Annotated in this window: 47 protein-coding genes and 1 pseudogene (2 of these 48 cut by a window edge); 26 read left to right on the top strand and 22 right to left on the bottom strand. The window is 68.4% G+C overall.

Going from position 1 to position 57106, the window contains the following annotated elements; genetic code table 11:
- The 3 genes from L1Z78_RS20075 to L1Z78_RS20065 form a co-directional block, all read left to right on the top strand.
- Positions 1-633, top strand: partial view of a PepSY-associated TM helix domain-containing protein gene (locus tag L1Z78_RS20075; RefSeq protein ID WP_234638109.1) — the end only. It extends 1029 nt beyond the left edge of the window; the window shows 633 of its 1662 coding nt (coding positions 1030-1662); its start codon lies beyond the left edge, outside the window; its stop codon occupies positions 631-633.
- Positions 630-962, top strand: a complete 333-nt coding sequence (locus L1Z78_RS20070; protein WP_234638108.1) for a DUF3325 domain-containing protein — start codon at positions 630-632, stop codon at positions 960-962. The genes L1Z78_RS20075 and L1Z78_RS20070 overlap by 4 nt, the downstream gene beginning before the upstream one ends.
- A 244-nt stretch (positions 963-1206) precedes the next feature.
- On the top strand, positions 1207-2628 hold the full coding sequence (locus L1Z78_RS20065; protein ID WP_234638107.1) for an MBL fold metallo-hydrolase RNA specificity domain-containing protein: 1422 nt from the start codon (positions 1207-1209) through the stop codon (positions 2626-2628).
- A gap of 24 nt (positions 2629-2652) precedes the next feature.
- Here the strand turns inward: L1Z78_RS20065 and gorA are convergent, their stop codons facing one another.
- From gorA to L1Z78_RS20050, 3 genes are all read right to left on the bottom strand, one after another.
- Positions 2653-4002 carry a glutathione-disulfide reductase gene (gene gorA, locus L1Z78_RS20060; RefSeq protein WP_234638106.1) on the bottom strand — a complete coding sequence of 450 codons (1350 nt, stop codon included), beginning with the start codon at positions 4000-4002 and terminating at the stop codon, positions 2653-2655.
- A 96-nt stretch (positions 4003-4098) separates the two neighbouring features.
- A complete protein-coding gene (locus tag L1Z78_RS20055; RefSeq protein ID WP_234638105.1) occupies positions 4099-5685 on the bottom strand; it encodes an alkaline phosphatase D family protein in 1587 nt (528 codons plus the stop codon).
- A gap of 67 nt (positions 5686-5752) precedes the next feature.
- Positions 5753-6841 (bottom strand): tartrate dehydrogenase, encoded by a 1089-nt coding sequence (locus L1Z78_RS20050; protein ID WP_234638104.1) that lies wholly within the window; start codon positions 6839-6841, stop codon positions 5753-5755.
- A gap of 113 nt (positions 6842-6954) precedes the next feature.
- On the opposite strand from L1Z78_RS20050, the gene L1Z78_RS20045 reads away from it, so the two are divergent.
- The gene (locus L1Z78_RS20045) at positions 6955-7869 is read left to right on the top strand and encodes a LysR substrate-binding domain-containing protein (protein ID WP_234638103.1); all 915 of its coding nucleotides are present in this window, start codon (positions 6955-6957) and stop codon (positions 7867-7869) included.
- A gap of 22 nt (positions 7870-7891) precedes the next feature.
- Here the strand turns inward: L1Z78_RS20045 and L1Z78_RS20040 are convergent, their stop codons facing one another.
- The 3 genes from L1Z78_RS20040 to L1Z78_RS20030 form a co-directional block, all read right to left on the bottom strand.
- The gene (locus L1Z78_RS20040; RefSeq protein ID WP_234638102.1) at positions 7892-8338 is read right to left on the bottom strand and encodes a GatB/YqeY domain-containing protein; all 447 of its coding nucleotides are present in this window, start codon (positions 8336-8338) and stop codon (positions 7892-7894) included.
- Positions 8339-8453: 115 nt separating this feature from the next.
- Positions 8454-8666 (bottom strand): 30S ribosomal protein S21, encoded by a 213-nt coding sequence (gene rpsU, locus L1Z78_RS20035; RefSeq protein ID WP_003052999.1) that lies wholly within the window; start codon positions 8664-8666, stop codon positions 8454-8456.
- Between the two features lie 135 nt (positions 8667-8801).
- Entirely contained in the window at positions 8802-10052 is a 1251-nt protein-coding gene (locus L1Z78_RS20030; RefSeq protein WP_234638101.1) for an NAD(P)/FAD-dependent oxidoreductase, read from the bottom strand.
- Between the two features lie 69 nt (positions 10053-10121).
- Between L1Z78_RS20030 and L1Z78_RS20025 the strand changes: the two genes are divergently transcribed.
- Entirely contained in the window at positions 10122-10625 is a 504-nt protein-coding gene (locus tag L1Z78_RS20025; RefSeq protein ID WP_234638100.1) for an acyl-CoA thioesterase, read from the top strand.
- Here the strand turns inward: L1Z78_RS20025 and L1Z78_RS20020 are convergent.
- The 5 genes and pseudogenes from L1Z78_RS20020 to L1Z78_RS20000 form a co-directional block, all read right to left on the bottom strand.
- Positions 10612-13638, bottom strand: a complete 3027-nt coding sequence (locus L1Z78_RS20020) for an ATP-binding protein (RefSeq protein WP_234638099.1) — start codon at positions 13636-13638, stop codon at positions 10612-10614. The two genes, L1Z78_RS20025 and L1Z78_RS20020, sit on opposite strands and share 14 nt — an antisense overlap.
- 145 nt (positions 13639-13783) lie before the next feature.
- Positions 13784-14596 (bottom strand): uroporphyrinogen-III C-methyltransferase, encoded by an 813-nt coding sequence (gene cobA, locus L1Z78_RS20015; protein ID WP_234638098.1) that lies wholly within the window; start codon positions 14594-14596, stop codon positions 13784-13786.
- Positions 14593-15537, bottom strand: coding sequence for a DNA-binding protein YbiB (gene ybiB / locus L1Z78_RS20010; RefSeq protein WP_234638097.1), 945 nt, complete (start codon positions 15535-15537; stop codon positions 14593-14595). Before ybiB ends, cobA begins: the two co-directional genes overlap by 4 nt.
- 99 nt (positions 15538-15636) lie before the next feature.
- A complete protein-coding gene (locus L1Z78_RS20005) occupies positions 15637-18474 on the bottom strand; it encodes a nitrate reductase (protein ID WP_234638096.1) in 2838 nt (945 codons plus the stop codon).
- Positions 18475-18535: 61 nt separating this feature from the next.
- Positions 18536-19768: pseudogene (locus tag L1Z78_RS20000) on the bottom strand (NAD(P)/FAD-dependent oxidoreductase); the annotation flags it as partial.
- 415 nt (positions 19769-20183) lie between these two features.
- On the opposite strand from L1Z78_RS20000, the gene L1Z78_RS19995 reads away from it, so the two are divergent.
- From L1Z78_RS19995 to L1Z78_RS19985, 3 genes are all read left to right on the top strand, one after another.
- Positions 20184-21857, top strand: a complete 1674-nt coding sequence (locus L1Z78_RS19995) for a PAS domain-containing methyl-accepting chemotaxis protein (RefSeq protein ID WP_234638094.1) — start codon at positions 20184-20186, stop codon at positions 21855-21857.
- 141 nt (positions 21858-21998) lie between these two features.
- The gene (locus tag L1Z78_RS19990; RefSeq protein WP_234638093.1) at positions 21999-22643 is read left to right on the top strand and encodes a DUF937 domain-containing protein; all 645 of its coding nucleotides are present in this window, start codon (positions 21999-22001) and stop codon (positions 22641-22643) included.
- Between the two features lie 121 nt (positions 22644-22764).
- Entirely contained in the window at positions 22765-23205 is a 441-nt protein-coding gene (locus tag L1Z78_RS19985; RefSeq protein WP_234638092.1) for a CBS domain-containing protein, read from the top strand.
- Positions 23206-23236: 31 nt separating this feature from the next.
- Here the strand turns inward: L1Z78_RS19985 and L1Z78_RS19980 are convergent, their stop codons facing one another.
- From L1Z78_RS19980 to L1Z78_RS19965, 4 genes are all read right to left on the bottom strand, one after another.
- Positions 23237-24043 carry an ABC transporter ATP-binding protein gene (locus tag L1Z78_RS19980; RefSeq protein WP_234638091.1) on the bottom strand — a complete coding sequence of 269 codons (807 nt, stop codon included), beginning with the start codon at positions 24041-24043 and terminating at the stop codon, positions 23237-23239.
- Entirely contained in the window at positions 24040-24978 is a 939-nt protein-coding gene (gene ntrB, locus L1Z78_RS19975; RefSeq protein ID WP_234642224.1) for a nitrate ABC transporter permease, read from the bottom strand. Before ntrB ends, L1Z78_RS19980 begins: the two co-directional genes overlap by 4 nt.
- A gap of 40 nt (positions 24979-25018) precedes the next feature.
- Positions 25019-26299, bottom strand: a complete 1281-nt coding sequence (locus L1Z78_RS19970; protein WP_234638090.1) for a CmpA/NrtA family ABC transporter substrate-binding protein — start codon at positions 26297-26299, stop codon at positions 25019-25021.
- Between the two features lie 301 nt (positions 26300-26600).
- Entirely contained in the window at positions 26601-27845 is a 1245-nt protein-coding gene (locus L1Z78_RS19965) for a nitrate regulatory protein (protein ID WP_234638089.1), read from the bottom strand.
- Between the two features lie 353 nt (positions 27846-28198).
- Here L1Z78_RS19965 and L1Z78_RS19960 point away from each other — a divergent pair, with 353 nt between their 5' ends.
- Positions 28199-29812 (top strand): putative bifunctional diguanylate cyclase/phosphodiesterase, encoded by a 1614-nt coding sequence (locus L1Z78_RS19960; protein ID WP_234638088.1) that lies wholly within the window; start codon positions 28199-28201, stop codon positions 29810-29812.
- 69 nt (positions 29813-29881) lie between these two features.
- Positions 29882-30922: a tRNA (adenosine(37)-N6)-threonylcarbamoyltransferase complex transferase subunit TsaD gene (tsaD, locus tag L1Z78_RS19955; RefSeq protein ID WP_234638087.1), complete on the top strand. Its 1041-nt coding sequence runs from the start codon at positions 29882-29884 to the stop codon at positions 30920-30922.
- 137 nt (positions 30923-31059) lie between these two features.
- Here tsaD and L1Z78_RS19950 read toward each other — a convergent pair whose 3' ends face one another.
- From L1Z78_RS19950 to L1Z78_RS19930, 5 genes are all read right to left on the bottom strand, one after another.
- On the bottom strand, positions 31060-31440 hold the full coding sequence (locus L1Z78_RS19950; RefSeq protein ID WP_234638086.1) for an Hsp20/alpha crystallin family protein: 381 nt from the start codon (positions 31438-31440) through the stop codon (positions 31060-31062).
- 205 nt (positions 31441-31645) lie between these two features.
- Positions 31646-32830 (bottom strand): lytic murein transglycosylase B, encoded by a 1185-nt coding sequence (gene mltB / locus L1Z78_RS19945; protein ID WP_234638085.1) that lies wholly within the window; start codon positions 32828-32830, stop codon positions 31646-31648.
- Positions 32827-34947, bottom strand: a complete 2121-nt coding sequence (locus L1Z78_RS19940) for a transglutaminaseTgpA domain-containing protein (protein ID WP_418921713.1) — start codon at positions 34945-34947, stop codon at positions 32827-32829. The genes mltB and L1Z78_RS19940 overlap by 4 nt, the downstream gene beginning before the upstream one ends.
- A gap of 5 nt (positions 34948-34952) precedes the next feature.
- Entirely contained in the window at positions 34953-35978 is a 1026-nt protein-coding gene (locus L1Z78_RS19935; RefSeq protein WP_234638084.1) for a DUF58 domain-containing protein, read from the bottom strand.
- Positions 35978-36898 carry an AAA family ATPase gene (locus L1Z78_RS19930; protein WP_234638083.1) on the bottom strand — a complete coding sequence of 307 codons (921 nt, stop codon included), beginning with the start codon at positions 36896-36898 and terminating at the stop codon, positions 35978-35980. The genes L1Z78_RS19935 and L1Z78_RS19930 overlap by 1 nt, the downstream gene beginning before the upstream one ends.
- Before the next feature lie 36 nt (positions 36899-36934).
- On the opposite strand from L1Z78_RS19930, the gene L1Z78_RS19925 reads away from it, so the two are divergent.
- The 13 genes from L1Z78_RS19925 (at position 36935) to cydX (ending at position 52738) form a co-directional block, all read left to right on the top strand.
- Positions 36935-37894: a histone deacetylase family protein gene (locus tag L1Z78_RS19925; protein WP_234638082.1), complete on the top strand. Its 960-nt coding sequence runs from the start codon at positions 36935-36937 to the stop codon at positions 37892-37894.
- Positions 37895-37916: 22 nt separating this feature from the next.
- Positions 37917-38720 carry an enoyl-CoA hydratase gene (locus tag L1Z78_RS19920; protein WP_234638081.1) on the top strand — a complete coding sequence of 268 codons (804 nt, stop codon included), beginning with the start codon at positions 37917-37919 and terminating at the stop codon, positions 38718-38720.
- Between the two features lie 95 nt (positions 38721-38815).
- Positions 38816-40105, top strand: a complete 1290-nt coding sequence (locus L1Z78_RS19915; protein WP_234638080.1) for a mechanosensitive ion channel family protein — start codon at positions 38816-38818, stop codon at positions 40103-40105.
- A gap of 209 nt (positions 40106-40314) precedes the next feature.
- A complete protein-coding gene (locus tag L1Z78_RS19910) occupies positions 40315-41064 on the top strand; it encodes an electron transfer flavoprotein subunit beta/FixA family protein (protein ID WP_012204310.1) in 750 nt (249 codons plus the stop codon).
- A gap of 13 nt (positions 41065-41077) precedes the next feature.
- Positions 41078-42010: an electron transfer flavoprotein subunit alpha/FixB family protein gene (locus L1Z78_RS19905; protein ID WP_234638079.1), complete on the top strand. Its 933-nt coding sequence runs from the start codon at positions 41078-41080 to the stop codon at positions 42008-42010.
- Between the two features lie 152 nt (positions 42011-42162).
- Positions 42163-43305, top strand: coding sequence for an ABC transporter substrate-binding protein (locus L1Z78_RS19900; RefSeq protein WP_234638078.1), 1143 nt, complete (start codon positions 42163-42165; stop codon positions 43303-43305).
- Positions 43306-43390: 85 nt separating this feature from the next.
- Complete coding sequence (locus L1Z78_RS19895; RefSeq protein WP_234638077.1) at positions 43391-45181, top strand: acyl-CoA dehydrogenase; 1791 nt, start codon at positions 43391-43393, stop codon at positions 45179-45181.
- A gap of 47 nt (positions 45182-45228) precedes the next feature.
- On the top strand, positions 45229-46188 hold the full coding sequence (locus L1Z78_RS19890; RefSeq protein ID WP_234638076.1) for an NAD(P)H-dependent flavin oxidoreductase: 960 nt from the start codon (positions 45229-45231) through the stop codon (positions 46186-46188).
- A 254-nt stretch (positions 46189-46442) separates the two neighbouring features.
- Entirely contained in the window at positions 46443-48083 is a 1641-nt protein-coding gene (cydD, locus tag L1Z78_RS19885; RefSeq protein ID WP_234642222.1) for a thiol reductant ABC exporter subunit CydD, read from the top strand.
- Positions 48080-49780 carry an amino acid ABC transporter ATP-binding/permease protein gene (locus tag L1Z78_RS19880; protein ID WP_234638075.1) on the top strand — a complete coding sequence of 567 codons (1701 nt, stop codon included), beginning with the start codon at positions 48080-48082 and terminating at the stop codon, positions 49778-49780. Before cydD ends, L1Z78_RS19880 begins: the two co-directional genes overlap by 4 nt.
- Before the next feature lie 55 nt (positions 49781-49835).
- Entirely contained in the window at positions 49836-51422 is a 1587-nt protein-coding gene (locus L1Z78_RS19875; RefSeq protein ID WP_234638074.1) for a cytochrome ubiquinol oxidase subunit I, read from the top strand.
- 18 nt (positions 51423-51440) lie between these two features.
- The gene (gene cydB / locus L1Z78_RS19870) at positions 51441-52592 is read left to right on the top strand and encodes a cytochrome d ubiquinol oxidase subunit II (RefSeq protein WP_234638073.1); all 1152 of its coding nucleotides are present in this window, start codon (positions 51441-51443) and stop codon (positions 52590-52592) included.
- 20 nt (positions 52593-52612) lie between these two features.
- Positions 52613-52738, top strand: coding sequence for a cytochrome bd-I oxidase subunit CydX (cydX, locus tag L1Z78_RS19865; protein WP_234638072.1), 126 nt, complete (start codon positions 52613-52615; stop codon positions 52736-52738).
- A 168-nt stretch (positions 52739-52906) separates the two neighbouring features.
- Here the strand turns inward: cydX and L1Z78_RS19860 are convergent, their stop codons facing one another.
- Positions 52907-53503 (bottom strand): GbsR/MarR family transcriptional regulator, encoded by a 597-nt coding sequence (locus L1Z78_RS19860; RefSeq protein WP_234638071.1) that lies wholly within the window; start codon positions 53501-53503, stop codon positions 52907-52909.
- Between the two features lie 164 nt (positions 53504-53667).
- Between L1Z78_RS19860 and L1Z78_RS19855 the strand changes: the two genes are divergently transcribed.
- Positions 53668-54825, top strand: coding sequence for an acyltransferase family protein (locus tag L1Z78_RS19855; protein ID WP_234638070.1), 1158 nt, complete (start codon positions 53668-53670; stop codon positions 54823-54825).
- 61 nt (positions 54826-54886) lie between these two features.
- On the opposite strand, the gene rnk is transcribed toward L1Z78_RS19855, so the two are convergent.
- Positions 54887-55291 (bottom strand): nucleoside diphosphate kinase regulator, encoded by a 405-nt coding sequence (gene rnk / locus L1Z78_RS19850; protein WP_234638069.1) that lies wholly within the window; start codon positions 55289-55291, stop codon positions 54887-54889.
- 289 nt (positions 55292-55580) lie between these two features.
- Here rnk and L1Z78_RS19845 point away from each other — a divergent pair, with 289 nt between their 5' ends.
- Both L1Z78_RS19845 and L1Z78_RS19840 read left to right on the top strand, forming a co-directional pair.
- A complete protein-coding gene (locus L1Z78_RS19845) occupies positions 55581-56720 on the top strand; it encodes a PA0069 family radical SAM protein (protein ID WP_234638068.1) in 1140 nt (379 codons plus the stop codon).
- Between the two features lie 113 nt (positions 56721-56833).
- On the top strand, positions 56834-57106 hold the 5' portion of the coding sequence (locus L1Z78_RS19840) for an NAD(P)-dependent oxidoreductase (protein WP_234638067.1). 618 nt of this gene lie beyond the right edge of the window; only the first 273 of its 891 coding nucleotides appear in the window; the start codon lies at positions 56834-56836; the stop codon falls past the right edge of the window.

Below are 57106 nucleotides of genomic sequence, written 5' to 3'. Positions count from 1 at the left end.
GGCAATGTGGTCTCGGGCGTGCATCTGGGCCGCTTCGCCGAGCCCGCCGTGCGCTGGCTGCTGCTGCTCAGCGGGCTGATCGGCACCTGCATGGCCGCATCGGGCATGGTGCTGTGGGTGGTCAAGCGCCTGCCAGAGCGGCGCAAGCTGGGCCGCACGCCCGTCGGCCACCGCCTGGTCGAGGTGCTCAACGTGGGCTCCATCGCGGGCCTGTCGGTGGCCGTGGCCAGCTACTTCTGGCTCAATCGACTGCTGCCCGTACCCATGCAGGGCCGGGCCGACTGGGAGATCAACGGCTTCTTCCTGGTATGGCTGCTGTGCCTGCTGCATCCACTGCTGGTCTCGCACCGCAATGCCTGGCTGCAGCAGATGGGCCTGGCCGCGCTGATGTATGCGCTGTTGCCGCTGCTGGGCATGCTGGACGGCGGCGCATCGCTGGCCGCCAGCGTGCTCGATGGCCAGTGGAGCATCGCCAACTTCCACCTGCTGCTGCTGGCCCTGGCCGCCATCCACGCCAGCGTGGCCTGGTGGCTGCTGCGCGGCGAATCCGCTGCCGCTGCCCAGAAGGCGGCACGCAAAGCGCAGAACATGGCGCCTGTGGCAGCAGTCCAATCCATGGAGCGCGCATCATGATGGCCCTCGCCGCAATCTTGCTGGCCTTCGCGGCCTTCACCGTCATCGCCGCGTCCATGGATCGGCACACGGGCCAGCTGGGCACCGAGCAACTTCAGCCCGCGCGCCAGCAGGCCTGCCGCTGGGCCGGCTTCGCGCTGCTGGCCGTGTCGCTGGCACCCTGCCTGCTGCGCTGGGGGCCTTCGGTGGCCGTGGCCGCCTGGCTGGGCCTGCTGACCTTCGCCGCCATGGCGCTGGCCTTGCTGCTGACCTACGCCCCGCAGTGGGGCCGCCGCGCGGCGCCCGTGGCGGTGGCCGCCGGCGTGCTGGCCTGGGCCGTGGCGCTCTGAGCCTTCGCGACAGGCCTTTTCTCGTTGAGAGGCGGCAGGCATGCTGCGTTGGACCATGGGTGGATCCAGCGCACGGGGTGCGCAGCCTGTTGGGCCAGTGCCTGCGAGGCCCTGGCGTTCGGGGCTGACATTGACCTGCGTCATGGAGCGAGCGCTGCGGCGCCTGGGCCCTGTGCAAGAATTTGCGGGGCCCCGGCCCGGGCATGCCGCCTGGAGCCGGGGCGCCTGAAGGAACACCATTCCAATGCAAATCACCTTCCATGGCGCGGCCCGGCAAGTGACGGGTTCATGCTTTCTGGTGCAGATCCCGGGCTGCCGCTTCCTGATCGATTGCGGCATGGTGCAGGGCGGGCGCGAGGCCCGGGAGAGCAACTACCAGCCATTTGCCTTCGATCCCCGGCAGCTCGACTTCGTGCTGCTGACGCACGCACACATAGACCATTGCGGCCTGCTGCCCCGGTTGGCCGCGCAGGGCTTCGACGGGCCGATATACACCACGCCCGCCACGGCCGACCTGTTGGAGGTGCTGCTCAAGGACAGCGCCCACATCCAGGAAATGGAGTACGAGCGCAGCGAAAAGCGTGCAGGCAAGCGCCGTTGCGGCGGGCATGGTCCGCATGCCGAGGTGCGCCGGCCCCTTTACACGTTGCGCGATGTGGAGCGCTGCATGCGCCAACTGAGCACCGTGCCCTATGACCAGGAGTTCGCAGCCCATGCGCATGTAAAGGCGCGCTTTCGCGACGCGGGGCATATCCTGGGATCGGCCATCGTGGAGATCTGGGTGGCGGATGATCAGGGCGTCACGCGCAAGATCGTGGCCAGTGGCGATCTGGGGCAGCCGGGGCGTCCCATCCTGCGCGATCCCGTACCCATCGACGAAGCCGATGTGCTGCTGATCGAGTCCACCTACGGCGACCGCCTGCACAAGGACATGCCGTCCACGCTGGACGAACTGGTGGACGTGGTACAGCGCACATTGGTCCACGGCAATGTCGTGATCCCGGCCTTTGCGGTCGGCCGCACGCAGGAGATGCTCTACCACTTTCTCAGGCTGTCGGCCCAGGGGAGGCTGGGCACGTTGGACATTTTCGTGGATTCGCCCATGGCCGTGGCGGCCACGGAAATCACGTTGCGCCATTTCGCGCTGTTCGACGAGGAGGCGCGCCAGCTGTTCGCGCAGGCCCGGCAGCTGCAGCAGAAGCTGCGCATCCATTTCGTCAGCGATGTGCAGGACTCCATACGGCTCAACCGTGTGGGCGCCGGGGCCGTGATCATCTCGGCCAGCGGCATGTGCGATGCGGGGCGCGTGATGCATCATCTGCACAACAACCTGGGACGCCGTGAGTGCGCGGTGGTGATCGCCGGCTTCCAGGCCCAGGGCACGCTGGGGCGCAGGCTGGTGGATGGCGAACGGCGCGTGCGGCTGCTGGGGGACGATATCGCGGTGCGGGCCTCCGTCCACACGCTGGGAGGCTTTTCGGCCCATGCCGACCAGAAGGCGCTGCTGGGATGGGCCGGGGCCTTGCAGCGCACGCCCGCTCGCACCTTCGTGGTACACGGCGAGGAGGCAGCATCACAGGCTCTGGCACAGGCCCTGCGCCGACAGCCGGGCTGGGAGGCGGCCGAGGTGGTGGTGCCGCGTGAAGGGGAGTCCTTCGCGCTGTAGCGCCCTCCACGCGTATCCGACCCTTCAGCGCATCGTCACGAACTCCTCCGCCGCCGTCGGGTGGATGGCCACGGTGTCGTCGAAGTCGCGCTTGGTGGCGCCCATCTTGAGCGCCACGGCAAAGCCCTGCAGCATCTCGTCCATGCCCAAGCCTATGCCGTGGATGCCCACGATGCGCTCCTCGGGCCCCACGCAGACCAGCTTCATGCGCGCGGGCTGGCGGTGGCGGGTGACGGCCGTGTACATGGCGGTGAAGGCCGACTGGTAGACCTTGACCTGGCCGTCGCCGAAGCGCTCGCGCGCCTGCGGCTCGGTCAGGCCCACCGTGCCTATGGGCGGATGGCTGAAGACCACGGTGGGCACGTTCTCGTAGTCCAGGTGCTCGCCGGCCTTGCCGTTGAACAGGCGCTCGGACAGGCGCCGGCCCGCGGCCACTGCCACGGGCGTGAGTTCGATGCGGCCCGTGATGTCGCCCACGGCATGGATGCCGGGCACGTTGGTGTCCTGGTATTTGTCCACCGCGATGTGGCCGCTGTCCTTGAGCGCCACGCCGGCGGCTGCCAGGTTCAGTCCCGAGGTGTCGGGCCTGCGGCCCACGGCCCAGACCACGCAGTCCACGGTGTGGCGGCTGCCGTCCTGCAGTTGCAGGTCCAGGCTGCCGTCTGCGTTGCGGACCACGGCCTTCGGGGTGGCCCGGCGGTGCACGGTGGGGCCTTCGGCCTCCATTATCTCCATCAGGGTCTGGCTCAGCAGCGGGTCGAAGCCGCGCAGCGCCGTGTCCTGGCGCACGAACAGATGGGTCTCGGAGCCCAGCGCATGCAGCACGCCCGCGATCTCGACGGCGATGTAGCCCGCGCCCACCACGGCCGTGCGCGCGGGCAGGGCCTTGAGAGCGAAGAAGCCGTCGGAGTCGATGCCCAGCTCGGCGCCTGGAATGTCTGGCCGTGCCGGGCGCGTGCCCGTGGCGATGAGGATGTGGTCGGCACTGAGCCGCTGGCCGCCCACTTCCACGGTGCGTGCATCCACGAAGCGGCCAAAGCCCTGGATCAGCTCGACCTTGTTGCGTGCCAGTCCGGTTTCATACGAGGCATGGATGCGGTCGATATAGGCGCTGCGGCTGTCCACCAGGCGCTGCCAGTCCAGGCGGTTGACGGTGGCATCCCAGCCGTAGTCGGGGCCGTAGCGGTGCATGGCCTCGCCGATCTGGGCTGCATGCCACATGACCTTCTTGGGTACGCAGCCCACGTTGACGCAGGTGCCGCCGATCTCGCCGGCTTCGATCAGCGCGCAATGGCGCCCGTGCATGGCCGCGCGGTTGGCCGATGCGATGCCGCCGCTGCCGCCGCCGATGACGATGTAGTCGTAGTGTTTCATGGAAGATCCGTGCTCCTTGGGGGGGGGCGGCCCGCATGCCGCCAACGCAGGATCTTGCCTTCTTCCGCGCACGGGGGCGCGGGCTGGGGGCAATGCTCAGGCGCTCTGCGGCTCCAGGGTCTTGGTGTACAGCGCCTTGCCGTCCAGGTCCTTGAGCACCACGGTCAGCGCCTGGCTGCGGTGGTCTATGTCGAGCTGGCCGAAGAACTGGAAGCCTTCGCTGGGCGCGGAGTTGTCGTAGCCCGCGCTTTTCTGGAAGACCACCTCGCCGCCGAAGGTCTTGTCCATCTCGTTGGGGCCGAAGCCGCCCGCGTTCAGCGGACCCGAGACGAATTCCCAGAACGGATCGAAGTGCTGGAAGCTGGCACGCTCGGGGCTGAAGTGGTGGGCGGCCGTGTAGTGCACGTCGGCCGTGAGCCAGACCACGTTCTTGATGCCCGCGTCCTTGATGCCCTTGAGCAGGCGCGCCATCTCCAGCTCGCGGCCCCTGGGCGCGCCATGATCGCCATTGGCCACGGCCTCCCATCGGGCGCGGCCCTCGGCGTCCTTGCCGTCGGGCACGAACAGGCTGATGGGCATGTCGCTGGCGATCAGCTTCCAGGTGGCGCGGCTGCGTTTCAGGCCCTCCAGCAGCCATTGCACCTGGGGCCGGCCCAGCATGTCGGTGTCCGGGCCTTCGGTCGTCTGCAGGTTGTGGCTGTTGGGGCCGCGGTGGCTGCGCATGTCGATCACGAAGATGTCGGCCAGCGGGCCCTGGGGCAGGTGGCGGTACAGGCGCTGGTGCATGGCCGCGCCGAAGGGGCGCATGGGCGCGTACTCCATGAAGGCGCGCTGGCCGCGCGCGGCCAGCAGCTGCACGTTCTTTTCGGTGTAGCGCGCATCCTGGGCCACGCTCTTGCTGTCCGAGTAGTTGTTGGTGACCTCGTGGTCGTCCCACTGCCAGATCTGGGCCACCTCGCTGCCCAGGGCGCGCACGTTGGCGTCCATGAGGTTGTAGCGGTGGCGGCCCCGGAATTCGTCCAGCGTCTCGGCCACCTTGGCGACTTCGGGCGTGACCAGGTTCTTCCACAGCGTGCCGTCGCGCAGCTTGACTTCGGCGGCGATGGGGCCGTCGGCATAGATGGTGTCGCCGCTGTGCAGGAAGACGTCGGGGTCGGTCTTGCGCATGGCCTCGTAGATGCGCATGCCGCCGAAAGCCTCGTTGATGCCGAAGCCCTGGCCTGCGGTGTCTCCGCTCCAGACCAGGCGCAGAGGACGCTTTGCGGGCCCGCCCGGGGCCTGCGGCGTTCGGAAGTGCCCCTGCATGGCCGGGGATCGCACATTGGCGCTGGACAAGTCCTCCAGCACCACGCGGTAGAAGATGTCCTGGCCCGCAGGCAGGCCGAGCAGGTCGATGCGGCCCGTGCCATCGCTGCTGTCCACCAGCAGGTCCGGCCCGCGCACGCGCGTGGGATCGGCGAAGCCGGCGGTGGTGGACCACTCCAGCCACATGCGCGCGTCGCGGCTGGCCCGCGCCCAGACGATGGCGCGGTCGGCCAGCACGTCGCCGCTTTGCAGGCCCGAGGGCAGCAGCGGCCGCGCGGCGTCGCGCGTGATGGCGGCGGGCGCGCTTTGCGCCTGGAGGATGGAGGGCAGCAGCGAGGTGCCGGCGGCGGATAGCAGAAGGTGGCGGCGCAGGATCATGGCAAAGGGTCTGAAGCGTGGCTGCTGCCACCCTATCGCCCCTGCATGACCCTGGCGTGACGGTGTGTCAGCCGCGCGCGATCACGGCCGCGATGGCCTGGCCCACTTCGGTGGTGCTGGCCGTGCCGCCCAGGTCGGGCGTGCGCGGGCCGCTCCTGATGGTTTCCTCGATGGCCGAAACGATGGCGTCATGGGCTGCGCGGCCCGCGCCCTGGCCGTGGGTCAGGAAGTCCAGCATCAGCGCCGCCGACCAGACCATGGCGATGGGGTTGGCGATGTTCCTGCCGTAGATGTCGGGCGCCGAGCCGTGCACGGGCTCGAACAGGCTGGGGAAGGTGCGGTCGGGATTGAGGTTGGCCGAGGGGGCCAGGCCGATGGTGCCCGTGGTGGCCGGGCCCAGGTCGCTGAGGATGTCGCCGAACAGGTTGGTGGCGGCCACCACGTCGAAGCGGCCCGGCTGCAGCACGAAGCGCGCGGTCAGGATGTCGATGTGCTGCTTGTCCAGCGTGACCTCGGGGTAGCCCTTGGCCACGTCCTCGGCGCGCTGGTCCCACCAGGGCATGCTGATGGCGATGCCGTTGCTCTTGGTGGCCAGGGTGACATGCTTGCGCTCGCGGCTGCGGGCCAGGTCGAAGGCGTACCTGAGCAGGCGCTCCGCGCCCTTGCGCGAGTAGACCGACTCCTGGATCACGATCTCGCGGTCCGTGCCCTCGTACATGATGCCGCCCAGCGAGGTGTACTCGCCCTCGGTGTTCTCGCGCACCACGTAGTAGTCGATGTCGCCGGGCTTGCGGCCGGCCAGCGGGCAGGGCACGCCCTCGAACAGGCGCACGGGGCGCAGGTTGATGTACTGGTCGAATTCGCGGCGGAACTTGAGCAGCGAGCCCCACAGCGAGATGTGGTCTGGCACGGTGGCGGGCCAGCCCACGGCGCCGAAGAAGATGGCGTCCATGCCGGACAGCTGGGCCTTCCAGTCGTCGGGCATCATTTTTCCGTGCGCCAGGTAGTAGTCGCAGTGCGCCCAGTCGAAAGCATGGAATTCGAGCTTCAGCGCAAAGCGCTGGGCGGCGGCCTCCAGGGCGCGCAGGCCTTCGGGCATGACTTCCTTGCCGATGCCGTCGCCGGCGATGACTGCGATCTTGAATGTGTCTTGCATGCTGTCCTTGGGAAATCGGTGAATGGAGCGGCGGGTGGGCCGCATGCATGGCATTGTTGGCCGCCATGGCGGCAAATACAATCGGCCAACCGTGGTTCCATTGTTTACAGATCGTGAATAAACAGCCTGCCCCCGAGGATTTGCGCGTCTTCACTGTGGTGGCCCGCAAGTCGGGCTTTGCGGCAGCGGCCGAGGAATTGGGCGCATCGCCTGCCTATGTGAGCAAGCGCATCCGCCTGCTGGAGGAGGAACTGGGCGTGAAGCTGCTGCACCGCACGACGCGCCGCGTGGCCGTGACCGAGGAGGGCGAGCGGGTCTTCCACTGGGCGCAGCGCATCCTGGACGACATGGACCAGCTCATGCAGGAGGTGGCCGTCACGCGCAGCGAGCCGCGCGGCCTGCTGCGCGTGAGCAGCAGCTTCGGCTTCGGCCGCCATGTGATCGCGCCCGCGCTGTCCCGCCTGGTGGAGCGCCATCCGGGGCTGCAGGTGCGGCTCGACGTGTTCGACCGGCTGGTGGACGTGGCGGGCGAGGGCTTCGATCTGGATGTGCGCGTGGGTGACGAGATCGCGCCCCACCTGATTGCGCGGCGGCTGGCCGACAACCACCGCGTGCTGTGCGCCGCGCCTGCCTACCTGGCGCGCCGTGGCACGCCGCGCACGCCGGCCGAGCTGTCGGCGCACGACTGCCTGGCCATCAAGGAGCGCGACCAGGCCTTTGGCGTGTGGCGTCTGCGCGCAGGCGCTGCCGAGCAATCGGTGAAGGTCACGGGGCCGCTGTCGGCCAACAATGGCGAAATGGTGGTGCAGTGGGCCGTGGACGGGCGCGGCATTGCGCTGCGCTCGCTGTGGGATGTGGGGCCCCATCTGCAGGCCGGGCGCCTGGTGCAGGTGCTGCCGGAGTGGCGGCAGGAGGCGAATGTCTGGGCCGTCTATCCGACACGGCTGCAGCTGTCGGCCAAGGTGCGGGTGTGCGTGGAATTCCTGCAGGAGCATTTCCGGCAGGAGTGGATGGCCGGCGCACCCTGACAGGGCGGCGGCCATCCATGGATCAACCCGCCAGGGCGGCCTTCACGGCGGCGGAGACCTGGCCCATGTCGGCCTTGCCGGCCAGTTGCGCCTTGGCCGCGCCCATGACCTTGCCCATGTCGCCGGGGCCCGATGCGCCCAGCTCTGCCACGATGGCCTTCACGGCGCCGGCCACTTCCTCGGCCGACATGCGCTCGGGCAGGTAGGCCGTGAGCACGGCCATCTCGGCCTTTTCCTTGTCGGCCAGGTCCTGGCGGCCCGCGCCCTCGAAGGCGGCGATGCTGTCCTTGCGCTGCTTGATCAGCTTGTCCACGATGGCGACGATGGCGGCATCATCCAGCTCGATGCGCTCGTCGACTTCCTTTTGCTTCATCGCGGCCTGGAGCAGGCGGATGGTGCCCAGGCGCTCGCTGTCCTTGGCGCGCATGGCGGTCTTCATGTCTTCGGTGATCTGGGCCTTGAGGCTCATGGCATTTCTCCTGGGAAGGTGACGGCGGAAAACAGGCAACAAAAACAAAAAACCCGCGCCTGGCGTCCCGAGCGCGGGTTTTGCGGCTGACGAGAGCCGGCTGGTCAAGAGCCGATCAGTACAGCTTCTTGGGCAGCTGCATGCTGCGAACGCGCTTGTAGTGACGCTTGACGGCGGCAGCCTTCTTGCGCTTGCGTTCGGCAGTGGGCTTCTCGTAGAACTCGCGAGCGCGCAGGTCGGTCAGCAGGCCGAGCTTTTCGATGGTGCGCTTGAAGCGGCGCAGGGCAACTTCATAGGGCTCGTTTTCTTTAACGCGGATGGTGGTCATTAGCTAGATTTCCAGATATCTGTGCTGTCAGCGGGTTCCCGGGAAGATCGGGCCTGGGAGCCATGAACAGCGGTTTGTGCCCGTCAAAAGTTAACTAGTATTGGCCGACGGGGCAATTGCCAGCAAAGCGGGCGATTATACGCGAGATGCTGCAGAGGTGACAAATCCTGCGGCCGGCAATGCCTGCGCGCAGGCGTGGCCACTGGCCCAGGCCCATTGGAAGTTGTAGCCGCCCAGCCATCCCGTGATGTCCACGACCTCGCCAATGCAATACAGCCCGGGCTGGGCCTTGCATTCCATGGTCTGCTGCGACAGGGCGCGCGTGTCCACGCCGCCCAGCGTCACCTCGGCCTTCTTGTAGCCCTCGGTGCCCGTGGGCACGATTTCCCAGCGCGACAGGCGCTCGGCCAGTTGGTTCAGGGCCTTGTCCGAGGCTTCTGCAATGGGGCGCTGCCAGGCCGCGTCCTGCTGCACCCAGGCATCGGCCAGGCGCGCGGGCAGCCACTGCGCCAGTTCGTTGGCGATGCGCTTGCGCGAACGCGACTTGGCCTTGAGCAGTTCGTCCTGCAGGTCCACCCCGGGCGCGAGGTTGATGGACAGGGGCGTGCCCGCCTTCCAGTAGCTCGATATCTGCAGCACGGCGGGACCCGACAGGCCGCGGTGGGTGAACAGCAGGTCTTCCATGAAGGCCATGCGCTCCTTCTTGCTTCCGGTACTTATCTCCACGGGCAGGGCCAGGCCCGCGAGCTGGGCATAGGGCGCCCAGGCATCGCCGTCGAAGGTCAGCGGCACCAGGCCGGGCGCGCGCTCGACGAGCGGCAGTCCGAACTGCCGGGCCAGGCGGTAGCCGAAGTCGGTGGCGCCGATCTTGGGGATGGACAGGCCGCCCGTGGCGATGACCAGGCTGGGCGCCTGCACGGCGCCACGGCTGGTGCGCAGGTGGTACCGGCCGTCCGCATGCTCTACGGATTCCACCTTGCAGGGCTGCCAGCGCTGCACGCCGCCGGCCTGGCATTCGGCCAGCAGCATGGCGATGATGTCCTCGGCCGAGCGGTCGGCGAACAGCTGGCCCTTGTGCTTTTCATGGTGGGCGATGCCGTGCCGGTCCATGAGCGCGATGAAGTCGGCCGGCGTGTAGCGCGACAGCGCCGAGCGGCAGAACTGCGGGTTGGCGCCCACGAAATGCCTGTGCGGCGCGCGCACGTCCAGGTCGCGGTTGGTGAAGTTGCAGCGGCCGCCGCCCGAGATGCGGATTTTCTCGGCGACCTTCTCCGCATGGTCGATCAGCAGCACGGACAGGCTGCGCTGGCCGGCCTGGGCCGCGCAGAACAGGCCGGCCGCGCCGGCGCCGATGACGATGGCGTCGAATGAGAGGGGGGTGGTCACAAAAACGTCACTCGGGGGGCAAAAGGGCGCCCATTCTCGCGCAATGGCGCTTTTTCCTAGAATCCTTCGATGAATTTCCCATCGCACCAGCTGAGCATGACCGTGCTCATGTCGCCCGACATGGCGAACTTTTCGGGCAACGTCCACGGCGGCGCCATCCTCAAGCAGCTCGACCAGGTGGCCTACGCCTGCGCCAGCCGCTATGCGGGCCGCTATGTGGTCACGCTGAGCGTGGACCAGGTGATGTTCCTGCAGCCCATCCATGTGGGCGAGCTGGTGACCTTCCTGGCCAGCGTCAACCACACCGGCAAGTCGTCGATGGAGATCGGCATCAAGGTGGTGGCCGAGGACATCCGTACCCAGGTGGTGCGCCATGTCAACAGCTGCTTTTTCACCATGGTGGCCGTGGATGAGAACAAGCAGCCGGCCGCCGTGCCGACGCTGGTGCCTTCCACCGACGAGGAAAGGCGCCGCTGGCAGGCGGCTCTGATCCGCAAGGACCTGCGCCGCGAGCTGGCCCAGCGCTTCGAGCAAAGCCGCGTGACGGCCAGCAGCTCGGTCAGGCCGGGCTGACGAGGGTCGGACGCGGCGGCATGCAGCCGCCGTGCAGGTCCTCCTCGACCTGGCTGGCGATGCGTTGCAGGTCCTCCATGGAGGCTGGCTTGGACAGCACCTCGTCGGCGCCGGCCTGGAGGTAGCGCCGTGCCTCCGATGCGTCGGTGCTGGCGGTCAGCGCGACCACGTGGCAGCGGCGCAAACGGCCCTCCTGCTCGTGTTGGCGAAGCCGCCGGATGAGTTCGACGCCGTCCATCTGGGGCATGCGGCCATCGGTGATGATCAGGTCGAAGGGCTCGGCCAGGCAGCATGACCATGCTTCCTGCCCATCGCTCGCCAGGACAATGCTGTGGCCCAGGGCTGCCAGCTGGCTCTTGAGCAGCTCGCGGTTGAACAGATAGTCTTCCACGGCCAGGATCCGGATGCCGCCCTGTCCCTGGCGGCCGGCGCTGTCCTGGGCCATGGCGGCATGCAGCAACGGGCCGCCAGCAGGGCCTGCATCGGCGTGTGCCAGGGGAAGGCTCAGCCTTACCCGGAAGCACGATCCCTTGCCGGGGGCGCTGTCCAGGTGGATGGTCCCTCCCATGTGTTCCACCAGGCGGCGCGTGATGCTCAGGCCCAGGCCGCTGCCGAAGGCCTGGGCCTGCCCGGCGGCGTCGACCTGGGAGAAGGCCTGGAACAGGCGGGCCTGGTCATGGGGCGAAATGCCTATTCCCGTGTCCTCGACTTCCAGTTGCAGCAGCATGCGCCCGTGGCGGCTGGCGCCCTGGGCGCGCAGCGTGACACTGCCGCGCTCGGTGAACTTGATGGCATTGCTCAGCAGATTGAAAAGAATCTGCTTGAGGTGCAGGGGATCCGCCGTCACGCAGCGGTCCACGTCCGCCCCGACGTCGGTGTGCAGCGCCAGTTGCTTGGCATGTGCCAGGCCCTGCAGCAAGGGCGCCATTTCCTCGATCAATGGTTTCAGTGCCACGGGCTGGGCAGTGGAGTCGATATGGCCCGATTCGATGCGGTGCAGGTCCAGGACATTGCCCAGGAGCAGCAGCAGGCTCTGGGACGCCTTGCGGGCGTTGGCCAGGGGCTCTCGATGGGGCAGGCCCAGCTTTTCCCTGTCCTGGGCCAGCTCCAGCAGGCCGATGATGGCGCTCAGGGGCGTGCGGATCTCGTGGCTGGTCGTGGAAAGAAACAGGCTCTTTGCCTGGTTGGCGGCCTCCGCGCGCCGCTCGGCACGGCGTGTCCTGCGCACCTGCCGGCTCAGGCGCAGGCCCCAGAAAAGCGAGATGGCGGTGGCCAGTGCCAGCGCGCAGGCCAGCAGCAGCAGGCGCTGGCGATGCTCGCGCCAGAATCGGGCGCCGCCGGCGTGATCGCGGGGCGCCCAGTGATTGACGATGGTGGCCACTTCCTCGGGCGCGATGGACAACTGGGCTTTTTCCAGGATGCTGCGCAGTTCGGGCGCGGAGGCATGCACGGCCAGGCCGACGGGGCGCGTGTAGTCGTCGAGGATGCCGGTCAGCTGCAGGCGGCCTTCGTGCTGCAGAGCGTTGGCATAGCGCGCCGCATGGTCGTTGCCCACGAAGGCATCGCTGCTGCCGGCTTCCACGCTGGACAGGGCCTGGACCAGGTCAGGGTACATCTGCAGCCGTATGGCGGGATGCTCACGCCTGACCACCCCTTCCAGAAAGAAGCCGGCCACCATGGCCACGCGCTGGCCCGCAAGCTCATGGAGGTGGTGTATGCGCCTTGGCTTCGGCGGCTGTGCAGGAGCAGCCTGTGCATGGGGCAGGGTCATCACCACGACCGAGCTGCGCAGGAACGGTGCCAGCAGATGGACTGCGGGGGACGGATCCTGCGGCGGGGTGTAGGTCGGCGTGAGAAGCGCGCGGCCTGTCCCCAGCAGGGCCTCGAGCTCGGCGTAGTTGCGCGCGCCGGTGTACTCGAACCGCAGACCGGTGCGGCGGCCGATCAGTTCCAGATAGTCGGGGCCTATGCCATGGGCATGGCCCTCGGGATCCACCCGACCCAGCGAGCCCAGGGAACCGTTCAGTGCCACCCGCACGCTGGGATGCGTGTCCAGCCAGCGTTGCTCGGCCGGCGTGAGGGTCACGCGGTCGCCGATCTGCAGTGGCCTGTGGCTGCCGCTCCAGCCGCGCAGGATGTCGTCGCCATGTTGCATGGCGATCCGGGGCAGGGCCTGGTCGAGGTAGGCGCCCAGCAGCGTGTCGTCCTGCCTCAGCAGGAATCCGAAGCCCCGGCTTTCGACGGGAGCGAAGCCCTGTACGCGCAGGTTGAGCAGTGAGTGGGCCTGCATCAGATAGTGCACGGAGACGGTGTCTCCGATGAAGGCGTCGATTTCGCCCAGGCTCAACGCCTCCAGCGCCCTGCGCGGCGTTTCGTAGGTCACCAGCTCGCTGGCGGGATAGGCGGCCGCGACCAGCGAGCGCGGCAGCTGTTCTGGCGTCATGGCCAGGCGGGTGCCCTTGCGCTTCGGGTCGAAGGGCGCATCCATCACCGACACCAGCACGGGCTGGCTTGGCAGATAGGGCTCGCTCAGCCGCAGCTCGCTGCGCGCGGCCTCCAGTGCGGTGCCCCCGCACCCCAGGTCGATCTCGCCGCGCTGAAGCGCGTCGAGCATGGCCGCGCGCGAGGCATAGGCCCGGATGCGCACTGGCGTGGGAAACAGCAATCCCAGATAGTCGGCCGTGATGCCCTGGAAACGCCCGGCATCGAGCATGCCCAGCGGCGGGTGGTCGGGCGTGGAGATGCCCAGGGTCAGCGGGCCTCGCTCCTCCAGCCATCGGCGCTGAGCAGGCTTGAGCCAGGCCTGCGCGGCGGACGTTCCCCGTGCCGCCAGCAGAATGTCTGCTGCAGCGGCGTGGCAGGGCGCGGGCCAAGGCAGGGCGAGCACGGCGCAGGCCAGGACCTGCACCGCGGCATGACGCCAGTGCGGCGTCGCTCCGCGCGGGCGGCGCGCGGGGCCGGCCGCACGAGGGCAGCGGCCGGCGGCAAAAGGGGTCGGGCCTGGGGTTTCCATTCAATCCTCTCCGGTGGCAGCGTGACCGTCTGACGGCCATGCCCACGGCTTGCAAAAACAGGGGTTACCCGCTTTTCGGCAGTGAAGAAGGATTTTTGATGAAAACTAATTCTTTTGTTGATCGATAGTCATATCCTTTGGCGATTCAGGCAACCGCCGCCTGCGCCGCCGTCGATCCCTGGGGCGCTTGCATGGCCTGTACGCCCCGCACCACGTCGCCCACGACGATGACGCTGGGGCTGCCCAGGCCGCTGTCCTTGATGCACTGCGCCAGCGCGCCCAGCGTGGTCAGGGCGTGACGCTGCCGGGGCAGGCTGGCGTGCTGGATCACGGCCACCGGCGTGGCTGAGGGCAGGCCATGCATCAGCTCGGCGCTGATATGGTCCACGCCGCTCACACCCATGTAGACCACCAGGGTGAGCCTGGCGTCGCGCGCGGTGGCGGCCAGCTGGCGCCAGTCTGTGCCGCTGTCGCCCGGCTTGGCATGGCCGGTGATGAAGACCACGCCGTGGGCGTGGTCGCGGTGGGTGAGTGGCGCGCCCAGGCTGGTGATGCCCGCCAGGCCGGCCGTGATGCCATTGACGACCTGGACTTCGATGCCGGCTTCGCGCAGGTGTTCGACCTCTTCGCCGCCGCGACCGAAGATGAAAGGGTCGCCACCCTTCAGGCGCACCACGTTTTCGCCCTCCTGCACGGCCGACAGCATCAGCTTTTCGATGAAGGCCTGGGGCGTGCTCTTGCAGCCGCCGCGCTTGCCCACGTAGACGATGCGTGCCGTGGGTGCGGCGTGCGCGACGATGGCGTCGCTGACCAGGTCGTCCACCAGCAGCACGGTGGCCGCCTGTATGGCCTTGAGTGCCTTGACGGTCAGCAGTTCGGGGTCGCCGGGGCCGGCGCCGACCAGGGTGCAACTGCCTGCGCGGGCGGTGTTGGCGGGGGGGAGGGACGGGGTCGTCATGGCAGGGCTTCGTCTGGGGTGGATGTTGCGTGGATCTGGCTGGCGAGGTGCACGATATGTTCCATCTGGCGCATGAGCGCGGGTGGTACCGGCAGCCGGCCGGCAAGCACGGCCTCGGTGTAGCGCGCCGTGCTGGTCACGTCGATCTCGGACGGCAGGCCCGGCACTTCGGAGGCCGTGCCGCCTTGCTGCTCGGCCAGCAATTGGTGGGCGCCGGCGATGAAGCCGTCGTAGCGCGGCAGCCGCCGCGGGTCGGCCGCGACTTCGCCTTCGAGCCCGCGCGAGAGCAGGGCGTTCATGGCCAGCGCCTCGAAGGTGCCATGCAGCATGGGCAGGTATTCGGGGTGGGTGTAGGCGGTCACCAGCAGGGACGGGCCCGCGCAGGGCGCCAGCAGCTTGACCACGCTGTGCCCCGGATTGCGCAGGCCGATGACCTCGCGCACGGACAGCAGCCGCGCCAGGGCCGGGTGCAAGTGCTCGGTATGGAGGTGGGCCACCTGGCCGCCGGCCAGGGCCTGGGGGGCTGGCAGCCCCGGCAGGCCCAGCGCCTGGAGGACATCGCTGGCCAGGATGCGGCGCGCTTCGGTGCGCATGCCGTGCAGCAGCACGGGCAGGCCCTCGCGCGCCAGCAGCAAGGCCAGCAGCGGGGTGAGCACAGGCAGGCGGCGTGCGCCGTTGTAGCTGGGCAGCACGATCACGGGCCGGCCCGAGGCACTGGCGGGAAAGCGTGCCGCGCGCGCGTGCACGGCATCGAGAAAGCCGCTCATTTCCTCGACGGTCTCGCCCTTGATGCGCATGGCGATGCAGAAGGCGCCGATCTCCAGGTCGCTGACGCCGCCATCCAGCACCTGGCCGAACAGGTCGCTCGCCTGTGCGCGGTCCAGGGCCTTGGCTCCGCGTGCGCCGCGGCCTATTTCCTTGATGTATTGGCTGATGCCCATGGCGTTGTGGTCGTGGGAGGTGAATCCTGTGGGGCATATTTTCCCGCAGGTTTCATTACTTTTTGCTATATATGCAAACCCATCTTTGATGGCGGTCTTTCATGCCGAGGCGTGGTCCCGCGCGGAAGGCGCTTGGCGGACCATGCGCTTGAGCTCGGGCAGGCAGGAGCCGCAGTGGGTGCCGCAGCGCAAGCGGCCCTGGAGTTCGGCCAGGCGGGCATCAGCGCTGCCCCTGCAGCCGGACAGCAGGCCTTCGATGGCGTCCTCGTCCACATCGAAGCAGGCGCAGACCTGGCGCGCGCGCGGCTTGAGTGCCAGGGGCGCACTGCCGCTGGGCATGAGCAGCAGGCGCCCGTAGTCCTGGGCCGGCAACTGGTCCAGGAGCAGGGTGGACAGCCAGCTTGCGGCGCGCGTGTCGCCTGCCAGCAGCAGGGCCTCGACCTTGGTGGATGCGGCTGCATGGTCCAGCCGCAGTGCACGGCTGTGCTGGCGGCCGCTGTCGCTATAGCGCAGGGTGTCGGCCGTATCCAGTCCCAGCAGGGTTTCGATGTGCCGCAGCAGGGATTCTTCAGGGGCCTCGTGCGCGGCGGCGCGCAGCAGCACGCCGTGGCGGGCCCGGGCCGCCTCCTCGAGCGGCACGGCATTGCCGAAGGGCACGCAGCTGGCGAAGGCGAAGCGGGGCATGAGCGCTGCCAGTTGTTCGCGCACGGTCAGCACCCGGCCTTCGGGAAGCCAGGCCATGGCCAGCAGGGTCCAGGGCAGCTCGGCCCTGTCCAGGCTGACGGCGGTGTGCTTGAGCTCGGGCTGTCTGGAGGCGGGGCAGAGGGCTGGCGTGGTCAGCGCGTTGATGCCGCCCGAGGCGTTGCCTCCCAGGTACTCTCCACCCCAGTGCATGGGTACGAACAATCGGGATGGGGACAGTCCCGCGTCGGCCTGTACGGGAAGAAGAATGGAGCCGCGCCGGCTGCTCAGCCGCACGAGATCGCCGTCGCGCAGCTGGCGCTGTTGCATGTCGCCGGCATGCATGTGCACGCGGGGCTCGGCCGCATGGCCGAACAGGCGTCCCAGCTGGCCCGTGCGGCTCATGCCGTGCCACTGGTCGCGCAGCCGGCCCGTGGTCAGGCTGAAGGGGTGGCCGGCATCCGGCGCCTCGGCCGGCGACTGCCAGCCAAGGGTGCTGAACCGCGCACGGCCATCGGGCGTGGGAAAGCGGCCGTCTTCGTAGAGTCTGGCGCGGCCCTGGGGCGTGCCTTCGGGCAGGGGCCATTGCTGCGGCCCCTGCGCCTCCAGCAGGGGCCAGGACAGGCCGGTGATGTCCAGGTCCCGTCCTCGGGTGCTTTCGCGGTGCTCGTTCCAGATGGCCTCGGCGCCCATGGCGGCGTTTTCGGTGTCGTAGGGAAACAAGGTGGGCAGGCCCGGGCGCAGCAAGGTCTCCATGCGGCGAGCGCAGTCCACGGCGATGCGCCAGTCATGGCGCGCCTGACCCGGCGCGGGCACGGCGGCACGCACGCGCGAGATGCGCCGTTCGCTGTTGGTGACGGTGCCGATCTTCTCGCCCCAGGTGGAGGCCGGCAGCAGCAGGTCGGCATAGGTGCAGGTGGCCGTGGTGGCGAAGGACTCTTGCACGATGACGAATTCCGCGCGCTGCAGCGCGCGCCGCACCAGGGCCTGGTCGGGCAGGCTCTGGGCAGGGTTGGTACAGGCTATCCACAGCGCGCGGATCTCTCCCTCGGCGGCGGCCTCGAACATCTCCACGGCGGTCTTGCCGGGGCGCGCGGGCACGTCGTCCACGCCCCACAGCGCAGCGACCTCGGCGCGGTGGGCGGGGTTGGCCAGGTCGCGGTGGGCCGACAGCAGATTGGCCATGCCGCCGACCTCGCGCCCGCCCATGGCATTGGGCTGGCCCGTGAGCGAGAACGGCCCCGCGCCCGCGCGCCCCATCTGGCCCGTGGCCAGGTGCAGGTTGATCAGCGCCGCGTTCTTGGCGGTGCCGTTGCTGCTCTGGTTCAGGCCCTGGCAGTACAGGCTCAGCGTCGCACCTCGGCGGCTGCCGGCCTGCGTGCCGCCGCCCAGCGCAAACCATTGCGCGGCCTGGAACAGGTCATGGCGCGGCAGGCCGCAGGCCTCGCTCACGCGCTCGGGCGTGGCATCTCTCACCAGGGCCTGCAGCCCGGCGAAGCCGCTGGTGTGGCGCGCGATGTAGCCCTCGTCCAGCCAGCCCTCCAGTTCCATGATGTGCAGGAGGCCGTGGAACAGCAGGGTGTCGCTGCCCGGGCGCAGCGGCAGGAACAGATCGGCCAGGCCTGCGGTTTCCGTGCGGCGCGGATCGGCCACGATGATTTTCATCCGGGGGCGCGCGGCGCGCGCCTGCTCGATGCGCCGCATCAGGATGGGGTGGGCCCAGGCGGTGTTGCTGCCCACGATGAAGAGGCAGTCCGCATGGTCGACATCCTCATAGCAGGCGGGCGGCGCGTCGGCGCCCAGCGTGAGCTTGTAGCCGGCCACGGCGCTGCTCATGCACAGGCGCGAATTGGTGTCGATGTTGTTGGTGCCGATCAGGCCCTTGGCCAGCTTGTTGAAGACGTAGTAGTCCTCGGTCAGCAACTGGCCGCTGACGTACAGGCCCACGGCGTCGGGCCCGTGCTCCCGCACGATGCCGGCCAGGCGCGCGGCGGCCAGGTCCAGCGCCGCGTCCCAGGAGAGAGCCTGCGGCGCAGCGCCGCGTGCGGTACGCAGTGCCGGCTGGAGCAGCCGTGTCTGCCGCGCCAGGGCGGGGGCGGCCGTCAGGTGCAGCGTGCTGCCCTTGGTGCACAGGCGCCCGTGGTTGGCGGGATGGGACGGATCGCCGCGCACGCCCGTGATGCGCGCGCCGTCGCTTTCGATGAGGACACCGCAGCCTACGCCGCAGTAGGGGCAGGTGGATCTGGTTTCTTGCATGGCGTGCCTGATGTGGGATGAGGGGGCGTGGGAGGTGGTGGCGCGGAGCACGGCACCGTCACCCGGCGTCGGCCTGGCCCTCTCCGAACATGAGCTGGTCGCGGATGTCCTGCACCGAGGCACCCTCGCGCAGCAGGCGCAAGTACCAGCTGCCGCCGTCGGTGTCGCCATAGAGGCAGGCGCCCACCAGCCGGTCGCCGCGCAGCACCAGCTTGCGGTACACGCCCGCGCCGGGATCGCTGAGCACGAGCTCCTGCGTGTCCCCGCCCCCGCGGAAGTCGCCCGCGCTGAACAGGTCGATGCCGGTGACCTTGAGCCTCGCCGAGGTCTGCGAGCCCGGGTAGCTGCCGATGCCGATCTCGGCCAGATGGTTGGCCAGCACCTTGGCCTGCTCGAACAGCGGTGCCACCAGCCCGTAGGCCACGCCCCGGTGGGCGGCGCACTCGCCCACGGCATGGATGCGCGGGTCGGTGACGGTCTGGAGGGTGTCGCTGACCACGATGCCGCGCTCCACGTGCAGGTGCATCTGCTCGGCCAGCGCGGTCTCGGGGCGGATGCCCACGGCCATGACCACCAGCGAGGCCGGCGCCTCGCGGCCATCGTGCAGGTGCACGCAGGCCACTCGCCCCCGGCCATCGCCCGTCAGCGCCCTGGTCTGGGCCTGCATCAGAAAGCGCATGCCGCGCTCGGCCAGCGAGACTTGCAGCAGGGCCGCGGCCGTCTCGTCAAGCTGGCGGTCCAGCAGCCGCGCGCCTGCGTGGACGACGGTGACTTCCATGCCGCGTTTCATGAGGCCGTTGGCCGCTTCCAGTCCCAGCAGACCACCGCCGATGACCACGGCATGGCGGTGGCTGGCCGCCGCTGCGATCATGGCCCGGGTGTCGGCGATGTCTCGGTAGCCGAGCACGCCTTGCAGCTCGCACCCTGGCACGGGCAGCATGACAGGGCGTGAACCCGTGGCGAGGATCAGCCGGTCGTAGGCGGCGCTCACGGGCCTTCCCGTGGCGTCCATCGCGTGGACCATGCGGCGCGCGCGGTCCACGGCATGGACGCGGCAGCCCGCGTGCAGCGTGATGCCGTGTCGCTCATACCAGGACCAGTCATTGAGGATGATCGCGTCGAGCTGCTGCTCGCCCGCGAGCACAGGGGACAGCATGATGCGGTTGTAGTTGGGGTAGGGCTCGGCGCCGAATACCGTGATCTCGTGGAGATCGGGCGCGATCGCGAGCAACTCCTCCAGCATGCGCACCCCGGCCATGCCGTTGCCCACCATCACCAGCCTCGATTTCTTCATCGTGCCTCCGCTGCGGTCCGGAAAAAAAGAAAGGCGTCCCCACGCTGCGCGGCGGCTGCCTGCGCGCTGGGTGACGCCTTCGTCCTGGGCTGCGGCACGCCATTGCACCTTGCCCTGCGGCCACGAATGGCCATGCGCAGGAGTTAGCAAGCGGCGTGCCAGTGCGAGGCCGCCTCGTGAGACGGCGGCAAGGCCGTTGCGGCCACTTTGGCGGAGCCATGGGGGTGCGCCGTCGCTGCAAAGTGGTGCGCACGCTATCGACACAGCCATATCAGATGGCTGAATCGAATGGAGCTTTTGTGCTTATTTGTTTCAAATGTGACGGATTGGGACTACAACCAGTGCCTGCGGGACGTCGGCTTTGCCGGGCCTGCCCATGACGTGAAAGATTTTTCTTCTTCAGGGGAGCCTGCCTATGAGAGTGAATCTGCCAGTCAACACGCGCGAATACGCGTTCCCCAAGGGCCAGACCCTTGTGTCCACCACGGACCTCAAGGGCCGCATCCTGTACTGCAACCCGATGTTCATCGAGGTCAGCGGCTACGAACGGGAGGAACTGCTGGGCCAGCCCCACAACATGATCCGCCATCCCGACATGCCCGAGGAGGCTTTCCGGGACATGTGGGAGACCATCGCCGCCGGCCTGCCGTGGTCCGCACCCGTGAAGAACCGGCGCAAGAACGGCGACTACTACTGGGTCATGGCCAATGTGACGCCACTGATGGAAGGCGAGCAACCCTCGGGCTACATGTCGGTGCGCACCGAGGCCACGCGTGAGCAGATCGATGCGGCCGAGCACCTGTACGCCACCATGCGTGCCGAAAAGGAGGCGGGGCGCCTGGTCCATGTGCTGCGTGCCGGCCACCTGGTGCGCAAGAATCTGCGAGGCCGCGTGACCGATGCGCTGAACCTGGGGCTGGCGGGCAAGCTGGCCCTCGTCTTTTCCCTGGTGCTGGCGGCGGCCTTCGGCGCGGCCATGGCGGGCGGTCATACGCTGCACCTGTGGTCGGGCCTGGCCTGGCTGGCCGCCTGTGCGTTCACGGTGCTGGCCGTGGGCTGGGCCTACCGCCTGACCGTGGCGCCGCTGGCGCAGATGGTGCGCCAGGCCAACCGGCTCGCGGCGGGGGATCTGACGCAGACGCTGCGCATCACGCGCAAGGATGTGGTCGGCGATCTGGAGAAGGCGCTGAGCCAGCTCAACGTGAACCTGCTGTCCATCGTGCGGGATGCGCGCGAGGAGAGCGACAAGATGCAGGTATCCAGCCGGGAGATCGCCCAGGGCAACCAAGATCTTTCCGCGCGCACCGAGACCCAGGCCGGCAACCTGCAGCAGACGGCGGCCTCGATGGAGCAGATCACCGGCACCGTCAAGCACACGGCCGACTCGGCGCGCCAGGCCACGGACCTCGCGACCCAGGCCAGCGAGGTGGCCGAACGCAGCAGCGGCGCCGTCGACGGCGTGGCCGCGACCATGAAGCAGATCCAGTCCGCGTCCGGGCGCATCGGGGAGATCACGCAGCTCATCGACTCCATAGCCTTCCAGACCAACATCCTCGCGCTCAACGCGGCCGTCGAGGCGGCGCGCGCGGGCGACCAGGGCCGGGGCTTCGCCGTCGTGGCCGCCGAGGTGCGCAGCCTCTCGCAGCGCACGCTGGCCGCGGCCAAGGAGATCCGCGAGCTCATCGACGACTCCGCGGCCAAGGTGCTGGACGGCAACCAGAAGACCGAGGTCGCGCAAAGGACCATGTCCGAGTCCCTGGACCTGGTGCGCCGCGTGAGCCTGCTGATCAGCGAGATCCACAGCGCCTCCAGCGAGCAGCTCAGCGGGATCTCGCAGGTCAATGCGGCCGTGGCGCACCTGGACAACATCACGCAGCAGAATGCAGCCCTGGTCGAGCAGAACGCCGCCTCGGCCATGGCCTTGCAGGCCCAGGCGCAGACCGTGGCGGAGACCGTGCAGGTCTTCCGTCTCGATACCGCAGCCCGGACTGCGGCGGGTGCGGGCGATGCCGTGGCCCTGCGCCGTGCCATGAAGGCGCAGGCCCGCCAGCCGCGTGCGCAGCCCCCGCGCGCGTTGACGGCGGCCTGAGCACAGTCAGGACAGGGCGGTGCCCGTGCGCCACTGGAAAACATCGTTGACACTTGGGCCGGGCGCTGCCATGCACGGTGCGCCCGCTTGCGCATACCATGTCGCTTTGTGTTGTCCGGGCGACCGGATGAAGGAACGACCATGAATTCCAGCTCTTCCCTGGCCGCCGAACTGATGGCCCAACTGCAGGGCGCGCCCATGCAGCAGATGGCGAACCAGATCGGCGCCAGCCCCGCGCAGACCGAAAGCGCCGTGGGCGCGGCCCTTCCCGTCCTGCTGGCCTCGCTGGGCCGTAACGCGGCCGAGCCGCAAGGTGCGGCCAACCTCTTCGGTGCGCTGCAGCGCGACCATGGTGCCATGGGCGGTGGCGCGGGCCTGGACCTCGGGGGCCTGCTGGGCTCGCTGCTGGGCGGGGGCGCGGGAGCTGCGGGCGGTGGCGGCAGCCTCGATGGAGCGGCCATCCTCGGCCACATCCTGGGCGGCAACCAGCAGCGCGCGCAGGACGGACTGGGCCAGGCCACGGGCCTGGGCAGCAGCGGTGCGGCCCAGCTGCTGCAACTGCTGGCGCCCATCGTCATGTCCTTTCTCGCACAGCGCGTGAAAGCGGGAGGCCTGGATGCTGGCGGCCTTGGCCAGGCGCTGGGCCGCGAGCAGGCCCATGCGCAGCAGCAGGGCGGCCTGGGCGGAGGGCTGCTGGGCAGCCTGCTCGACCAGGATGGCGATGGCCAGGTGGGTCTGGGCGATCTGCTGAAGATCGGCGGAAGCCTCTTGGGCGGCCGCCGCTGACCCACCGCGGTCTCTGGGGCGGACAGGGCCGGTGCGTGTGCGACACGCGCTGGCCCTGTTGCTTTTTGGGCGTGGTTCGGATGACACTAGAACCGGATTGGCGAACGACTGAAAGGCCCCCATGACAGCAGTTGCAGAGATTCTCAAGTCCAAGCCCAGCAATGCGGTGTACAGCATCGCACCCACCGATTCCGTGCTCGATGCACTGCGGCTCATGGCCGACAAGGGCATCGGCGCCCTGCTGGTGATGGAGGGTGAGCACATTGCCGGCATCGTCACCGAGCGCGACTATGCGCGCAAGATCGCCCTGCTGGGGCGTACCTCGGGCGCCACCCTGGTGCGCGACGTGATGACGCGCGATGTGCTGTTCGTGGGACCCGCCCAGACCACGCAGGAATGCATGGCGGTGATGACCGAGAACCGGCTGCGCCACTTGCCCGTGGTGGATGAGGCCGGAAGCCTCCTGGGCCTGATCTCCATCGGGGACCTGGTCAAGGACATCATCTCCGAGCAGAAGTTCATCATCGAGCAGCTGGAACACTACATCTCGGGCCGGCACTGAGCCGGCCCCGGGGCCGTGCGGCAAGGCGGCCTCAGGCCGCTTTCTCCACATGTCCCTGGCGTGTGTAGAGGAAGTCGATCACCGCCTTGCGGCACAGCAGGTAGCGCTCGTCCTCGGCCAGTGCCACGCGGTTGCGCGGGCGGGCGATGCCCACGTCCAGCACCTCGCCGATGGTCGCGGCCGGGCCGTTGGTCATCATCACGATCCTGTCGGACAGCAGCACGGCCTCGTCCACGTCGTGGGTGACCATGACCACGGTGCTGCGCGTGCGTGCCACGATCTCGAGCAGCTCATCCTGCAGCCTGGCGCGCGTGAGCGCGTCCAGCGCGCCGAAGGGTTCGTCCATCAACAGCACCTGCGGCTCCATGGACAGTGCGCGCGCGATGCCCACGCGCTGCTTCATGCCGCCCGAGATTTCCCCGGGCCGCTTGTGCGCGGCATGGGCCAGGCCCACCATTTCCAGCGCTGCCATGGTGCGGGCCTTGAGCTGGGCGCGGCCTTCGCTGCGGCCATGGACGCGTTCGACGGCCAGAAGGATGTTGCCCTCGCAGGTCAGCCAGGGCAGCAGCGAATGGTTCTGGAAGACCACGGCACGCTCGGGCCCCGGGCCCTTGATCTCCTTGTTGGCGCACAGCAGCACGCCCGAGGTGGGCGTGGTCAGGCCCGCGATCAGGTTCAGCAGGGTCGACTTGCCGCAGCCGGAGTGGCCGATCAGAGAGACGAATTCGCCCCTGGTGATGTTCAGGTCGATGTTGCGCAGTGCCGGAAACAGGCCCTTGGCGGTCTTGAAGCTCTGCTCCACGCCCTGGATCTCGATGAATCTGGAGGATGCGTTCATGCCTTCACCTCTTCGAACGTGAATGCCGTTGCCAGCTTGACCAGGGCCAGCTCCAGCAGCAGGCCGACGATGCCGATCACGAAGATCGCGATGATGATGTTCTTCACATTCAGGTTGTTCCACTCGTCCCAGACCCAGAAGCCGATGCCCACGCCGCCCGTGAGCATCTCGGCCGCGACGATGACCAGCCAGGCCGTTCCCACGGCCAGGCGCACGCCTGTGAGCATGTAGGGCAGCACGGCCGGGAACAGGATGGTGGTGGCGATCTTCCATTCGCTGAGGTTGAGCACGCGTGCCACGTTCATGTAGTCCTGGGGCACGCGCTGCACGCCCACGGCGGTGTTGATGAGCATGGGCCAGATCGAGCAGATGAAGATGGTCCAGATGGCCGCCGGGTTGGCGCCCTTGAAGACCAGCAGGCCGATGGGCAGCCAGGCCAGGGGCGAGACGGGGCGAAGCAGGCTGATCAGCGGATTGAACATGCGTGACAGGAAGCTGAAGCGCCCGATCACGAAACCGGCCGGTATGCCCACCAGGGCCGCCAGGCCGAAGCCCATGGCCACGCGCTGCAGCGAGGCCAGCACATTCCAGCCGACGCCCTGGTCGTTGGGTCCGTTGCGGTAGAACGGGTCGCTGAACACCTCGACGGCCTGCTGCCAGGTCTCCAGCGGGCCGGGAATGCTCTGGCCGGGCCCCGCGGCCACCAGGGACCACAGGCCCGTGAGCAGGCCCAGGCCGCACAGCGGCGGCAGCAGGGCCAGCCAGAAGGTGCGCGAGAACGCGGCCCAGTCGCGCGTGGGGGCGGAGGGCTTGGGGGTGGTCCGAACCGCGGGCTTGGAGGGTGTGGCGGGTGCGTGTACGGCTGCCGGCGCCAGGGCTGTCGCAGGCGCTGCAGCAGCGGATTCGGCCGGGAAGTGGAAGACGGCGCTGACCATGGTGTGTTCCTCGGTGGGGTGGGTCTTCAAAGTGAAACGCTCAGGCCTTGATGGCGAAGCCGTCGGCATACTTGCGCGGCTCCTTGCCGTCCCAGACCGTGCCGTCCATGAGCTTGCTGCTGCGCATCTCCCCCTTGGGCAGCGGTGCCTTGGCTGCGGTGGCGGCCTGCTGGTAGATGTCCAGCCGGTTCACGGACCGGGCCACGCCCAGGTAGTCGGGGTGCTCCTTGAGCAGGCCCCAGCGCTTGTGCTGGGTCAGGAACCACATGCCGTCGGACAGATAGGGATAGCCCACGCTGCCGTCGCCGTGGAACTTCATGTGGTCGGGGTCGTCCCAGGTCCTGCCCATGCCGTCCTGGTAGCGGCCCAGGATGCGCTGGTTGATGGCGTCCACGCTGGTGTTCACATAGGCCTTGCCGGCGATGGTGTCGGCCATGCGGCTCTTGTTGGCCAGGCTTTCATCGATCCAGCGGCCCGCCTCGATGATGGCTGCCGTGACGGCGCGCGCGGTGTTCGGGTACTGGCGCGCGAATTCGGCCGTGGTGCCCAGCACCTTCTCGGGGTGGTCTTTCCAGATGGCCTGGGTGGTGGTGGCCGTCACGCCGATGCCGTCCATGATGGCGCGGTGGTTCCAGGGCTCGCCCACGCAAAAGCCGTCCATGTTGCCCACGCGCATGTTGGCCACCATCTGCGGCGGGGGAACGGTGATGACCTTGACGTCCCTGAGCGGATGGATGCCGTTGGCCGCCAGCCAGTAATACAGCCACATGGCATGCGTGCCCGTGGGGAAAGTCTGGGCGAAGGTGTATTCGCGCTTGTCGCCGGCAATGAGCCGGGCCAGGCCCGCGCCGTTGACCGCACCCTTGTCGGCCAGCTTCCTTGACAGCGTGATGGCCTGGCCGTTGTGGTTGAGCGTCATCAGCACTGCCATGTCCTTTTTCGTGCCGCCCACACCCAGTTGCACGCCATAGACCAGGCCATAGAGCACATGGGCGAAATCCAGCTCGCCGTTGACCAGCTTGTCGCGCACGCTGGCCCAGCTGGCTTCCTTGGTCGGAATGATCTTGACGCCGTATTTCTGGTCCAACCCCAGCACCGAGGCCATGACCACGCTGGCACAGTCGGTCAGCGGAATGAAGCCTATGCGCACCTCCTTCTTTTCAGGCGCATCCGAGCCGGCGGCCCAGGCGCCGTGATGGCCCAGGTTGCCATACAGCGCGGCGGCGCCTGCCAGGGCTCCGGCCTGGCGCAGAAAGCCGCGCCGGGGCAGGGGCTGGGTGCCGGAGAGAGGGCCTGTGGGGGACTTGGGCGATGGCGCCATGGCGGAACTCCTTCGATCGTCGGGATGGAACACTTGCAAACCGGCCGTCCCAGCAAAAACGGCGTCCTCTCCGGCCGCGCTGGGCAGCAGGAGTGACGCCGTTGTCCTGGGGCCTTGGATCAAGACCTGTGCCCGACCGTCTTTGGCCGGGTTTGAAGGGATCATTGCAGAAAGCATGCCAGGGCAGTCCCGAGGGGGCTGCCTGGGTGGTCGGCGGCGACAGGCGCCATGGGTGAGGTTCTGGTGCGCGCCGCCGCACCAAGTCGGTGCGGCGCTGCAACATGGCGCGTGGCCCACCGGTTCAGGGGGTGGGTGCAAGCAGTTCGGCCATGGAGAGCACGGCCTGCGCCACCTCGGCCAGGCGGCGGTTCTGGTTCATGGCGGTCTGGCGCAGCAGCTTGTGGGCCTCGCTCTCGCTGAGCTGGCGCCTTTGCATCAACAGGCCCTTGGCGCGCTCCAGCAGTTTGCGTTCCGAGAGCGCCGCGCGCACGGTCTCCAGCTCCGCCTGCATGGCTTGCAGCCGTTGTGACTGGTCGCGCACGAGATCCATCACCGAGCGGTCCAGCTGGGGCCCCAGCCGTGTGGCCGGTGCCGGCAGATCGCCCAGTGCAAGAGGCGGGGTGCCCGGAACACACGGGGTCCGGACCAGCGTCTGCAGCGCTGCGCGCGCATCGGCGATGCGGTGCTCGCATTGCTGCTGCAGCTCGGCCGTGAGCCGGGCTTCCACGGCATGCAGCGCATCCATGCGCAGCGAGCAGCTGTCGAACCAGGGCTCTGCCATCTGCGTGGACAGAGGCGTTCCGGGGCTTGCCGTGCAGCCCACGCGGCGCAGGCGTTCGATCACGGCCAGCGTGGCGTCGGCCCCACTGCTTTCCTGCCACAGCGCCAGGGATCGGGGTGGGGCGAACTCCGCGAAGACCTGGAAACACCGTTCCTGCGATGCGATCAGGTGCAGCCAGTGCTGCTGGCGCGGCGCATCGCAACTGCCGCAGGCAAAGGCGGCCACGCCCGTGGCGCGTTCCTGGCCGGCGAATTCCTTGCCCTGCATGACGTTGAACAGGGCGACCAGCAGGCGCGAAATCCCGGGCTCCGGTGCGCTGTCGGCGGCCTCGAAGACCACGGCCAGCAGGCCGGCCACCAGGTCGATGAAGGCTGCCGTGGCCGCTTCGGCCGCCATGTCCCGGCTGGAGATGCGTTCGCGCAGGACGGGCAGGGCATCCAGGCACTGCAGCACCTGGGCAATCCGGCTGAACAGCCGAGCGCCATGTCCGGGATGCGCGGGAGCGCCGGACTGCAGGTCCAACCGGTCGAAGCCTTCGCGCGCGATGGCGGCGACGCGGTCGCATTCGGCCATCTGGGCCAGCCGGGCCGGGCCGCCGCGCATGCCCGCGCTGGCCAGGTAGACGTTGGACAGGCCGCGCTCCTTTTGCAGCGCATGGATGAGGCGGCTGAGCTGGTCCACCAGCGCACTGGTGCGCTGGAGCTGCTCGAGCTCGCCGATCTCGCACTGGCGGGCGGCCACGAGGAAGCGGAGTGCGGATTTCATGGGCAGGTCGAAAAGGGGGCGTCTGCCTATTGCAATTCCCATGCCATCCAGTTGACCGCCGTGTGCTGCAGGGCGTTGCTTGATAGAATTTTTTTAATACGGAAGATTTTCGATATATATATTCGCAAGAGCGGCAAATTCCACGCGCTCGGTCCCACGGGAAATGCAGGCGCAGTGCGCCACCAAGTGCCGTACGGGCTGGCGGGGGGCGGTCATTCAATACAAGGCGTTCGCGAGCGAGGCGCCGCACATGGGTGAATCACATGAGACTGGAGTACCGCGGCACGAACGGTCCACGGGGGGCGCAGCATATGGGGGGTGGCGCGTTGGGGCGGCTGCTCGCGGTGGTGGCTGTGTGGGCCTGGCTCCTGGCACGTCCCCTGGCGGCGGCTGCGGCGGACCTCCCGGCCGAGTCCATGCCGGTTGGCGACGAAGGCTTCTGGAGCAGCTACTGGGAGGGCCTGGGCCGGTTCGGCCCCGTGCCGGTGCTGATCGTCTTCCTGGTGTCATCCGTGCTGTACCTGCGCATGCGCAACAAGGCCCAGCGGCTGACGCAGTCCCTGCAAAAGACCAATGAGAAGCTGCTGCGCGCCAATGTAAAGCTCAAGCGTATCGCCTTCAGGGATCCCCTGACCGGCATCGCCAACCGTGCGTTGCTGGAGTACCGGCTCCATCGGGCCATCGCGCAGGCGGACAGTTCGGTCGCTGGTCGTCCGGAGGGTGTGCCAGCGCGCGTGGGGCTGCTGTTCATCGATCTGGACGGATTCAAGCCCATCAATGACGTGGAGGGCCATGCGGCTGGCGATGCCCTGCTGTGCCAGGTGGCGGTGCGCCTGAGCCGCATGACCCGCAAGGCGGACACGCTGGCGCGCGTGGGCGGTGATGAATTCGTGCTGCTGCTGGGCAGCCTGGCGTCGGTGGACGATGCCGTGGCCATGGCCAGCCGCGTACAGATGGCCATAGGTCAGCCCTTCGACCTGCCGGGCAAGACGGTCTCCATCAGCAGTTCCATCGGCCTGGCGCTCTATCCCGACCATGGCCACAAGGACAAGCTCATGGCTGCGGCCGACGCAGCCATGTACACCGCCAAGCGTGCCGGCGGAAACACCTATGCCATTTTCGAGGAGAGCATGCGCCAGGGCATTGCCGCGCAGTTCGACCTGCAGCAGGCCCTGCGCCGTGCCGTGGCCAACGGGGAACTGGTGCTGCACTACCAGCCCAAGATAGATACCCGCACGGGCCGCATACGCGGGGTGGAGGCGCTGGCCCGCTGGAACCATCCCCGGTTCGGCCTGATCAGCCCCCGGGTATTCATCCCGCTGGCCGAGCGCTTCGGCCTGATCGGCGAGATCGGCGACTGGGTCATCGACGAAGCCTGCAGGCAGACGGCGCAGTGGGCCCTGCAGCGGCGCTACATGCGGGTTTCCATCAACATCTCCGGCTTCCAGATCTTCCACTCGCGCCTGGCGCAGTACATCCGGGGCGCCATCGACAAACATGGCATCCGGCCGGAGCAACTGGTCTTCGAGATCACGGAGTCGGTGGCCATGGAGGATGACAAGACCACGATGGCGGTGATTGGCGAGTTGACGGGTATGGGGGTGCAGATCTCCATCGACGATTTCGGCACCGGCTACTCCAGCCTGGCCCTGCTGCGCCAGCTGTGCGCCGACGAGGTCAAGATCGATCGAAGCTTCGTGCGGGACGTGGCCCTCAAGAGCGACGCACGGGCGGTGGTCGATGCCATCGTGCGCCTGGCCCATGCGCTGGGACTGCGCGTCGTTGCCGAAGGCGTGGCCACCCAGCAGCAACGCGACGTGCTGGAGGTGCTGGGCTGCGATGAACTTCAGGGCTTTTACTTCGCGCGCCCCATGGATGCGCAGGCGTTGATCGCCAGCGAGATCTGGACTGCCGACGGCTTCGAGCCCGTGCAGTTTTCACGCTCCTCCTACATCGACAACCTGTAGCACTCCCGCGGCGGGGCCATTGTCGGCGCCCGTTTCTGGCGAGGTCCGCAGGTTCTACACTCGGGTCCCATGAGTTTGCTGATCCTGGGAATCGAATCCTCCTGCGATGAAACCGGCGTGGCCCTGGTGGGCGCGCCCGGCGATGGGCGTGTGCCCAGGTTGCTGTCGCATGCGTTGCACAGCCAGATCGACATGCACCGTGCCTATGGCGGTGTCGTGCCCGAGCTGGCCAGCCGCGACCATATCCGGCGTGTGCTGCCGCTGACCGAAGCCGTGCTGGCCGAGGCGGGGCGCTCGCTCGACCAGGTCGATGTGATTGCCTTCACGCGCGGGCCCGGTCTGGCGGGCGCCCTGCTGGTGGGCGCGGGCGTGGCCTGTGCCATGGCCGCGGCACTGGACAAGCCGGTGCTGGGCGTGCACCACCTGGAAGGCCACCTGCTTTCCCCCTTCCTGAGTGCCGATCCGCCCGAATTTCCCTTCGTGGCCCTGCTGGTCTCTGGCGGCCATACGCAACTGATGCGCGTGGACGGCGTGGGCCGGTACGCCATCCTCGGAGAGACCATCGATGACGCGGCAGGCGAGGCTTTCGACAAGTCGGCCAAGCTCATGGGATTGCCCTATCCGGGTGGTCCTGTGCTCTCGCGCCTGGCCGAGGGCGGGAATGCCCAGGCCTTCAAGCTGCCTCGGCCGCTGTTGCACTCGGGCGATCTGGATTTCTCGTTCGCGGGCCTGAAGACGGCCGTGCTGACCCAGGCCAGGAAGTTGGGTGACGAGTTGGAGGCGCGCAAGGCCGACCTGGCTGCGAGCACCCAGGCGGCCATCGTCGAGGTCTTGGTCAAGAAGACGCTGGCGGCGCTGGAGCAGACGGGCATGAAGCGCGTGGTCGTGGCCGGCGGCGTGGGTGCCAACCGGCTGCTGCGCTCGCAACTGGATGCGGACTGTGCCAGGCGCGGGCTGCGCGTGCACTATCCCGAGCTGCACCTGTGCACCGACAACGGCGCCATGATCGCCATGGCTGCCGCCATGCGATTGCAGGCGGGGCGCGAGGCGGCCAGCCGGCACTATGCCTTCGACGTCAGGCCGCGCTGGCCTCTGGACTCGCTGGCCTGATTTTTCGGCCGTCTCTGCCATCGCCGCGCTGTGCGGCACAAAAAAGGCCCGGCATGTGCCGGGCTATGGAAACGGGCTCCCACCTTGGGTAAGAGGAGGGAAGAAAGGATGGTGGGCAGCCCGGGTGCACAACCCGTTTACTGGATGCTCAGCGTGGTGGCCTTGCTCTGCGGCTCCAGGCGGGCCAGGGACAGTGTGAGCACGCCGTTTTCCAGCTTGGCGCTGCTGGCGCCGGTGTCGATCTCATGGTCCAGTTCCCAGGCGCGCTGCACCTGGCGGGGAGCGCCCTCGATGCTGGACAGGCGGACCACGGCGCCTTCGATGTTCAGTTGAAGCTGCTCGCGCGACAGGCCGGGCACATCCAGCTGCAGCGTCGTGGCCTTCTCATCGCGCTGCACCTGCACCGACGAGGGGAAGGGGACGGCGTTGCTCAGGGTGCCTTGCAAAAAGCGCTGCAGGGCCAGATCGGCGGCTTGGGGAGCGAAGGCGTTGCGGCGGAGAACAGGCGAGAAGATCATGGTGTGGCTCCTATGGATTGCGCGGCTTCATCCAAGTTGTCGCCGCATGGAGCGTAGTTAAGCGGCGTTGACCGCATTTCAAGAGGGAACAGGGCAGGAATAAATTGCGCCGCGAGGTCTTGAAAAGCGATGCCATGCCGCTATCTGGTTCGCCCGCGCAGCGGTCCGGCGCCACGGGAGGCGGATGCCGCTGCGGGCCGCTTTCTCAGCGGCCCATGGCCGCAGCGATTTCCTGCCCCAGCTCGATCACGGACAGCGCGTAGTAGCTCGACCAGTTGTAGCGCGTGATGACGTAGAAGTTCTCGGTGCCCGCGATGTACAGCGGCTGGCCCTCGGCGCCGTTGTCGAGCTTGACCAGGGCCAGCGGTCCCTGGTGGGCCGCGCCGCTGCCTGGCAGCTGCACGCCGCGCGCGTCCATCTCGGAGGCCGTGAATTGCGGCAGGATGTCGGGGGCCAGCAGTGCCGCGAGGTCCGCGCCCCGGGCCTGCATGATCACGGGGTAGTGGGTCGGCATGCCGCTCTTCCAGCCATGCGCGACAAAGTAGTTGGCCACCGAGCCGATGGCGTCGGCCGCGCTGCCGAACAGGTCGATGTGGTCGTCGCCATCGAAGTCCACGGCCCACTTCACCCAGCTGCTGGGCATGAACTGGCCCATGCCCATGGCGCCGGCGTAGCTGCCGCGCAGCGAGAACGGGTCCGTGCCCGCGCGGTGCGTGAAACGCAGGAACTGCTCCAGCTCCCCACGGAAGTACTCTGTGCGTGCGGCGGCGCGGGGGTGGGCCGCGGGAAAGTCGAAGGACAGCGTGGCCAGTGCGTCGATGACGCGGAAGTTGCCCATCTGCTGACCGTAGATGGTCTCCACGCCGATGATGCCGACGATGATCTCGGCAGGCACACCGTATTCCTTTTCTGCGCGTGCCAGCGCCGCGGAATTGGCTTGCCAGAAGCGCACGCCGGCGCGTATGCGGATGGGTTCGACGAAGCGGCTGCGGTACACCGTCCAGTTCTTGGCCGTGCCCTGGGTGGCCGGCGTCATCAGGCGCGGCACCTGGGGCAGGAAGCGCGCCTGGGCCATGGTCGAACGCACCCAGTCCAGCGGCAGGTCATGGCGTGTGGCGATGTCGGCGGCCATCTGCATGGCCTCGGGCCGCTCGCCATAGGGCGTGCTGCCCTGCACGGCCCTGGCTGCGGCGGAGCCGCCCGTGGCCGTCGCGGCCGCGGCAGTTGCGGCGGCCGCACGCTTGGGGGCGGTGGACTTGGCCGAAGGCTTGGGCGCCTGCCTGGCCGCGTGGGTGGGGGCATGTGCCGGTTTGCCGGCCAGCGCTGCGCAAGGCAGGGCGGCAGCGGCCAGCAGCAGCATGGCGCTGGGGATCAGTCTTTGCTTGGTCATGAAGTGCCTGTCGTGGTTGCCCTGGCCGCAGCTTGTGGCTGCGGCTGCGGCGTGCGTGGCCATCGCAGTGCCCGCCACTGGCGGCGCAGGGCGGGCAGGCCGGGGGTCTCCTTGGCGGGCGCGTAGCGCTGGCGCTCCATGGCCACCAGCCAGTCATGCAGGGCTTGCGCCGCAGGGGCATCGCTGCCTTTCCAGCGCGCCAGCACCTGAGCCGCGAGGGCGCGGGGGGGGATGCTGGCGTCTGCGCCGAGGCCGGCACGCCGCAGCCGTGCGCGCGTGCCGTCCATCAGGCGCAGCCACTCGTCACGGCTGCTGCGCTGGGCACGTGCCATCCAGCCCAGCCACCCCAGCGCGGCCACGCCGGCCAGTGCGCCCAGCAAGCGCAGCAGGTCCACCCAGGAGGGCGTTTGCACGCCCAGGTTCCTCAGCAGGTCCAGCTGGCGGCTTTGCGTGTAGTTGAGCACCCACTGGTTCCAGCTGTTGTTGACGGCCTCCCAGACCGCGCGCATCTGCTGGAGCATGCCCACGCTCACCAGATTGCCCATGGCGCCCGCGATGGCGCCCTGAGGGGCCCGCAGGCGCTGGAACTCGCCCACGCGCGCGGGAGCCACGGCCCCCGTGGGGTCGATGCGCACCCAGCCCTCATCTTCCAGCCAGACCTCGGTCCAGGCATGGGCATCGGCATTGCGCACGGTCCAGTAGCCATCGACGGGGTTGCGCTCGCCTCCCTGGTAGCCGGTCACGATGCGCGCAGGCACGCCCATGCCGCGCATGAGCACGGCGAAGGCCGAGGCGATGTGCTCGCAAAAGCCCTCCTTGCTGTCGAACCAGAAGTCATCGGCCGTGTGCATGCTGTCCACCACGCCGGGCTCCAGCGTATAGGTGTAGCCGCCGCTGCGCAGGCGCTCCAGGGCGGCCTGTACCCAGGCGCGGGGCGGTGCATCGGCCAGTTGCGGGTCGGCGCGCATCTGCCGGGCCATCTCCAGCGTGCGCGGGTTGCTGTCCGGCGGCAATTGCAGGTAGCGGCGCAGCGCGCGCGTGGGCTTGAGCGGGCCATGGCTGAACCGGGTATGGCTCTGGGCATTGATGCGCACCACATCGGTGATGGGGCGCCAGGTCAGCCACTGCAGCTGGGGTGTCATGCGGGCACTGCCCATGCCCTGGGGCAGCTCGGGGGGCTGCGCAGTGGCGTCGAGCATGGTCAGCCAGGTGCGTCGGCTGGGCTCGATGGTCATCTGGTAGCGCACGGGCTCGCCCGACACGCGCAGCTGCGCGTCCTCCAGCACGGCTTCGGTGTCCATCTCCCACTCCCGTCCATCGAAGTGTGACAGGACCGGCCCGCGAAAGTACAAGGTGCTGGCGGGCGGCACTGAGCCATCAGGCGTATCGAAGCGCAGGCGCAGGGCGATATTGTCGTCCAGCACCAGCGAGGCCATGGAGCCCACGCGCATGTTCTCCGACAGGCCGCTGCGGCCGGCCAGGTCATTGCCCGGCACACCCCATAGCGGAGCCATGCGTGGAAAGAACAGGAACAGGGCCACCATCACCGGCGTGCCCCACAGCGTGAGCAGGGCGGCCGTGCGCAGTGCCTGGATCAGCGGCGGCCGGCCCGCCGTCATGTGGGCGTTGACCAGGGCGGTGAGCAGGCCCAGCAGCCCGAGCACCATGGCCAGGGCCAGCAAAAGGGACTGCGAGTAGAAGAAATTGGCGAGCAGTGCGAAAAAGCCCAGGAAGAACACCACCATGGCATCGCGCCGGGCCCGCAGCTCCAGTGTCTTGAGCGCCAGCAGCAGCACGATCAGGGTGACGCCCGCATCGCGTCCCACGAAGGTGCCGTGCGAGGTCCAGGTCGCTGCCACGGCCAGCAGCAGCAGGCCGCCCAGCAGCCAGCGGCCGGGCAATGGCTGGCCGCGCCAGGCCAGCAGGGCACGCCACAGCAGCAGGCAGCCCGTGAACAGCATGGTCCACCAGGGCGTGTGCCCTGCCTGGGGCAGCAGCACCCAGGCAACCACGGCCAGCAGGAACAAGGTGTCGCGCGCATCGCGGGGCAGGGCCGCCAGGCGCTGGCGCCAGGTGGCGGGCGCCAGCGGCGTGGCGGCGGCGTAGGCGTTGGGCATTGTCTTCATGGGCAGACCGCAAGGGCTTCCAGGCAGAGCGTGGCGTGGGCAGCCCCTCGGTCGGGCGCGATCTCCCGGCCATCTGGCAGGCGCAGCCCCCAGGTCAGGTCCTGTTGGCTGGCCGCCAGCACCCAGGCGACGAGCCGGCTCAGCCGTGCCTCGGGGTCGGCCAGGCCGGTGGCCCTGCTGTCCAGCCACAGCCGGTGCTGCTGGGCCAGCGGTCGGTCGCGGCTCACGAGCTGGCTGCTGCCGGCAGCGAAGGCCTGGGCGGCCTTCTTCCAGACCACCAGCTTCAGCGGATCGCCGCGCCGGTAGGCGCGCACGCCGTCGAACTCATCGCCATGACGTGTGGCGGCCGCGCTGCGGCCACCCGCATCGGCGCTGGCAGGAGGCAGGGGCGGCGGATTGATTTCCGGCGCGGGATAGATCCAGACCTGGGTTTGCGGACGCCACAGGGCCCAGACCCGGAACGTACCCAGCGGATAGCGGGTGGCGGCCGTGACCGTGGGCAGGGACTGCAGGCCGCGCCGCTGCGGTGTGAAGGCCAGTTGCACCGTGGTGCTGCCCTGGGCCGGGACATCGATCCAGTTCCATTCGGTGGCCCCGTCATCGCCATGGATGGCCAGGCCCAGGCCCCAGCGGGTGCTGTGGCGCGCGTTGTGCAGTACCACCTCGAAGCGGCAGGGCTGGCCCGCAAAGCTGCCCGCAGGGGGCATCAGGTGCAGGGCCGTGCCACGCAGATTGCCATGGCCCACGACCATGCCCGCGGCGGCGCTGCCGGCCAGCAGAAAGGTCAGCAGATAGCCGAGGTTGAGCTGGAAGTTGATGGACGCCACCAGCAGCACGCACAGCGTCAGGGCCAGGGCCCATCCCGCGCGCGAGGGCATGATGTAGACATTGCGCTGCGTCAGCTTCAGGCTGTCGGTGCGGGGCAGGCGGGCATGCCACCACTGGCGCATGCGCCGCGCGGGAGACCAGCGTGGGCGTGGCGATGCGCCGGGCGTGGCTCCGGCCGAAGAGGCGGCCGGCATCAGCGCAGCGCCACGGCGTCCAGCATGGCGCGCACCTGCTCCACGGCGCCGCGGCCCGAGGAACCTATGGGCACCAGGCGGTGGGCGGCCGTCTGAGGCAGGATGGCCTGCACATCGTCGGGTGCCACATAGTCGCGCCCCTCCATCAGGGCCACGGCCCGCGCCGCGCGCAGCAGCGCGATGCCGGCCCGTGGCGACAGTCCCTGCACGAACCATTGGCCCGAGCGCGTGGCCTCGAGCAGGTCCTGGACGTAGTCGAGCAGGGCGTCACTGGCGTGCACCTGCAGCACGGCCGCCTGCAGCTGCTGGAGTTCATCCGTGGTCAGCAGCGGCGCCAGCGCGTCGGCCTGTGCGCGCCGGCCGTTGCCCGACAGCAGGGCACGCTCGGCGGCGCGGTCGGGATAGCCGAGGCTGATGCGCATCAGGAAACGGTCGAGCTGGCTTTCCGGCAGCGGAAAGGTACCCAGCTGCTCCTGGGGATTCTGCGTCGCGATCACGAAGAAGGGTTCGGGCAGCCGGTGCGTGCGGCCCTCGGCAGACACCTGGCGCTCTTCCATGGCCTCGAGCAGGGCGCTCTGGGTCTTGGGGCTGGCACGGTTGATTTCGTCGGCCAGCAGCACCTGGGCGAACACCGGGCCGGGGTGGAAGACGAAGGACTCGCTGGCGCGCTCGAAGATGGACACGCCCGTCAGGTCGCTGGGCATGAGGTCGGCCGTGAACTGCACGCGCGAGAACTGCAGCCCGAAGCTGTGCGCCAATGCGTGGGCCAGCGTGGTCTTGCCCACGCCCGGTACGTCTTCCAGCAGCAGGTGTCCCCCCGCCAGCAGGCAGGCCACGCTGTCGCGCACCTGTGCCGGTTTCCCCACAACCACCGTGTTAAGCTGATCCAGAAGCGCCTTGATCTTGTGTGTTGCTTGCATGGCGCGACGTTATCCTAAAAAAAACATCGCGGAGACATGACTGTGGGCAAGACGGGTTATTTCACCCATAGGGAGTGCTGGCGGCATGAGATGGGGCCGGGGCACCCCGAATGCCCGGCCCGGCTCGACGCCATCGAGGACCGGCTGCTGGTGACGGGAGTGGCCGATGCCCTGGAGCGGCATGAGGCGCCGCAGGCCTCGCTGGCCGACATCGAACTGGCCCATGACCGCATGCACGTGGCGGCTCTGCAGGGCCTGACCCAGCGTCTGGTCGAGGAGCAGCAGGCCGGTGGCCCCGAGTACTCCCAGATCGACACCGACACCTCGATCAACAGCCATACCTTCTCGGCCGCACTGCACGCGGCCGGCGCCGCGCTGGCGGCCACCGATGCGGTGATGGCCGGCGAGCTGGAAAACGCCTTCTGCGCCGTGCGCCCGCCGGGCCACCATGCCACGCGCCACCAGGCCATGGGCTTTTGCTTCTTCAACAACGTGGCCGTCGGCGTGAAGTACGCGCTCAGCCGCCACCATCTCAAGCGCGTGGCCGTGGTCGACTTCGACGTGCACCATGGCAATGGCACGGAAGACATCCTGTCGGGCGATGACCGCGTGCTCATGTGCGGCATCTTCCAGCATCCCTTCTATCCGTTCAGCGGAGACCAGCACCCGGCCGCCAACATGGTCAACGTGCCGGTGCCGGCCTATACCAAGGGCATGGACATCCGCGAGATCGTCGAGATGATGTGGATCCCCCGCCTGGAGGCCTTCAAGCCCGAACTGATCTTCATCAGCGCCGGCTTCGATGCCCACCGCGAGGACGACATGGGCCAGCTGGGCATGACCGAGCAGGACTTCACCTGGATCACGGCACGCATCAAGGACATCGCGCGCCGGTTTTCCAAGGGGCGCATCGTTTCCTGCCTGGAAGGCGGCTACGTGATGGGCCCCCTGGCGCGCAGTGTGGAAGCCCATGTGCGCGTGCTGGCCGACCTCTGAACCGGACCCTCAGGAGAACACCATGGATGCCCAGCCCGCAGCCGGCAATGGCCTGCTCGATGTGCAGCGCGACGCGCGCGGCGTCGTGCGGCTCACGCTCGACGACCCGCAGCGATTCAACGCGCTGGGCGAGCAGATGCTCGACGCGCTGCAGCAGGCGCTGGACGCCGTGGCCGGCGACGAGTCCGTGCGCGTGGTCGTGCTCGCCGCGGCCGGCAAGGCCTTCTGCGCGGGGCACAACCTCAAGGACATGGCGGCCCATCCGCAGCTGGACTACTACCAGAAGCTGTTCGCCCGGTGCAGCCGCATGATGCTGTCCATCCACAGGCTGCCCGTGCCCGTGATTGCGCGCGTGCACGGCATTGCCACGGCGGCGGGTTGCCAACTGGTGGCCCAGTGCGATCTGGCCGTGGCCTCGGACCAGGCCCGCTTTGCCACCAGCGGCATTCATTACGGCCTGTTCTGCGCCACGCCCAGCGTGCCCCTGGTGCGCAACGTGCCGGCCAAGCAGGCCATGGAGATGCTGCTCACGGGCGACTTCATCGACGCACGCCAGGCGCTGGAGCAGGGCCTGGTCAACCGCGTGGTGGCCGAGGAGGCGCTGGACGAGGCCGTCGAGCACTTCGTGCAATCCATCGTCGGCAAGCCGCGTGCGGCCGTGGCCATGGGCAAGGCCCTGGTCCATCGCCAGCGCGAGATGGGCATCGAGGCCGCCTACCAGCTGGCCGGCCAGACCATGGCCGCCAACATGATGGACGCCGACGCCCAGGAGGGCGCCCGGGCCTTTGCCGAAAAGCGCGAGCCAGCCTGGAAGACGGGCCGCTGACCGACCCGCTTGTAGGCGCAGGCCCGTGCAGGCGGGCCCGGGATCTGGGCGATGATCTCGTCCTGACGCCTTTTGCGGTGAAACAGCCCTGATCCATGGATATCTTCGACAAGCTCATCAACGACTTCCAAAGCTCCAGCGCCTGGCTGGAGTTCTCCTTGCTCATTGCCTGCCTGCTGCTGGCCTATGGGGCGATGCGCGGCCTGCATGCGCGCTATGGCCATCTCGACGATGGAAAGCCCTCCGTATGGATAGGCCGGCATGCGCTCGATGGAGCCCTGTTCCCGCTGCTGGCCCTGGTGCTGGTCTTCACCAGCCAGGAAATCCTGGCGCGCTTTTCCACCGTGTTCTGGCTGCGCGTGGCGGTGTCGCTGCTGGTGTCGCTGTCGGTGATCCGCTTCGTGGCGCGCGTGCTCAGCCGCACCTTCCCGCATTCCACCGTGGTGCGCCTGATCGAGCGCATCTTCTCCTGGCTGGCCTGGGGCGCCGCCGTGCTGCACAGCATCGGCCTGCTGCCGCAGGTCATGGAGGAGCTGGAGGCCCTGCAGTTCAACATCGGCAAGACGCCAGTGAGCCTGCTCAACCTGATCGAGGGCACGCTGTCGGCGGGCCTGATGATGGTGGCCGTGCTCTGGCTGTCCACGCTGTTCGAGCAGAAGGTGATCAATCAATGGGTCAGTGATCTGTCCATGCGCAAGGTGGCCATGAACATCACGCGCAGCGTGCTGATCCTGGTAGGCCTGCTGGTCTCCCTGTCCATGGTGGGCGTGGACCTGACGGCACTGTCCGTCATGGGGGGCGCCATCGGCGTGGGCCTGGGCTTCGGCATGCAGAAGATCGCCTCCAACTATGTGAGCGGCTTCCTGGTGCTGATCGAGCGGGCGCTGCGCATCGGCGACAACGTGCGCGTGGACGGGTTCGAGGGCCGCATCACCGACATCCGCACGCGCTACACCGTGATCCGGGCGCTCAACGGACGCGAATCCATCGTGCCCAACGAGACGCTGATCACCCAGCGCGTCGAAAACCTCACGGGCTTCGACGTCAAGCTCGGGCTGTCCACCACGATCGTGGTGGGCATGGACAGCGACGTGGAGCAGGTCCGCCGCATCCTGCTGGACGCCGCGGTCGCCCAGCCCCGCGTGCTGAGGACGCCTGCGCCCACGGTGACCCTGGTGGACTTCGTGGAGCAGGGCCTGCAGTTCAGCCTGGGCTATTCCATCAACGATCCGCAAAACGGGCAGGGCAATGTGCGTTCCGATGTGAACCTGGCCGTGCTGCGCGGCCTGCGCGAGGCAGGCATCCATCTGCCGGTGCCCAGGCAGGTCGTGCAGATCACCGAGCGTGGTGCCCCGGTAGCTCAGGCCTCTGCGGAAAGAGGCTAGGATTATTCCTAGGTGCATACCCTGAGTTCGGCCCATTTCCCTAGGGGATTCCTCATGGGGCATGCTTAAAATGGCACGGTCGTTCGTTTTTATGGGCGCTCAGTCGGCCTTGGGTCGTCAGGGATTCCTGCCGCAGCTGCTGCAGCGCCGCATACAATGATTTCGGTTTACGTAAACGTCAATCTATCAATCAATCAGGAGCCGCTGCAATGAAGGTTTTGGTCCCGGTCAAGCGCGTGGTGGACTACAACGTGAAGGTCCGCGTGAAGTCGGACGGCACGGGCGTGGACATCGCCAACGTCAAGATGAGCATGAACCCCTTCGACGAAATCGCCGTCGAGGAAGCCGTGCGCCTCAAGGAAAAGGGCGTGGCCACCGAAGTCATCGCCGTCTCCTGCGGCGTGGCCCAGTGCCAGGAAACCCTGCGCACGGCCATGGCCATCGGTGCCGACCGCGGCATCCTGGTGGAGACCACCGAGGAGCTGCAGCCCCTGGCCGTGGCCAAGCTGCTCAAGGCCCTGGTGGACAAGGAGCAGCCCGGCCTCATCATCCTGGGCAAGCAGGCCATCGACGACGACGCCAACCAGACCGGCCAGATGCTGGCGGCCCTGGCCGACCTGCCCCAGGCTACCTTCGCCTCCAAGGTCGAAGTGGCCGGTGACAAGGTGAATGTGACGCGCGAAGTCGACGGCGGCCTGGAAACCCTGGCCCTGAGCCTGCCGGCCGTCATCACCACCGACCTGCGCCTGAACGAGCCGCGCTATGTCACGCTGCCCAACATCATGAAGGCCAAGAAAAAGCAGCTGGACACGGTCAAGCCTGAAGAGCTGGGCGTCGACGTGGCCCCGCGCCTGAAGACGCTCAAGGTGGCCGAGCCCGCCAAGCGCGGCGCTGGCGTCAAGGTGCCGGACGTTGCCACGCTGGTGTCCAAGCTCAAGAACGAAGCCAAAGTGATCTAAGGAAGACAGCGACATGACATCCCTCGTTATTGCAGAACACGACAACGCTTCCATCAAGAGCGCCACGCTCAACACCGTCACTGCGGCCTTGGCCTGCGGCGGCGACGTGCACGTGCTGGTGGCGGGCGAGAATGCCGGCGCCGCCGCGCAGGCTGCGGCCCAGATCGCTGGCGTGTCCAAGGTCATCCATGCCGATGGCGCAAGCCTCAAGGACGGCCTGGCCGAGAACATCGCCGCGCAGGTGCTGGCGATTGCGTCCAACTACAGCCACATCCTGTTCCCCGCCACCGCCAGCGGCAAGAACGCTGCGCCGCGCGTGGCCGCCAAGCTGGACGTGGCCCAGATCAGCGACATCACCAAGGTGGACAGCGCCGACACTTTCGAGCGTCCCATCTACGCAGGCAATGCCATTGCCACCGTGCAGAGCAGCGACAAGGTCAAGGTCATCACCGTGCGCGGCACGGGCTTCGATGCGGCGGCCGCCACGGGCGGCAGCGCCCAGGTGGAGCAGCTGGCGGCCGCGGGCGACAGCGGCAAGAGCAGCTTCGTGGGCCGCGAGGTGACCAAGAGCGACCGCCCCGAGCTGACGGCCGCCAAGATCATCGTCTCCGGCGGACGCGCGCTGGGCAGCAGCGAGAAGTTCCAGGAAGTGATCACGCCGCTGGCCGACAAGCTGGGCGCCGCCATCGGCGCCTCGCGCGCGGCGGTGGACGCAGGCTATGCGCCCAATGACCTGCAGGTGGGCCAGACCGGCAAGATCGTCGCGCCGCAGTTGTACATCGCCCTGGGCATCTCGGGCGCCATCCAGCATCTGGCCGGCATGAAGGACTCCAAGGTGATCGTGGCGATCAACAAGGACCCCGAGGCGCCGATCTTCTCGGTGGCCGACTATGGCCTGGAAGCCGACCTGTTCCAGGCCGTGCCGGAACTGGTTCAGGCGCTGTAAAAGCCGGAAGCCGAAAAAAGAGGGGCATATGCCCCTCTTTTTTCGGCATGGATGCCGGGGTGGTCCGCTGGTCATGGCGCCCGCCACAGACTACAACAGCGGTTTGGCCGCAGCCGGGTCCGGCGATGGCATGAACCGAGAGGGAAATTGAAATGAAGATGATGCGCTTGCGCCTGGCCCGCACGGCCGTGGCTTTTGTCTGTGGCGCCATGGTCCTGGCCGCCGAGGCCAATGCCTGGGTCGTGGGTCAGGTGGCGCCCATGTCGGGCGCCGGTGCGACGCAGGGCCGGGCCTATGCCCAGGGCATGCGCCTGTACTTCGACCAGGTCAACAAGGCCGGTGGCGTGCAGGGACAGCCCGTGCAACTGGTCACGGTGGACGACGTGGGCCATCCCGAGGAAACCGTGGACAAGACCCGCAAGCTGCTGGACGAGTCCAAGCCCGTGGTGCTGGCCGGCTACTTCGGCAACCGCAACATGGCGGCCCTGCTGGACAGCAAGCTGCTCGACCAGGCCCAGATCTCCCTGGTGGGCTACCAGAGCACGGACACCCGTGTGCTGAGCGCGCCCCAGGTCTTCAGCACGCGGGCCAACCTTCCCGAGGAAATGGCCAAGATCGCATCGCACCTGGCCACCGTGGGCATCACCCGCCTGGCCTTGCTGCATGACGAGCGCCCCGATGCCAAGGCCGTGACCGAACTCGTGGGCAAGGCGATTGCTCCTTCCAAGGCCAAGCTGGTGGTCAGCGCCGCGCTGAGCTCCGGCAAGGGTGCCATGGACAAGGCCGTGTCGCAGTTGCAAAAGGCCCAGCCTTCGGCGCAGGCCATCCTGGTGGTGGCATCCAGCCCCGTGACCTCGGCGTTTGTCGAGGCTTACCGCATGGCCGGTGGCACGGCCCAGATCTATGCCACCTCGGAAGCCGATATCGAGCAACTGGCCAAGCGCCTGCCCGTGGAGTTCATGAGCGGTCTGTCCATTGCCCAGGTCGTTCCCAGTCCCTACAAGGTCACCATGCGCCTGAACAAGGAGTTCAGGGACGCGGCCACCGCCGCCGGCAAGTCACTGACCGTGCCCGTCAGCTACGCCATGATGGAGGGCTATGTGAACGCGCGCGTGATCGTGGAGGCCATGCGCCGCAGCCAGCCCGTCTCGCGCGAGAAGCTGGCGGCCTCGCTGCGCGGGCTCGATGCCGTCGATCTGGGCGGCTACTGGGTTTCCTATCGTCCGGGCTCGCAGGCGGGCTCGAAGTTCGTGGATTTGTCCATCGTCAACGCATCGGGCCGCGTCACGCAGTGAGGCACTGAAGCCGCCCCTTGTTCCCCTTGTCCCGGGCCGCCGCGCAGCGCTGGCGACCCGGGTTCTGTTCAGGAAGGTTCAACAAATGACTTACTCGGCTCCCGTCAAAGACATGCTGTTCGCCATGGAGCATCTGGCGCAGATCGACCAGGTGGCGCAACTGCCCGGTTTCGAGGAGGCGGGTCTGGAGACCGCCCAGGCCGTGCTGCAGGAGTGTGCCAAGCTGTGCGAGGGTGTGGTCGCTCCGCTGAACCTGCCAGGCGATGTGGCACCTTCCAGCCTCAAGGACGGCGTGGTCACGACCACGGCCGGCTTCAAGGAGGCCTTCCGCCAGTACGCCGAAGGCGGCTGGCAGGGCCTGCAGCACCCCCAGGACTTCGGCGGCCAGGGCCTGCCCAAGACGATTGGCGCGGCCTGCGTGGAAATGCTCAACAGCGCCAACCTGAGCTTTGCGCTGTGCCCGCTGCTGACCGACGGGGCCATCGAGGCCCTGCTGACGGCCGGCAGCGATGAGCTCAAGGCCACCTACCTCGAAAAGCTGGTGACCGGCGAGTGGACCGGCACCATGAACCTGACCGAGCCCCAGGCCGGCTCCGACCTGGCCCTGGTGCGCACCAAGGCCGATCCCCAGCCTGACGGCAGCTACAAGGTCTTCGGCACCAAGATCTTCATCACCTATGGCGAGCACGACATGGCCGGGAACATCGTCCATCTCGTGCTGGCACGCGTGGCGGGCGCGCCAGAGGGCGTCAAGGGCATCAGCCTGTTCGTCGTGCCCAAGTTCCTGGTCAACAAGGATGGTTCGCTGGGCGCGCGCAACGATGTGCACTGCGTGAGCATCGAGCACAAGATGGGCATCAAGGCATCGCCCACGGCGGTGCTGCAGTACGGCGACAACGGTGGCGCCATCGGCTACCTGGTCGGCGAGGAGAATCGCGGCCTCGAGTACATGTTCATCATGATGAACGCCGCGCGCTACGCGGTGGGCGTGCAGGGCATCGCCGTGGCCGAGCGCGCCTACCAGCATGCCGTGGCCTATGCGAAGGAGCGCGTGCAAAGCCGCCCCGTGGACGGCAGCGTCAAGGCCAGCGCCACCATCATCCACCACCCCGATGTGCGCCGCATGCTCATGACCATGCGCGCCTACACCGAGGGCTGCCGCGCCATGGCCGCCACGGCCGCGGCCGCCTACGATGCGGCCCATCACCATGCCGACGCCCAGGTGCGCGAGGCCAATGCGGCCTTCTATGAATTCATGGTCCCGCTGGTCAAGGGCTACAGCACGGAGATGAGCCTGGAAGTCACCAGCCTGGGCGTGCAGGTGCACGGCGGCATGGGCTTCATCGAGGAAACGGGCGCGGCCCAGTACTACCGCGACGCCAAGATCCTGACCATCTACGAAGGCACGACGGCCATCCAGGCCAACGACCTCGTGGGCCGCAAGACAGCGCGCGATGGTGGCCAGACCGCGCTGGCCATCGCCGGCCAGATCGAGAAGACCGAGGCCGAACTGGCCGCCAGCGGCTCGGCCGAGGCGCTGGCCGTGGCCCGCCAGCTTGCCGCTGCGCGCCAGGCCTTCGTGGAGGCCGTGGGCTTTGTCTCGGGCCAGGCCAAGGCCGAGCCCAATGCCGTGTACGCGGGCAGCGTTCCCTATCTGATGCTGGCCGGCAACCTGGTCGCAGGCTGGCAGATGGCGCGTGCCCTGCTGGCGGCCGAGCAGCTGTTGCAGGCGGGACAGGACGAGGCCTTCATGCGCGCGAAGATCGCCACTGCCCGCTTCTACGCCGAACACATCCTGGTCAAGGCAGCGGGCCTGCGCGATGCCATCGTGCACGGCGCCGCCAGCGTGATGGCGCTGCCCATGGATGCCTTCTGAACCGGCACCGCGACAGACAAGACACTGAGAACCAACGGAGACAACGCATGTCCAAGCTTCCCCCGGCGCTGCAGAAACTGGCCCTGCCCGTGATCGGCTCGCCGCTGTTCATCATCAGCAACCCCAAGCTCGTGATCGCCCAGTGCCAGGCCGGCATCGTCGGCTCGATGCCGGCGCTCAACGCGCGCCCCGCCGAGCAGCTCGAGGACTGGCTGGCCGAGATCACCGAGACCCTGGCCGCCTGGGACCGTGCCCATCCCGACCAGCCCTCGGCGCCCTTCGCCATCAACCAGATCGTGCACAAGAGCAATGACCGGCTGGAGCACGACATGCAGATGTGCGCCAAGTACAAGGTGCCCATCGTCATCACCAGCCTGGGCGCGCGCGAGGACGTGAACCAGGCCGTGCACGGCTGGGGCGGCGTGGTGCTGCACGACATCATCAACAACAAATTCGCCCACAAGGCCATCGAGAAGGGCGCCGACGGCCTGATCGCCGTGGCTGCGGGCGCGGGCGGCCACGCGGGCGTCAAGAGTCCCTTCGCCCTGGTCCAGGAGATCCGCGAGTGGTTCGACGGCCCGCTGGCGCTGTCGGGCTCCATCGCCTCGGGCGGCGCCATCCTGGCCGCGCAGGCCATGGGCGCGGACTTCGCCTACATCGGCTCGGCCTTCATCGCCACCCATGAGGCGCGCGCCCTCGATGCCTACAAGCAGGCCATCGTCGATGGCACCTCCGACGACATCGTCTACAGCAACCTGTTCACGGGCGTGCATGGCAACTACCTGGCTCCCTCCATCCGCGCGGCGGGCCTGGACCCGGAGAACCTGCCCGAGTCCGATCCCAGCAAGATGAACTTCGGCGGTGATGCCAAGAAGGCCTGGAAGGACATCTGGGGCTGCGGCCAGGGCATCGGCGCCATCCGCGAAGTCACAGGCGCGGCGCAACTGGTCGAGCGCCTCAAGCGCGAGTACCGGCAGGCGCGCGAGCGCGTGCTCGTCGCCGCCTGAGAACGCGGCCTTCTCCTACCCCTCGACACGGCGCCTTCGGGCGCCGTTTCCATTGGCGGCTGCAACACCCTTGGCCGGGGAGGGGGATCGCCACGCCCGACTGGTTCAGTGGGTTTCCCTCGCTGTCAGCCGGTCCTAGAACAAGAATGTTTAGAATTGTTTGTGTAATTTCAGTAAATACTGAAATTTCAGAATAAATGAACAAGTCTTGTACCCCGTCAATGCCCGAGTTCCAGCGACTGGTGCGCCGACCCATGGCGGGGACGGGGTTGCTGGTGCTGGCTTCGTTGCTGTGGCTGCCCCAGGCACTGCTGCTGGCCCTGGCCGTGCAGGCCATGGCCGATGGCGCAGGCATGGAGCCGCTGTGGCCCCTGGCCGGTGGCGTGGCGCTGCTGGGCGGGCTGCGTGCCTGGTGCGATGCCAGCGGTGCGCGCCGCGCCAGCCTCCAGGCACGAACGCTGGTGAGCGCCCTGCGCGGGCAGGTGCTGCACCGGCTGGCCGGTACCTCGCCGCTGGACCGCCGGCGCGCGGCCTCGGGCCAAGCCGCCAGTGCCATGGCGGAGCAGGCCGAAGCCATCGTGCCCTGGCTGTCGCGCTACCAGACCGCCCAGTGGCGCGTGCGCACCGTGCCTTTGCTGATGGCACTGGCCGTGGCCAGCCAAAGCTGGGTGGCTGCGCTGATCCTGGTGCTGGCCGCACCGCTGATTCCGCTGTTCATGGCCATCGTCGGCTGGCGCGCCAAGGCGGCCAGCGAGAAGCAGATGGTGGAGCTGGGCGGCATGAACGCCTTCCTGCTGGACCGGCTGCGGGGGCTTTCCACGCTGCGCGCGCTGGATGCCGTCGATGCCACGGCGCGGCGCCTGCGCGCGCATGCCGAATCGCTGCGCGAGCGCAGCATGCGCGTGCTGCGCATCGCCTTCCTGTCGTCGGCGGTGCTGGAGCTGTTCTCCGCCCTTGGCGTGGCCATGGTGGCTGTCTATGTGGGCTTTCATCTGCTGGGCCATCTGCCTTTCGGCAGCTGGGGCCGGACGCTCACGCTAGGTCAGGCCCTGTTCGTGCTGCTACTCGCGCCCAGCTTCTTCGACCCTTTGCGCGAGCTGTCCGCCGTCTGGCATGACCGGGCTGCGGGCGAGGCCGCCGTGCAGGCGCTGGCCGCGCTGGGACGCGATGCCCAGCCCCTGCCGGGTGCACTGTCCGTGCCGGGACGGGCCGCCGGCCATGCATGCGCCTTGCGCCTGGAACAGGTGCGTCCGCAGGCGCCCGGCGGCACCTGTGCGCTGGCGCCCCTGACCCTGGATGTGCGCCCCGGCGAACATGTGGCGCTGTGGAGCCCCAGCGGCAGCGGCAAGTCGCTGCTGCTGGCCCAGATCGCGGGGCTGCTGCCCGTGGTGGAGCCGGGCCATGTCACCATCGATGGTCAGCGATTGGACAGCGAGTCGGCCGGCAGGCTGCGCGCGCGCATGGCCTGGATGGGGCAGAGCCCCCATGTGTTCGCGGGATCGGTGGCCAGCAATCTGGCGCTGGGCCGCAAGGGGCTGGCTTTCGGCGAACTGCGCCAGGCCATGCGGCTGGCCGGGCTGGGCCGGGTGGCCCAGACGCGTTCCGGTGCCACGCTGGGCGAGGGCGGTGCGGGCCTGTCAGGCGGCGAGATCGTGCGCCTGGCGCTGGCGCGGCTGGCCTTGTCGCGCGATGCGGGACTGCTGCTGGTCGATGAGCCCACGGCCCACCTGGACCCGGCCACGGCCGCCCAGGTCACCGATGCGCTGCTGGAACTGGCGCGCGGGCGCACGCTGATCGTGGCCACCCACGATGCCGAATTGGCCGCCGCCATGCACCGCGTGGTGGAGCTGCTGCCCGATGAGGGCGATGCCCTGGCCCGGGAGCTGGCCGCATGAAGCCGCGCTCCCGCCTGCTCCCCGTGCTCGCGGCCCTGGCTGGCCTGGCGCCCCGGCGCCTGTGGCTGGGCGGCGCGCTGCTGGCCCTGCTCACGGTGCTCATGGGCATGGCCCTGCTGGGCCTGTCGGGCTGGTTCATCACGGCGACCGCGCTGGCCGGCCTGGTGCCGGCCACGGCCCTGGTTTTCGATGTCTTCATGCCTTCGGCCGGCATACGCCTGCTGGCGCTGGGGCGCACGGGCACCCGCTATGCCGAACGGCTGGCCACGCACGACGCCACGCTGGCCGTGCTGGCTGCGCTGCGCGAGCGGCTGCTACGCAGCTGGGCGGTGCCCGCCGCGGCACTGAGCCTGCGACTGCGGCCGGCACGCCTGCTGCAGCGGCTGACGGCCGATGTGGACGCGCTCGACAGCCTGTACCTGCGCCTGTTCGTGCCGCTGCTGGCAGCCGTCGGCGCCACGCTGGTGGCGGCGCTGGTGCTGGGCCTCATGCAGTGGTGGCTGGGCCTGGCGCTGGGGCTGTGGCTGCTGGCCACGGGCCTGGGCAGCGCGATATGGCTGGCCCGCCGCGCGCGCCGGCCGGCGCTGCGCCGCGCCCTGGCGCTGGAGTCGCTGCGCGCGCGCACGGCCGATCTGGTGGCAGGGCAGGCGGAGCTGGCCATGGCCGGTACCCTGGCCGCGCACTGCGAACGCATCGCCGTGCTGGACGCACGCGTGGCCGAGGCAGATGGCGCACTGCACGGGCTCGAGGCCAGGGCCTCGCTGGTGCAGGGCCTGAGCGCTGCCCTGGCCCTGGCCGGCGTGCTGCTGGGTGCGGGCTGGCTGGCCGAGGCCGGCCGGCTGGGCGCCCCCGTGGCGGCGCTGGCCCTGCTGCTGGCGTTGACGGCCATGGAGCCCTTTGCCGCGCTGCGTCGGGGCGCGCTGGAGGCCGGACGCAGCTGGCTGGCCGCGCGCCGGCTGGCGCCTGCGTTGCGTTCCCCCGGCGATGCGGGCCAGGCCATGCCCGCGGCACCTCATCCGGGCCTGGCCGTGGAGCTGGAGCAGGCCGTTGCGCCACGCGGTGCCGGGCTGCCGCAGCAGTTGCGCATCCAGGAGGGCGAGCGCGTGGCCCTGCTGGGCGCCAGCGGCGCCGGCAAGAGCACGCTGCTGTCCCTGATGGCCGGCGAGCTGGAGCCGCTGGCCGGCCAGGTGCGGGCGCAGCGCTGCACCTGGATGACGCAGCGCACCGAACTCTTCGAGGACAGCCTGCGCGACAACCTGCGGCTGGCCTGTCCCGATGCCCCGGACGAACGGCTGTGGCAGGCGCTGGAGATCGCCGGCCTGGCCGGCGATGTGCGCGCCATGGACCGGGGGCTGGACACGCCGCTGGGCGAGGGCGGCCTGGGCCTGTCGGGTGGACAGGCCAGGCGCCTGGCGCTGGCGCGGCTGCTGCTGAACCCGGCACGCTGCTGGCTGCTGGACGAGCCTACCGAAGGGCTGGACGCGGCCACGGCCCATGACCTGCTGGCGCGCCTGGACGGCGCCATGCAGGGCCGCACCGTGGTGCTGGCCACCCACAAGCGCCGCGAGGCCCGGCTGGCCGACCGGCTGCTGTGGGTGGGCGATGGCGTGGTGGTGTCCGAGGCCCGGCGGGGCACGCTGGCGTTCGAGGCGGCGCTGGAGCGCCTGCGCCAGGACGGCGTGGACACCGCAGGCTGAGCGCAGGGCGGCGGCAAGGAATTCATACCAAGTACCCGAGAGAAAGGATCTCACCATGGACCTCGACATCGTCGATCTATCGCGGCTGCAGTTCGCGGTAACGGCGCTCTACCACTTTCTGTTCGTGCCGCTGACCATCGGCCTGGCCGTGATCATCGCCATCATGGAGACGGTCTACGTGATGACGGGCCGCACCATCTGGCGCGACATGACGAAGTTCTGGGGCGTGCTGTTCGGCATCAACTTCGCGATGGGCGTGGCCACGGGCATCGTGATGGAGTTCCAGTTCGGCATGAACTGGAGCTACTACAGCCACTACGTGGGCGACATCTTCGGCGCGCCGCTGGCCATCGAGGGGCTGATGGCCTTCTTCCTGGAGGCCACCTTCGTGGGCCTGTTCTTCTTCGGCTGGGACCGCATGAGCAAGGTCGGGCACCTGGTGGCCACCTGGTGCGTGGCCCTGGGCTCCAACTTCTCGGCGCTGTGGATCCTGATCGCCAACGGCTGGATGCAGAACCCCGTGGGCGCGCAGTTCAATCCGCAGACCATGCGCATGGAGGTCACCGACTTCTTCGCCGTGCTCACCAACCCGGTGGCCCAGGCCAAGTTCGTGCACACGGTGTCGGCCGGCTATGTGACGGCTGCCATCTTCGTGCTGGGCATTTCGGCCTGGTACCTGCTCAAGGGGCGGCACATCCACCTGGCGCGCCGCTCCATGACGGTGGCCGCCTCCTTCGGCCTGGCCGCGGCGCTGTCGGTGGTGGTGCTGGGCGATGAAAGCGGCTACCTGTCGTCCGAGCACCAGAAGATGAAGCTGGCCTCCATCGAGGCCATGTGGGACACCGAACCCGCGCCGGCCGCCTTCACGGCCTTCGGCTTCCCCGACAAGGCCGCGCGCGAGACGCACTATGCCGTGCACATCCCATGGGTCATGGGTTTCATCGGCACGCGCTCGCTGACCACCGAGATCCCCGGCATCAACGACCTCGTCCAGCGCACCGAGCAGTACGTGCGTGACGGCATCGTGGCCTATGACGCACTGGAGACCATCCGGGCCGTGCGCGCGCCGGATACGGTGCCGGCCGAGGCCAGGGCGGCGTTCGAGGACAAGGGCGCCATGCTGGGCTATGCGCTGCTGCTCAAGCGCTACATGGACGATCCGCGCCAGGCCACGGACGAACAGATCCGCCAGGCCGCCTGGGATACGGTGCCGGCCGTGGGGCCGCTGTTCTGGAGCTTTCGCATCATGGTGGGGCTGGGCATGTTCTTCATCCTGCTGACCGCCACTTTCTTCTGGCTGTCGGTGCGCCGCAGGCTGGATGCCCATCCCTGGCTGCTCAGGGTGGCGGTGTTCGCCATCCCGCTGCCCTGGATCGCGGCCGAATGCGGCTGGATCGTGGCCGAGGTCGGCCGCCAGCCCTGGATCATCGAAGGCGTGCTGCCCACGGCGCTGGCCGTCTCCAACCTGGGCGCGGGCACGCTGCTGCTGACCATCGCCGGCTTCATCGCCATCTACACCGTGCTCTTCGTCATCGAGATGAAGCTCATGCTCAAGGCCATCCGCAAGGGACCGCTGGAGGAAAGTGCACCGCACCTGACCACCTACTTCCCGCTGATGCAAAAACTCGCGCGCGGGCAGTGACCCGGGGAGATTGACACCATGATTCTTCACGAACTGATCAGCTACGACATCCTGCGTCTGCTGTGGTGGGGCCTGCTGGGCGTGCTGCTCATCGGCTTTGCCGTGACCGACGGGTTCGACCTGGGCGCCGGTGCGCTGCTGCCGCTGGTGGGCCGCACCGATGTGGAGCGCCGCGTCGTCATCAACAGCGTGGGCCCGGTCTGGGAGGGCAACCAGGTCTGGCTCATCCTGGGCGGCGGCGCCATCTTCGCGGCCTGGCCGCAGCTGTATGCCGTGTCGTTCTCGGGCTTTTACCTGGCCATGTTCGCCGTGCTGGTGGCGCTGATCCTGCGCCCCGTGGCCTTCAAGTTCCGCAGCAAGCGCGAGGAGCCGGCCTGGCGCGCGCGCTGGGATGCCGTGCTGTGCATGGCCGGCGTGGTGCCGGCGCTGATCTTCGGCGTGGCCGTGGGCAATGTGCTGCAGGGCGTGCCCTTCCGGCTGGCGCCCGACATGCGCATCTACTACGAGGGCACGTTCTTCGGCCTGCTCAACCCGTTCGCGCTGCTGGCCGGCCTGGTCTCGCTGGCCATGCTGCTCATGCATGGCGCGTCCTGGCTGGTGTTCAAGACCGAGGGCGAGGTGGCGGCCCGCGCGCGCCGCTTCGGCGTGGTCGCGGCCATCGCCACCACCGTGCTGTTCGCGGCGGCCGGCGTCTGGCTGGCCGCGCTGGGCGGCTACCGCATCACCAGCGTGGTCAACCCCGTGGGCCCCTCCAATCCGCTGTTCAAGACGGCCGAGCTGCAGGCCGGCGCCTGGTTCGCCAACTACCGGGCCCAGCCTGCCCTGGCCCTGGTGCCGGCCCTGGGCCTGCTGCTGCCGCTGCTGGCGGCCCTGGGCATGTGGCTGCGCCGCGAGTGGCTGGCGCTGCTGTCCAGCGGCCTGGGCATCGCGGCCATCATCGCCAGCGTGGGCGCGTCCATGTTCCCGTTCATCCTGCCCTCGTCCTTGAATCCGCAGCACAGCCTCACGGTCTGGGATTCATCGTCCAGCCATGTGACGCTGTTCATCATGCTGGTGTGCGCACTGATCTTCGTGCCCATCATCCTGGCCTACACGAGCTGGGTCTACAGCGTGCTGCGCGGCAAGGTCGACCCCATGGCCATCATCGAAGGCCGTGGCCACTCCTATTGATCTATCGAGGAAAAAACACCATGTGGTATTTCGCCTGGTTGCTCGGCCTGCCCCTGGCGGCGGCCTTCGCGGTGCTCAACGCGATGTGGTACGAACTGATGGATGACGAGGCCACGCGCCGCGAATTGATGGCCCGTGAGAAGTGAGGCACCCCCTGAGCGGCTTGCGCCGCTTCCCCCTCTCTCGCTACGCGGGAGGGGGACGACACCCTCGCGGCGGGGCGGCGCGGCCGGCTTAGGCCCTTGCTCGGTGTCCCTCGCTTTGGGCCGCGTCATTTTTTGCGCGTGCTGACCGCTGATGCCGCGTTGTTGGATTCAATCGTCGGTGTCGTCCGCCTTGGCGCGGCCCTTGCCGCCCGTGATGCGGTCCTTGATCTCCAGCAGCCGCGTCACGGCCGTGCCCATGCCCATGAGCTGCATGGCGGTCTCGGGCGACAGGCGCTGCACGTCGTCGAACCAGTTCATGAGCCGCTCGATCAGCTCGTACATGTCGCGCATGCGCTGCTGGGCGTAGCGCTCTTCCTCGGTGGAGACTTCCTCCAGCATGGCCGCGCGCAGCATGGACTGGGTAGGCTCGATCTCGCGGCGGCGGCGCTCCTCGGCCAGTCGGCGGAAGATCTCCCAGACGTCCTGCGGCGCCTCGAAATACTCGCGCCGGTCCCCGGGCTGGTGGCGCAACTGCACCAGGCGCCAGGCCTGCAATTCCTTGAGCCCCATGCTCACGTTGGAGCGCGAGAACTCCAGCGTCTCGGCGATCTGGTCGGCATTGAGCGGCTCGGGCGACAGGAACAACAGTGCGTAGATCTGGCCTACCGTGCGGTTGATGCCCCAGCGACTGCCCATCTCGCCGAAATGCGAGACGAACTGCCGGTTCAACGCCGGAAGAGGTTTGGATTGCGTCATGCCATGCATTGTGCCTGCGCGTCCGCCGGGTGGTCCGGGCCGTGGGATGCGGGTGACGTCAGCTTTCTGCAAGACCTGGTCAAAAGGCGCACAATGGCGCCTTTGCGGGCTTGCGGCCAGGCGGTCCGGGCCCGGTGCCTTCCCGCGTTCCGTTCCGAGAGCAGATTGCCCCCATGTCTCACGCTAGCCGCAGCGCCCTGATCGACTGCACCAAGGGCCTGGCCTGTGCCGCCATCATCTGGCACCACCTGGCCTTCTACGGCCCCATGTCTGATATCGCCCATCCGGCCATGCCGGGCACCATCGACTGGCTGTACGAATACGCGCGCATGGCCGTGCAGATCTTCCTGGTGCTGGGAGGCTACCTGGCCGCGGCCAGCATGGCGCCCGAGGGCCATGGTCGGCACGGCGATCCCTGGCCCCGGATCGGGCGCCGCTTCGTGCGCCTGGTCGTCCCCTACGCCGTAGCCCTGGTCGTGGCCATCGTGGTGTCGGCCGCCGTGCGGCCCTGGTTCGACCATGCCTCGGTCTCGGGCGAGCCCGACCTGTGGCAACTGGTGGCGCACGCCCTGCTGCTGCAGAACATCGTGGGCGAGGAGTCCCTGTCCGCCGGCGTCTGGTACGTGTCCATCGACTTCCAGCTGTTCGCGCTGACGGCACTGCTGCTGGCCGGCACGCGCTGGGGCGCGGCGCTGTTTCGCCGGCGCTTCGGCGCCCAGGCCCAGGCACGCTGGTGGCCCTGGGCGCTGAGCGGCGCGCAGGCGCTGGTGCTGGCGGGCACGGCGGCTTCGCTGCTGGGCTTCAACCTCGATGCGCAATGGGATGTCTGGGCACCGTACTTCTTTGGCGCGTACGGGCTGGGCATGATGGCCTACTGGGCCGCGCACGCGCCCAGGGCTTCGGCGGCCTGGAGCTGGTCGCTGCTGATCGCGGCCCTGGTCGTGGCAGCCCTGTCCCTGGAGTGGCGTGACCGCATCGCGCTGGCCGGCGCCACGGCCCTCGCCCTGGCCGCCGCCATGCGCAGCCCCGCATTCGCCCAGGCGCAAGGCTGGGCACCGCTGCGCCGGCTCGGCCAGATCTCGTACTCGGTGTTCCTCGTGCACTTCTCGGTCTGCCTGCTGGTCAACGCCGTGGAGAGCCACTTCTGGCCCCAGTCCATTCCCGCGGCCCTGCTGGGCATGTTCACGGCCTTCGGGCTGTCCATCGTGGCGGGTCATCTGCTGTATGAGCGTGTGGAGCGCCACGTGCCCAGCTGGCACATGGCGCTGCGCTGGCAGGCGGGCTTGGTCGGTACCGGACTGATCGCGGCCTTCCTGGCCGGGCTGCGCTGAGGCGCGGCCCATCAGCAAAAAGGCAGCCCGCGGCTGCCTTTCTTGACCTGCACAGCAGCTTTCAGCGGTGCAATTCGCCCGCGCTTTCCGGCTGGAATTCGATCGCGTCCACGCGCACGGTGACCTGGCCCGTGGGGCTGGGCATGCGGAACTGGTCGCCCACGCTCAGGCCCAGCAGGGCGATGCCCACGGGCGCGAACACCGACACCTTGTCGCTGCTGCCATCCATCTCCCTGGGATAGACCAGGGTCAGCGTATTGCTCTTGCCCGACTCCAGCATCGTGAAGCGCACGGTGGAGTTCATGGTCACCACGTGGGGCGGCATTTCCTTGGGCTCGAGCACGTCGGCGCGGTCCAGTTCCGCTTCAAGTGCCTCACGGCCCGGGAAGGCGGCTTGCTTGTCCAGCAGGGCCTCGATGCGCTCCAGGTCCAGGGACGAAAGGATGATGTGGGGCTTGCGCTCCATGGTGTGGCTCCCTTGTGTGCTTGCGCCGCCTGCGGTGCGGGCAGCGGCGCTCAAACGGACAAAAGCCCGGGCAACGGGGTTGTCCGGGCCAAGGCATCTTCAGAAAAGAGAAAGGCACCAAGTTGGTGCGATAGGGCCATTGTGCAGCCTGGCCACGCTTTCGCCAAGCGATCCCGCACGATGAGGTGCGGATTGGCCGCCGGACTTGCCAAGCCCGGGAAATCCACTTTGCAGCCGCAGGCATGGGAATGGGGTTGGTGACTGGGCTGTATTTATATACAGTCAAATCATGCGCCACAGTTCCAACCCGCCTGCGGATCCGTCCCTGATTGCCCTGCATGCCATCAAGGGCCGGGGTGCGTCCAGCCAGCTGGCGCACCGCTTCACCACCGACCCGCGCGAGGCCTTCGACGATGGCTGGGGCAGCCTTGATGCGCCGGCAGAAGGCGAAGAGGCCGCACCGATGCGCACCGAGCTGCGCTGGGAGCAGGCGCGCTCGGCACTGAGCCGCCACCAGTCGCCCGACCTGCCGTTTCACATGGGACTCAATCCCTACCGGGGCTGCGAGCACGGCTGCATCTACTGCTATGCCCGGCCCACGCACAGCTACCTGGGCTGGTCGCCGGGCCTGGACTTCGAGACCCGGCTGATCGCCAGGCAGAACCTGCCCGAGCTGCTGCGTGCCGAACTGTCGCGCGCCAGCCATGTGGCCGAGCCCGTGATGCTGGGTTCGGTCACCGACTGCTACCAGCCTGTCGAGCGCGAACTGGGGCTGACGCGCCGACTCATCGAGGTACTGGCCGAGGCGCGCCACCCGTTTTCCATCGTCACCAAGGGCAGCGGTGTGGAGCGCGACCTCGACCTGCTGGCACCGCTGGCGCGCCAGGGCCTGGCCTCGGTACACATCACGCTGACCACGCTGGACGCCGACCTGGCCCGCCGGCTGGAGCCGCGCGCCGCCGCGCCGCACCGCCGGCTGCGCACCATCCGTGCGCTGGCCGATGCAGGCGTGCCGGTGGGCGTGAGCCTGGCCCCGCAGATTCCCTTCATCAACGAGGACCTGGAGAAGGTGCTGGAGGCCGCCGCTGACGCCGGAGCGCGCCATGCCTTCTACGCCGTGCTGCGCCTGCCCTGGGAAGTGGCCCCGCTGTTCGAGCAATGGCTGCAGCTGCACTACCCCGATCGCGCCCGCCGCGTGATGGAGCGCGTGCGCGACCTGCATGGCATCCAGGGTGAACAGCGCGAGGCCGGCCGCGTGTACAACGCCGAGTTCGGCCAGCGCATGAAAGGCACGGGCCACTGGGCCGATCTGCTGCGCCAGCGCTTCGCGCTGGCCTGCCGGCGCCACGGCTTCAATCGCGAGCCGCTGCGGCTGGACTGCAGCCTCTACCACCCCTCGCTGTTGCTGGCGCAGCGCAGCCTGTTCTGAGCATCGGCAGCGGGTGATCCCAGATCTGCCAAAAACTCATGGCTTGACGATAATTTGTCCCGCTCTCCCAAAGGCCCGAGGCATAGATTGGAGTCTGCTCACAAGGAGTGGACATGGAGATTGGATTCATCGGACTGGGCCGCATGGGATGCTCCCTGGCGCGCTCGCTTTTGAGAAACGGGCAGCCCGTCACGGTCTTCGATATCGATGACCGTGCGGTATCGAAAATCGTAGAGCAGGGCGCCAGGCGCGCAAAGGACGTGGCCAGCCTTTGCGAGGGCGCGGACCTGGTTTTCACCATGCTCCCCGGACCTCGCCAGGTGCGCGAGGTGGCCTTGGGTGGCCAGGGCATCATCCAGCATCTGCAACCCGGCGCCCTCTATATC

It is taken from the genome of Delftia tsuruhatensis (assembly GCF_903815225.1).
Classification (GTDB): Bacteria; Pseudomonadota; Gammaproteobacteria; order Burkholderiales; family Burkholderiaceae_C; genus Comamonas; species Comamonas tsuruhatensis_A.
Note: the sequence above shows the minus strand (reverse complement) of the source record. Positions and strands in the feature narration are given on the sequence as shown.

Bases quoted from the DNA above. Each gene is read 5' to 3' on its own strand.
- L1Z78_RS20070 (WP_234638108.1), top strand. From the start codon at position 630: ATGATGGCCCTCGCCGCAATCTTGCTGGCCTTCGCGGCCTTCACCGTC.
- L1Z78_RS20065 (WP_234638107.1), top strand. From the start codon at position 1,207: ATGCAAATCACCTTCCATGGCGCGGCCCGGCAAGTGACGGGTTCATGC.
- gorA (WP_234638106.1), bottom strand. From the start codon at position 4,002: ATGAAACACTACGACTACATCGTCATCGGCGGCGGCAGCGGCGGCATC.
- L1Z78_RS20055 (WP_234638105.1), bottom strand. From the start codon at position 5,685: ATGATCCTGCGCCGCCACCTTCTGCTATCCGCCGCCGGCACCTCGCTG.
- L1Z78_RS20050 (WP_234638104.1), bottom strand. From the start codon at position 6,841: ATGCAAGACACATTCAAGATCGCAGTCATCGCCGGCGACGGCATCGGC.
- L1Z78_RS20040 (WP_234638102.1), bottom strand. From the start codon at position 8,338: ATGAGCCTCAAGGCCCAGATCACCGAAGACATGAAGACCGCCATGCGC.
- rpsU (WP_003052999.1), bottom strand. From the start codon at position 8,666: ATGACCACCATCCGCGTTAAAGAAAACGAGCCCTATGAAGTTGCCCTG.
- L1Z78_RS20025 (WP_234638100.1), top strand. From the start codon at position 10,122: ATGAATTTCCCATCGCACCAGCTGAGCATGACCGTGCTCATGTCGCCC.
- L1Z78_RS20020 (WP_234638099.1), bottom strand. From the start codon at position 13,638: ATGGAAACCCCAGGCCCGACCCCTTTTGCCGCCGGCCGCTGCCCTCGT.
- cobA (WP_234638098.1), bottom strand. From the start codon at position 14,596: ATGACGACCCCGTCCCTCCCCCCCGCCAACACCGCCCGCGCAGGCAGT.
- ybiB (WP_234638097.1), bottom strand. From the start codon at position 15,537: ATGGGCATCAGCCAATACATCAAGGAAATAGGCCGCGGCGCACGCGGA.
- L1Z78_RS20005 (WP_234638096.1), bottom strand. From the start codon at position 18,474: ATGCAAGAAACCAGATCCACCTGCCCCTACTGCGGCGTAGGCTGCGGT.
- L1Z78_RS19995 (WP_234638094.1), top strand. From the start codon at position 20,184: ATGAGAGTGAATCTGCCAGTCAACACGCGCGAATACGCGTTCCCCAAG.
- L1Z78_RS19990 (WP_234638093.1), top strand. From the start codon at position 21,999: ATGAATTCCAGCTCTTCCCTGGCCGCCGAACTGATGGCCCAACTGCAG.
- L1Z78_RS19985 (WP_234638092.1), top strand. From the start codon at position 22,765: ATGACAGCAGTTGCAGAGATTCTCAAGTCCAAGCCCAGCAATGCGGTG.
- L1Z78_RS19980 (WP_234638091.1), bottom strand. From the start codon at position 24,043: ATGAACGCATCCTCCAGATTCATCGAGATCCAGGGCGTGGAGCAGAGC.
- ntrB (WP_234642224.1), bottom strand. From the start codon at position 24,978: ATGGTCAGCGCCGTCTTCCACTTCCCGGCCGAATCCGCTGCTGCAGCG.
- L1Z78_RS19970 (WP_234638090.1), bottom strand. From the start codon at position 26,299: ATGGCGCCATCGCCCAAGTCCCCCACAGGCCCTCTCTCCGGCACCCAG.
- L1Z78_RS19965 (WP_234638089.1), bottom strand. From the start codon at position 27,845: ATGAAATCCGCACTCCGCTTCCTCGTGGCCGCCCGCCAGTGCGAGATC.
- tsaD (WP_234638087.1), top strand. From the start codon at position 29,882: ATGAGTTTGCTGATCCTGGGAATCGAATCCTCCTGCGATGAAACCGGC.
- L1Z78_RS19950 (WP_234638086.1), bottom strand. From the start codon at position 31,440: ATGATCTTCTCGCCTGTTCTCCGCCGCAACGCCTTCGCTCCCCAAGCC.
- mltB (WP_234638085.1), bottom strand. From the start codon at position 32,830: ATGACCAAGCAAAGACTGATCCCCAGCGCCATGCTGCTGCTGGCCGCT.
- L1Z78_RS19940 (WP_418921713.1), bottom strand. From the start codon at position 34,947: ATGCCCAACGCCTACGCCGCCGCCACGCCGCTGGCGCCCGCCACCTGG.
- L1Z78_RS19935 (WP_234638084.1), bottom strand. From the start codon at position 35,978: ATGCCGGCCGCCTCTTCGGCCGGAGCCACGCCCGGCGCATCGCCACGC.
- L1Z78_RS19930 (WP_234638083.1), bottom strand. From the start codon at position 36,898: ATGCAAGCAACACACAAGATCAAGGCGCTTCTGGATCAGCTTAACACG.
- L1Z78_RS19925 (WP_234638082.1), top strand. From the start codon at position 36,935: ATGACTGTGGGCAAGACGGGTTATTTCACCCATAGGGAGTGCTGGCGG.
- L1Z78_RS19920 (WP_234638081.1), top strand. From the start codon at position 37,917: ATGGATGCCCAGCCCGCAGCCGGCAATGGCCTGCTCGATGTGCAGCGC.
- L1Z78_RS19915 (WP_234638080.1), top strand. From the start codon at position 38,816: ATGGATATCTTCGACAAGCTCATCAACGACTTCCAAAGCTCCAGCGCC.
- L1Z78_RS19910 (WP_012204310.1), top strand. From the start codon at position 40,315: ATGAAGGTTTTGGTCCCGGTCAAGCGCGTGGTGGACTACAACGTGAAG.
- L1Z78_RS19905 (WP_234638079.1), top strand. From the start codon at position 41,078: ATGACATCCCTCGTTATTGCAGAACACGACAACGCTTCCATCAAGAGC.
- L1Z78_RS19900 (WP_234638078.1), top strand. From the start codon at position 42,163: ATGAAGATGATGCGCTTGCGCCTGGCCCGCACGGCCGTGGCTTTTGTC.
- L1Z78_RS19895 (WP_234638077.1), top strand. From the start codon at position 43,391: ATGACTTACTCGGCTCCCGTCAAAGACATGCTGTTCGCCATGGAGCAT.
- L1Z78_RS19890 (WP_234638076.1), top strand. From the start codon at position 45,229: ATGTCCAAGCTTCCCCCGGCGCTGCAGAAACTGGCCCTGCCCGTGATC.
- cydD (WP_234642222.1), top strand. From the start codon at position 46,443: ATGGCGGGGACGGGGTTGCTGGTGCTGGCTTCGTTGCTGTGGCTGCCC.
- L1Z78_RS19880 (WP_234638075.1), top strand. From the start codon at position 48,080: ATGAAGCCGCGCTCCCGCCTGCTCCCCGTGCTCGCGGCCCTGGCTGGC.
- L1Z78_RS19875 (WP_234638074.1), top strand. From the start codon at position 49,836: ATGGACCTCGACATCGTCGATCTATCGCGGCTGCAGTTCGCGGTAACG.
- cydB (WP_234638073.1), top strand. From the start codon at position 51,441: ATGATTCTTCACGAACTGATCAGCTACGACATCCTGCGTCTGCTGTGG.
- cydX (WP_234638072.1), top strand. From the start codon at position 52,613: ATGTGGTATTTCGCCTGGTTGCTCGGCCTGCCCCTGGCGGCGGCCTTC.
- L1Z78_RS19860 (WP_234638071.1), bottom strand. From the start codon at position 53,503: ATGCATGGCATGACGCAATCCAAACCTCTTCCGGCGTTGAACCGGCAG.
- L1Z78_RS19855 (WP_234638070.1), top strand. From the start codon at position 53,668: ATGTCTCACGCTAGCCGCAGCGCCCTGATCGACTGCACCAAGGGCCTG.
- rnk (WP_234638069.1), bottom strand. From the start codon at position 55,291: ATGGAGCGCAAGCCCCACATCATCCTTTCGTCCCTGGACCTGGAGCGC.
- L1Z78_RS19845 (WP_234638068.1), top strand. From the start codon at position 55,581: ATGCGCCACAGTTCCAACCCGCCTGCGGATCCGTCCCTGATTGCCCTG.